The sequence below is a fragment of the Rhodospirillales bacterium genome (assembly GCA_028824295.1).
Lineage (GTDB): Bacteria > Pseudomonadota > Alphaproteobacteria > TMED109 > TMED109 > VXPW01.
This window is the reverse complement of record JAPPED010000008.1, coordinates 115,343-157,420: the sequence shown is the minus strand read 5'-3', so window position 1 is coordinate 157,420 and position 42,078 is coordinate 115,343. Positions and strand designations below refer to the sequence as shown.

The window sequence follows — 42,078 nt, the reverse complement described above, 5'->3', positions numbered from 1 at the left end:
CTACGCGGCGGCAGTACCACGTGCGTCGTAGCATCCGTTTCTTCGTGCACACGAATCACATGGCCTTCGGCCAGCGTTAAGCCGAATTCCTGCTCGATGGTTGCTTTCGGTTTCGCCAGGAGACGTTCGCGAAAGTCGCTGTCTTCGCCGGCTCTTGAGACAAGGAATTCTGCCGCGTCAACGGGATTCTTCATTGATTTGTCCCACGGTCCCGGATCCAAGGGAGTGTCGAATGCGCGTTCACGAGTCTGATACAGCCCTCCCGGCCGGTCTGCGGGATCGAATCAAGCGATCTGCCGCTTGACCAGCTCTCTGAAGACCCCGTCGGTCTCCATGAGTCCCCTGAACGAGCCGCTCTGGACAACTTTTCCGGCCTGCAACACGTAAATGCGATCCGCCTGTTCCAGCGTGGACAGGCGGTGGGCGATGACCACCCGGGTCGAGGTCAGAGCGGTCAGGTTGCGCATCACCTCGGCCTGACTTTCGTTGTCCAGCCAGTTGGTTGCCTCGTCAAACAGCATGATGCGCGGGCTGCCGATCACCGAGCGTGCGATCGTGACGCGCTGACTCTCGCCACCCGACAACACCGCCCCGCTGGTGCCGACCATGGTCATCATGCCCATGGGCATGCCCTTGATCTCGTCTTCGATTCCGGCGATTCGGACCGCTGTCCATACTTCCTCGGTGGCGACTTCCTCGTGGTGACCGACCAGGTTGTCCCAAAGATCCTGTGGATGCAGTCCGACCGACTGCGGCACGGAACCGATTTTCCGGCGCACCTGTTTCAGGTTCAGGTGCCGCAGATCACGTCCGTCGTAATACACCGCGCCCGCGGTGGGCCTGTCAATTCCAAGCGCGAGCCGGAACAGGGTGCTCTTGCCGGCGCCGGACTCGCCGGCGATCGCGACAAACGCGCCGGGCCGGACGTGAATCGTTACATCGTCGAGAATCAACGGACCATCAGGCTCGTATCGGAACGAAATGCGGTCGAACAGAATTTCGCCGCCCAATTTGTTGACCGGTTCTCCCTCGACGTCAGTTTCCGAAACCGCGGCGAGCAACGGGCGCATCTGCTTGAATGCCGGCAGCATGGCGGCAACGGTGCCGAACGACTCGCCGAGCCGGGCGATTGCCGACTGGAATGCAATGAAGACGGTGTAGACAACGAGGAAATCGCCGACCGGGACGTTCCGGTCGCTCACGATGACCACCGTGAACAGCAGCACTCCGCCGGCGAGGAAGGGGAGCGCGGCTGCAAATGCACGCGAATGCGATTCGAGCGCGCCCAGTTCCAGTTCGGCGCGCTTCTGCTCGCGATAGTCCCGCGCCCAGATGGCGTAGGCCGATCCTTCCGCGCTTTCCACTCGCAGTTTGACGATACCGCCCACGATCTGGAACAGCCGGCCGGCCACGCGGCGGGCGGCGTTGATCATGCGCCCGTGCGGTGAAATCTGGCGCAGACCTAGGGCTACGGCAACCAGCAGCGAGACCAGGCTGAAGACGAGGGTGATGATTCCCAGCGCGGAATCGTAGAAGAAGATGACACCAAAAACCGGCAGCAGAAACACGACCGACAGCAGACTGTCCGCAACGACCCCCTGCAACCCGTCGCGAAGACTTTGGAACGTCATTCCCGACATGGCCAGATCACCAGCTGGATGGCGGCGCAGAATGCCCGACGGTAGTCGCATGAGGCGGTCCCAGAAAGCAGCTTCGACCCTTGACGCCGAGCGTCCCTCCAGCCGCATCATTGCGGTGCTTTGAAGAAGGTGCAGCAGTGCGCCGAGCAGGCCGAACCCTGCCAGCGTCGCGGCCACGGCGTAGAGCAGTCCTGCGCTTCCGCCTGCCACGATGTGATTCGCCACAAATCCAAGCGCGAGCGCCGGCAGCAGTTTGATCAGCCCGCCGGGCAGCCCGGCAATCACCAGCCGCGCCAGATCCCCAGCCGATCCGTGCAGGGCAATTCTCAGCAGGTCCCCTGGTTTCACGTTCCGGGCCGGGAGCGGCCGGTAGAACATCCAGGCTTCCTTCTTGAGCGCGTCGGCCCGATCCGCCGTCACACGGACACTGCGCTTACTGACCGGGTCGATCTCCCGGTAGCGCCCAAACATTCCGGGGAGCAACGCAACGGGCTGACCGTCCCTGGCACGGAACGCCAGCAGCGCGGTGCTGTCGCCACGCCACCAGCTGCCCCCGGATTCGAATCGCACGCGCCGGGCCCGTACGCCTGATGCATCGAGGACGTCGACGAGGCAGACCGGAGAATCGGACAGTGCGGAGCGCGCTGGGATCCTGAAATCGATTCCCTGATGGCGGCCGATGATCCTCAGGGCATCCCCCAGTGCCGTGTCTTCGACATCAGCATCCCGATCGGTCGGCCGGTCGTAGATATTGAAGAGGCGCTGCCGGGCCGCCGTTTCGGCCGTGCGCCGGCTGGTGGTCCGCTCTCGTTCCAGGTTCGCGTCATCGACCACGGCCAGCCGGCGGTTGAGGCGTTCCAAGCTGAATGCGACCGCATGAAATGAGGCAAGGGCCGGCAGCAGCACCCCCTCCTGTGCCAGCGTTTCTGTCGAGTTGCCCGCGAGCGTCGCCTCGTCGAGCAAGGTGAGCCAGCTCGTCCGCGTCAGCGGTATCACCGCCTCATGGGAGCTCCCGCCATTGGCAAGTTCAGCCTGGTCGACCATATCCATGTACAGGCTGGCACCACGGGACGGTTGGGAAACCCAAACCACGCCGCGCCGGACGGATAGCGTGCACGGCGCCAGGGTCTGAGTCAGACCAGGTTCGGCCAGCGCGGTCGGACGCGGAATGTGGCTCGCAAAGCGTGAAAGGGTGTCGGTTACGGCAGTGAGCCAAGTATCGGTCTGATTGGCCAGTTCTGCTGGATCAACCTCCGACAGCAAGGCCGCCGGCAGGCGTTTCAGAAGGGTACCTGGCGATCCCTTGGCAATCAGGCTGAGCGTCGTGTCCTTCTCGTGTTCGTCTTCTTCGTCCGGAGCGACACCCGGCAGCAGCCTGCCCGTTTCGCAGCGAAGCAGATGCTGCGGTGCGGCCCGCTCCACTCCGTCCTTGAATTCGACCAGGAACAGGTTGACGGCGCCCTGATCGATGAACCAGACACTATCCGGATCGTCGAGTCGCACCGGCAGGTTGCCGGCGCAAGGCACGGACGTGCCGGAGCGAGCGGCAAGCTCGGCGATCGATGTGTGCTCCGGCCTCACGTCGCGCGTCAGCCGGACTTGACCAGCTTGTAGTACGTGGCGTCCCGGTCGGCGATCAACTCATCGTGCGTGCCGCGCTGCACTTCGACACCCTTGTCGAGCACGATGATCTCGTCGCAATCGCGTACGGTGCTCAGCCGGTGCGCCACGATCAGGCAGGTAACGCCGCGACGCCGCAAGGCATCATCGACATCTTCCTCGGTCGCTGCGTCGAGGGCACTGGTCGCCTCGTCCAGAATGAGCACGGTTGGATTCCCGACCAACGCGCGGGCGATTTCCAGCCGCTGCCGCTGGCCGCCGCTGAAATTCAACCCGCCTTCCTCGACAAGGGTCGAATAGCCCTGTGACCTGAGCAGGATTTCGTCGTGGATGGCGGCATCTCGCGTCGCGGCAATGATGACCTCATCCGGAACAGCTGGATTCCACAAGGTGATGTTGTCGCGAAGGGACGCTGAAAACAGCACGACATCCTGATCGACCATGGAAATGGACCGCCGCAACACTTCCTCGGGTATCTCATCGCGTAGATGGCCATCAAACAGGATTTCGCCTGACCAGGGCCGGCAGATACCCGAAACCAGACGCGCCAAGGTCGACTTGCCGGAGCCGCTGGGCCCCACCACGGCGACCCGCTGCCCCGGCTTGATCACGAGGTTGAAATCCTTGATCAGAGGCGGCCGGCTCTTGTTGTAACCGAAAGTGACGTTTCGTAGTTCCAAGCCGCCGGCAAGTTGGAGCCGACCGTTGAACGTCGGGATCGTCTCCGAATCCGGAACCCGGCGACTGAAAACCGGGTCTTCCGCGGTCTTCGAGATGTCTTCCAGTCGCTGCAAGTCGGTTTCCAGTGCCTGGCGTTTATCGGCGAACTCCAGGAAGCGCCCGATCGGCGCCAGGAACATTTCAGCCAAGATGTAGAACCCGACCAGCGTCCCCAGCGTCATTTCACCTGCGATCACCAGACTTGCACCGACCCCAAGGACTGCCGCGCTACGAAGCGCAGCGATCAAGCCCGGAAGCGCAGCGTTGACCGAACTCAACTCCGAGTAGAGCTGGCGCGTATGCAGTTCCCGCGCCTGCTGGCCACTCCAGCGCGAAAAAAATCGATCGTCCGATCCCGTCGTGCGCAGGTTGTCCGCATGACTCAACATTTGCATGCCGACGCCGATCAGCAAGCCCTGTTCACGCCTCATCGCCTGACTTCGAACAGCCCGGAGCGCTTGGAGGAAATGCGCCAACATCCCGTGCAGAATGGCGAGCAACAGCACGATCAGAGTCAGCAGGAAGTCATAGGCCAACATCGCGATAAGCAGCACCGCGCTCATCGCGATGTCGACGATGAGGACAAGAAACTGGTCCGTCAGGTTCTTCGCAATTCTGTCGATGGACGAAACCCGGTCCGTCAGATCGCCGACCAGTCTGTGGTCAAAGAACTCCACCGGCAACCGCAGCAGCCGCGACACTCCCCGGCTGTAGCCGACCACCGAAATTCTTACCGCAAGCCGCCTCAGGAACCGGTGCTTCAGCAGGGACAGGACGTAGACCAGGGCACCGCCGCCCAGCAAGGCCGCCACCAATCCGCCCCAAGCCCCTCGTGTTTCCAGGACATCGTCCACAAAGGCACCGAGAGCTACGGGAACAACGAGCGCCAGCACCGTCAACATGAGCGCGCAGGAAGCTACCCCGATCAGTGCTCGCCATGATCCGGCGAGCAAGGCGCCCAATTGCCTGAACAAGCCAGGCCATTCGCCTCCGGGTCGGAAATCGGCGCCACGCTTGAAGCGCAACGCGATTCCGCTGTAGCCCTTGGTGAACTCTTCGGTGGAAAGCCGGCGTCGCCCGGTGGACGGGTCGTTGAGATAATAGTAGCGGCCATCGAATCCTTCGAGGATGATGAAATGACTGAACTGCCAGAACAGGATCAGTGGTAACGGCAGCTTGGTCAGTTGCTCGGCTCGTACACTTAGTCCATTGCATTCAAGACCGTAGTGCCTCGAGGCGCGCACGATGCTCGCGGCACTGCTGCCGTCTCGGCTCACCTCGCACTTCTCGCGCAATTCCGTAAGCGGTACCCGCCGCCCGAAGTAGGCCAGAATGCTGCCGAGGCACGCGGCACCACATTCCGACGCGTGCATTTGCAGCAGGATTGGCGTGGTGACCCGTTGTTTCAACGCCTCCGATCCGGCCCTGTCGCTTGCCCCTTTGGAGGCGCGCTGCGGCATCTTATGGCCGTTCCGTTCCGAAGAGCGCGATGGGAGACTGCTTGCCGAGTTCGACGACGATCCGGCATTCGACTTCCGCCGAGGGGGCAAGATCCAGACCTTCATCGAGCGTGATCTCGATGCGGTGCACGGATACCGGCGCCACAACCTGCAGCGCCGGGAGCTGCTCGAACGCAGGCACGGCGGTGATTGCCGCAACCTCTCCGTCAAGGATGCCTGCTTCTCCACTCTTGCGGACCAGTTCTATTGCCGCCGGCATGCCAGGCTTGATGGTCGGCGCGATGTCGCTTTCCACCCACACAAGCGCCTGGACCGACCGGATGCCCTCCGGCGACTCCTGACCAGCCCCGACCATCACGCCGTCCACCGCAAGGCTGCGGGGTACGCTGCCAAAGTAGAGCCATGCCGCGAGGAGCAGCAGGAACAGGGCGATAGCGGCAACAAGGAGCCGCTCCCGCGGTGTGGAGACGGTCAGCAGCCGGTCGAGCTGTTCACGCTCTTCTTTGGCTTCGGCAACGGTATTGTGAAACGAGTCAAACGGATTACTGAACACGGCCGTGCGTAGCCACCTCACAAAGATCACGCAAGGACAAAGAATATCTCATTCCGTTGGGTTAAAGCGCTAAAAGATTATACGCAATCCCGCAGCGGGGCCGGCTCAGAAGGCCTGACATTCCCGTATTCAATCTGAAGAAGACAGCGGGCTACGATCGTGACGCGCCGTTCTCCGAGACATTCCGGTCCACCGTCGTCAACAGCGCCGGGAGCAGCGACAGGTCAGCGATGAGCGCAAAACCGATGATCATCGCGGTCAGGATACCGACCTGGGCCGTGGGGACAAATGGAGAAAACACGAATATCAGAAAACCGGCCACCAGCACGACCGTCGTCGTCATGAGCGCCCGACCGGCAGTGTCGAAGGCGTAACGCACCGCTTCATCGGGTCCCTGGCCGTATTCACGCCGCGCACGGCGGTACTTGCTGAGGAAGTGCACCGTATCGTCCACGACGATGCCCACGGTCATGGCCACCACAACCGATAGCGAGAGGCCCACCTGTCCGACCGTCAAACCCCAGACGCCAAATCCCAGTACGGCAGGGATCACGTTGGGAACGATGCTAATCAACCCCAGCCGCAGCGACCGCAATGCAACGAGGAGAATCGCGGAAATGGCAAGAAGCACGACCACGGTCCCGATCAGCATGGCGCGTATGTTGCGCTGCCCGATATAGGCAAAGAGCGCGGCGGGGCCGGTGCTGTTGACGCCAGCCACGTGCTCCGCGTTGTCCTCTAGCCAAGCCTCCGCACGGGCGTTCAGATCGAGCACATCTTGGGAATAAAGCGTCTCCGCCGATATCGTCACGCGCGTCGCTGACCGAGATCGGTCGATCTGGTTGTTCAGGTCCAAGCCCTGCGGGAGCGAGAGTTCGTACAGCAGCAGGTATTGCGCGGCCAGCTCCTGGCTCTCCGGGATCCGGTAGGCGGCAGGATCGTCGCCGTGCATGCTCTTGTTGAGCTGCCGAAAGGTGTCGGTAATGGTCGCCACGTGCCGCACGGGAGCCTGCTCTCGGTACCAGGCGGCGAAGTCAGCAACCTCGGCGAGAAACAGGGGGTCGGTGACACCGCCCTCGGACGAGGCTTCCAGCGAGTATTCGAGTAGGGTGTTGCCGCTGAGCCGCTCGTCCATGAAGTCCGTGTCTTGGCGAAACTCTACGCTCTCATCAAAGAAGTGCACCAGGACATCATTTAGCTCGTTGCGCGGAATCGCGAGGATCAACATGGGCACGATCAGCAGCCAGCCCCAAATGATGGCCTTTCGGTACCGCAGCACAAAATCCGCCAGCCGGTTCATCGTGGGTCCCGGGAGCCTTCGATCCTTCGCGGCGCGAATCGGAAGCAGCGACAGCAGGGCCGGCAGGAACGTCACGGAGAGAATGAAAGACGCGACGATGCCGAAAGCGACGAAGTTGCCGAGGTGCCGGTAGGGCGGCACTTCGGAAAAATTCATGCTCAGAAAGCCAAGCGCCGTCGTGAGGCTTGCCAGAAACACCGGATGCAGGTTGAGCCGGATCGATTCGACGATGGCATCGTGCCTGGAGTCCCCAGCGCGCAATCGCTGCTGCAAAGCCACGAGCAGGTGCACACAGTTCGCCACGACGATCATCAGGACGATGGTCGGCGCCGGCGAGATGGGCGGAGAAAAGGGCAGACCAACCCACACGCCTAGACCCAATGAAGAGAGAATCGAAAAGACGATGACCGCGCCGGTTGCCACCACCCCCGGCCAGCCACGCGTGAGGACGCCAAGGACCAAGGCCATGAGCAGGAGACTTGCAGGCAGGAACATCATCTGGCTGCTGATGGAAGCTTCCACGAACGTCTGGTTGATCATGACCGTGCCGACGACGCGCAGGTCTATGCCGGGAAAGCGTTCTTCTGCCTCGGCGGCGACCGACCTAGCGAACTCAGCGACTTCGGCGACGGCCTCCAGCAGACCATCCTCCGGAAGCTCGATCGTGACGTTCACAACGCTCACGTCACCGTTCAGCGCCAGAATGCTGCCTGCGATTCGCGGGTCGGACAACGCGACTGCACGAATTCGTTCGCGCGTTTCCGCACGGTTCAGGTCCTGCGGGTCAACGAGGTCCCGCACATACAAGTCGTCGCCATCGGCAGTGGTGTATTGAAAGTTGGCGAGCGAGTCGACGCGCCTCGAGTACGGCGTCAGCCAGGCGGCATCCGTGAGCCACGCGGCGGCCGAGAGTGCGCTTTCCGAGGTGGCGTCGCCATCGTCCGGAACTACCAGAAAGGCGACGTTCTCGTTCTTACCGTACGTATTCTCCAGCGCCTCCAGCGCCAGCAGCTGCGGATTGTCCTCGTCGAAGAAGATGCGGTAATTGGCGGAGAATTCAAGCAAGGCGATGCCGCCGGACGCGACCGCGACCGACACCAGGGTGGCCGCGATGACAAGCCAGCGGGCCGCAAGCACCCGTTCGGCAAATCGCTTCGCGAATGGTCCTCTTGCTACGCCTTGCTTGTCCACGGAATTGGAGTCACCGTTTGCGAACGATTAGGGGGCGGGCGGTGCGCCAGGCGTCATTGAATACGAAGCCCGGTAGCGAAGTGGCCAACCCGCGGCGCTGGACCCGTCTACGTTGAAAGCCGTTCAACTCACATCGCGTGCACCGAACCCGCCGAGTCGGAATCAGCGTTGATCAAGGCATCCATCATCTGCAGCCATACAGACTGGAGGTCAACTCCGGGCAAGGTATGGTCCGCTGGGACACGATGTCAACGGCTTTGCGCAGGTTCTCTAGCGGGTGGAACCGCTACGACCGGGCAAGATGGGGCGGGGCCCGATTCGCGGCACCCGTGGACACCCCCTTTGACATTCATCAAGACGCTCTCCATTTTTCGGCCCCACTTCTCCCACTCGTACCTCCGGAACCGATCCGGATCGGTGCGTCTGCCCGCCCACGTTGTCCTCGCCCATGCCTAAAGCCCCCAACGTCGTAGTTGTGGAGTCGCCTGCCAAGGCGCGAACGATCGGCAGGTATCTGGGACCGGACTACAAAGTGCATGCAAGCTACGGACATGTGAGAGATCTCGTGGCCAAGGACGGTGCCGTCCAGCCTGATGACGACTTCAGCATGCACTACGAGATACCGAACGACAGCCGCAAGCACCTCAGCAGCATCGCCAGTGACCTTGGCACCGACGGCATCCTGTTCCTGGCCACGGACCCGGACCGCGAGGGCGAAGCCATCGCCTGGCACGTGCTGACCGCGCTGCGGGAGCGACGAGGCAAGAAGCCGCGCGACTTCACCTCCTATCGGGTCACGTTCAATGAGGTCACCCGCGAAGCCATTCTCGATGCCTTCCAGGCGCCGGGTGCGATCAACATGGACCTGGTGGAGGCGCAACAGGCCCGCCGGGCACTTGACCATCTCGTGGGATTCACGCTCTCGCCGATCCTGTGGCGAAAGCTGCCCGGTGCCCGCTCGGCCGGCCGCGTTCAGTCGGTCGCCCTTAGACTGATTTGTGAACGCGAATCGGAGATCGAGGCGTTTGTTCCGCGCGAGTACTGGACGCTGGAAGTCGCCCTGACCAATCGCAGCGGCGCAGCGTTTACGGCACGGCTGGTGAGTCTGGATGGGAAGGCGCTCGGCAAGTTCGGCCTTCCCGACGAAGCCGCTGCCAGGAATGCAGCCGAACGGGTGGACGCGAGTTCCTTCACGGTCTCAACCGTCAAGAAGAAACGGGTTCTGCGCTCCCCTTCCGCCCCCTTCACGACGTCGACTCTCCAGCAGGAAGCCTCGCGCAAGCTTGGTTTTTCCGCGGCCCATACGATGCGCACGGCCCAGACCCTCTACGAAGGAGTGGCGATCGACGGGGCAAGCGCCGGTCTCATCACCTACATGCGGACCGACTCCGTGAACCTTGCCCCGACGGCAATCTCGGCAATCCGAGCGACCATCGCCCGGGAATTCGGTGAGCGGTACAGACCGGGTGCGCCCCGCAGTTACCGGAGCCGGGCCCGCAACGTGCAGGAGGCGCATGAAGCCATCCGACCGACCGACGTTGCCCGCAGCCCAGCGGTGCTCGCCAGACAGCTCACGTCCGATCAGGCCAAGCTCTACCGTTTGATCTGGAATCGCACCGTCGCCAGCCAGATGGAGAAGGCGGCAATCGACCAGACCACCGCCGACCTGCAAAACAGTGACGGCGACGTCGGTCTTCGCGCCACGGGATCGACGGTCGTCTTCGACGGTTTCCAGCGCCTCTACAGCGAAGGCCGCGATCAGCCTGAAAAAGAGGAAGACGCGGAGAACGAGGACGCTCGACGATTGCCTGCACTTGAGCAGCACGAGCCGCTGGGATCCCGTGCGGCTGAACCCAAGCAGCATTTCACCGTCCCGCCGCCGCGCTTCACCGAGGCGTCGCTGGTGCGGCGACTGGAAGAGTTGGGCGTAGGGCGTCCGTCTACGTACGTCGCGATCATTTCCGTGCTGCAGGACCGCGAATATGTGCGGTTGGAACGCAAGCGGTTCGTGCCCGAGTCTCGCGGCCGAATCGTGACCACGTTTCTCGAATGCTTTTTCGAGCGCTACGTGGAGTACGACTTCACCGCCAACCTCGAGCAGCGACTCGACGACATTTCTCGCGGCCAGGTCGACTGGAAGGAAGTCCTCAAGGACTTTTGGAGCAGTTTCAAGGAGAACGTCGACGACGTCGCCGAGATCCGCCTGCGCTCGGTGATCGACCACCTCGACGCCATCCTCGGTCCTGCCGTGTTTCCACCCGACGACAGCGGACGAGACCCGCGTCTTTGCCCGACGTGCGGCGAGGGAAGGCTGGGGCTGCGCATCGGCAAATTCGGTGCGTTCTTCGGCTGCTCCAACTACCCGGAATGCAAGTACACGCGGAACTTTGGGCTTGACGAAGACCAGCAGAACGGCGAGCCCGTAGCGCTCGGGGAATTTCAGGACCAGCTGGTGACCCTTCGAACGGGACGGTTCGGACCCTACGTCCAACTCGGCGACGAGGCCGGGAAGCACCAGAAACCGAAACGCGTCTCGCTTCCGGCCGACATCGCACCCGGCAGCGTGGACTTGGAGTGTGCGCTGCAACTGCTGGCGCTGCCGCGCGACATCGGCCTGCATCCGGAATCGGGGAAGCCCGTCCAGGCGGGGATTGGACGCTACGGGCCCTACGTCAAGCACGAAAAAGACTACCGTTCCATTCCCGCGGGCGAAAGCGTTCTCACGATCGGCATGAACCGCGCGATGGACTTGCTGGCGCAGCACAAGGGAGGTCCTCGATCGTCGCCCGGCACGGTACTGGGACCGCATCCGACCGACGGCAAGGACATCACCGTGCACGACGGCCGCTTTGGTCCGTACGTGAAACACGGGAGCCTGAATGCTTCGCTGCCGAAGGAGATCTCCAAGGGCGACGTGACCATGGAACAGGCGGTCGCGCTGCTTGCGGCCAGGGCCCAACGCAAGGCCGCCAAGAAGACCCCGGCCCGCAAACGCCGCACCACCCGGAAGTCGTGATCGCGCACCCGTCCACCGGTTCGTGAGTGGCGACGGACCCTCGGAAGAAGCGCTCCGGGCATGGATTCGCGCCCATCCCGATCGAGCGAACCTGCGCGAGCTGGCCCGCGCGTTTGATGTCCGCGACGCGGGCGGGCGCCGGCTGCTGAAGGAGATCCTTCGCCGGTCTCGCCGTGAGCAGACAGCAGCCGCCCCTCATTCCGACCCGCGCGTGGTGGTCGCGGAACTGATCAGGGTGACCCGCGACGGCGATCTCGTCGCGAAACCAAGCATCCCTTCAGCTTCAGGACCCGCCGAAATCGTCTTGGACCGAGCGGCTCTGCGGCGACGCGCCGGGCGCCAGGCCAGCAGCGTCGGCGACCGCGTACTGGTGCGTCTGGATACGGCGCATGGTTCTTCCGGTTCGGGCCAACTCGTGGCCCGCCTACCGGTGCGTCGAGAGACGTTCGTCGGGGTCATCGTGCCGAACCTCGGCGGCGGTCTTCGAGTCGAAAATTGCGCCGCGAAACCCAACACCACGCATCGATTCCAGGCCAGCGAGACCGTCGGAGTCGGCGACGTTGTCTACTGCGCGAGTCCGCGCGGAGCGGGTGGTCAAGCACAAGTCCTCGAACGAATTGGACCGCTGGACGATCCACGCTGCATCCCGGCAATGGTGGCCGCGCGCTACGAAATCCCAACCCGTTTCGATGCGGACGCGGAACAGGAGGCCGCCGCATGCGGCCCCCCCACGGATCATGGGCGAACAGATTTGACCGGGCTGCCGTTCGTCACCATCGACGGTGACGACGCCAGGGACTTTGACGACGCCGTGGTGGCGGCGGCCGGACCCGAAGGCGGGTTCCGGATCCACGTGGCCATTGCCGACGTCGCCCACTACGTGCGCCCAGGGGGCGCCCTCGATCGGGCCGCGCAAATGCGGGGCAACTCCGTCTACTTTCCGGGGCACGTCTTGCCGATGCTGCCCGCAAGCCTTTCAAACGGCTGGTGCTCGCTGGTCCCCCGCCGTGAGCGCGGCGCGATCGTGGCCGAACTGGACGTCGGGCCTCGCGGGGAACTGGTACGGGCGACATTTACCCGCGCATTGATTCGTTCGCGCGCCCGCCTCACCTACGAAGCTGTGGACGAGGCGGCGCGGCACGATGCGCCGATCTCAGGCATCGACCGTGAGGACGTAGCTGCATTGTATGGCGCCTATCGCGTTCTTCGCGCGGCCCGGGACCGACGTGGCGCCCTTGACCTCAGTTCCGCCGAACACCGCATTACGCTCGACCCGGCCACCGGAGAGCCCGACAGCATCGCGGCGGTCCGCCACCTCGACGCGCATCGCCTGATCGAAGAGTTCATGGTCCTAGCCAACACGGCGGTGGCCCGGCACCTGGCCCGACATGAGGTCCCGTTTCTCTACCGGGTCCACGGGGAGCCCCGTTCCACCAGCCTCCGGTCACTGCAGGACGACCTGCGTGCCCTCACCGGGCGATGGCGAACCATGACGGGAAGGGCAAACCCCCGACGCTTCAACGATGTCCTGGAAGGTGCGCGCGGCGCACAAAACGAAGAAGCGGTTCACATGGCAGTATTGCGGGCGCAAACCCAGGCTGAGTACAGCCCTGAAAACGTCGGTCATTTCGGGCTCGGGCTGCAGTGCTACACGCACTTCACGTCGCCGATCCGGCGGTACAGCGACCTTTCCGTGCACCGGTCGCTACTGGCCACCCTCGGACATGAGCGGCAGGCACCGGCCGGCGAGGACGAGCTCTGGGCGCTCGGCAGGGACCTCTCGTCATGCGAACGACGGGCAGTTGCCGCCGAACGCGAGGCCTGCCAGCGGTACGCCAGCCGGTTCCTGCAGCGGATGTCGGCGGCGAGCTTGCACGGCCGGATTGTCAGCGTCGAGCGCTTCGGAGCATTTGTCCGGCTCGACGAGAACGGCATCGAGGGATTGTTGCCGATGTCCGGTCTCGGAGAAGGGTACTTCCGCTTCGATGCCCGGGCCCGTCAGATCAGCAGCGAACGCACCGGAGAAACGTTCCGGCCGGGCGACGCGATCACGGTGCGTCTTGCGGATGCCGATCCGATACGGGGGCGCGTCGCCTTCCATCGCGTGCGCGAATCCAGTTCGCTCTGACTGCCGGGCACCGCACGGGTCCGGCGCCAACCGCCCGTGCAGCTCGGTTCCGGCACGCGAACAGGGCCTTTGGCCCGGCAGCCAACCCGGCCGCCCGACCTGCCGAGCGGCCGGGAACGGCCCGGGGCCGCTCGGATGAACCTACTTCCGAGGCGAATACGCTGAAGGAAGCAGAATGGTGGAGGTCATGTCCTCGATGTCCGGCACGGCCTCAGCCAGGAACGCCTTCCACTCGGGATCAGCCTGGGAACCGGCGCGCGCCTTGGCACGTTCCTCGAAACTCGAGTACGCCCAAAGGTGAATGACCTCGTTGGGGTCCGGGAACACCGTCGTCCAGAGACCCACGTTCATCGAGTACTTCTCGCGGGCCGGAAAGGCCGCCAACATGCGTTCGGCCCAGGACGCAGCGCGACCGGGCTTCAGCCGATACACCCGGAGTTCGTAGATGTTGCCGTCCGTATCGGGGGTACGGAGGTCCCGCGCCGGGCGCAGCACCCGTACCGTCTGGGTAAGGATGTGCGGTGCAACCAAGGGCACGAACTCAGTTCGCCAAGCCTCCAACTGCCCCAACTCGCCACGGAGGCGGACCAGTTCGCCGACGTCCGCATAGCTCCACAAATGCACGTACTGATTGAGGCCACCGATCTCACTTCCGAAGTGCCCCTCCAGCCGACCGTACGTGTCGCCGTTTCGGATGCGCTGACCGACGGTCCCGCTGGCCTCGATAACCTTAGGGGCCGTCCCCGGGCGGCACGTGTACATTCTGAGTTCATGAATCATCAGGGTGGTCTCCAGGATGGGGTGCGGACAGGGCCGCGGCTAAAAGGGCTCTTTGAACGGACGGAGATCGACTTCCAGCGTCCAGGTCGACCGGGGCTGGCGGTAGATGTGCCAGTACATGTCGGCGATCCCGTCGATGGCGAGAAGACCGTCCTCTCCCTTAGCCTTCACGCGATCGGGTGCGACGGTTCGAATTCGTTCCCCGTCAATGCTGCCGTCGATCACGACATGCGCAATGTGCAGACCCTGCGGTCCGAACTCACGGGCGGCCGCCTGAACGAACATGCGCAGGCCCGACTTCGCGGCACCGAAATGTCCGAACCGGGCGCCGCCCCGCCAAGATCCGGTCGCACCGGTACAAATGATGGTGCCGCTCTGTCGCGGCAGCATGCGCCGGATTCCCTCCTGCAAGGTAACGAAACCGCCGAGACAGCTGACTCGCCAGAATTCCTCGACGGTCGCGACGTCGAGGTCGAGAAACGGAATCATGCGGTTCGGCCCGGCGTTGTAGACAACGAAATCGACGGGTCCCAGCGCTTCAGCGGTGTCGAACGCGGCCCGAATGGAGGCAGGGTCGGTGACATCGGTCGTCACGGCCGTCAGCAGCTCGCCGTGCGGCTCGGCTTCCCGGACGAACGCGTCCAGGCGCTCCGTCGTGCGGCCGCCGATCACAACCCGATGCTCGCCTTCGCGGGCGATGCGGCGGGCTACGGCTGCCCCTGTTCCCCTCGCTGCGCCCACGCCTAGCACCACCGCCACCTTCGTGGCCGAAGCTGAAGTCATGTCGGGATCTCCTTGCAATCACCGGAGTACACCGCGGAAGGCGGCCGTTGAGCATAACCATGTCCAAACCCGCTGTTCTGCAGCGGCATCACGCCAAGATGCCAGCGGTCGACGACGAGTTCCCGCCGGCGCGCCGCTTGTCGCCTGCTGCGAATCCTCCACCGTAGGCCGGAGGGTCAAAGGCGATCTCTAGCCAGCCTTGCGGGCGTGAAAGCGTCGAGCCTGCTCGCAGGTCGCGTCCAGCGTCTACGCTGCCGACGCCTGCCCCGCAATTGACACAGCAGGCAAAATCGGTTTCCCTGCGGTCTCTCGCTCCGGCACGAAGGACAGGCCATGGCCAAGACGGTTTCAGACAAGATTCGCCTCATGAGCACCGCCGACACGGGCTACTTCTACGTGACGCGCAAGACCCAGCGCACCAGAGCCGGCACGCGCAAGGAAAAGCTCGAACTGAAGAAGTACGATCCAGTGGCGAAGAAGCACGTGCTGTTCAAGGAAACGAAGATCAAGTAGCCGCGCCGGCCAGGCCGCGGCGGGTCGCCGGTCAGCAGCTCGCCGGCTGGATCTTCACCCACTGGTTGAGCACGCCCTTGATGCTGAAATCGGTGTAGTCGATCACGAACCGATCCAGGACTCCGTTTTCCCTCACCTGCAGGATCACTTCATAATCGGCATGCAAGTCCCTGTCGAAATAGGGAAAGTAGCCGATCCGGACATGGCGGCCGAACAGGTCGGCCAGGCCGGAACCCGGCGCCTCCGCGCCAGGGCCGATCTCCGAACCAAAGAAGGTATTGACGCGCTGCAGGCCGTCCTCTTCCGATCCTGAGAACACGACGTCGGCACGCGGTCCCCCAGGCGACTTGAGGTCCTCCAGGATGCGCAGGAAATGGGAGGACGGAAAGATCGTGCCTTCCGGCAGTGCCGCCCGATAGGCCGACGGCAGCTTGAACAGGATTTCGCCGCCCGAACCGTCACCGTGCAGAACCGCCTGCCCCTCCGCCTCCTCGATCACGACGTCGTCCCGCACCGCCCGAATCGAAAAGCGAAACGCACTGCCGTCCTTGGCTTCCCACGTCAGGTATCGCCGATCGGACCAGTGTTGCCGACCGTGCGTATCGGTGAAGTGGATGCCGAATCGCTGGTTGACGGCCCAGCCGTCGCAGACGTCGCGCCACTCGAACCCCAGCTTCCCGGTCATGGCAGTCACCATGGCTCCGGTCCGAACCTGGTCCAGCGTGATCCGGTACTCGGCCCGATGCGGTACCACCTGCGCTGCCGCAGCTGCAGCGCCAGCACCCACGCCGAGCAAGACCACCACCGGCATGGCCAGCATCAACCATCGTTGTACGGGTGGCATGCGCGTCCGCGCCCACCGCAATGGCATCGGCTTGCGCCCCTGACAGCAAATGGATTCAGGCACCGGTCGACCTAACCTTGTGATAACCGTCACGTATGCTCAGTATCCTACCGCAACGGCAGCAAAGGTTTTAGCGCGGGCACGAAACGCTTCAACTGCGGCGCCGGCATCAGGAGCAGGCGTGCCCTCCCGGTCGTTCGGCGCCACCTTCGTCCGGGATGAGCATTGCGGTGGCCGCGAGGTTCCGGTAGCCGGCCAGAATGGGCGGCGGGCGGCGACCACGCCTGCCGATACGCTCGGGATCTGTGTACGGTCGGTCGCACCGCAATTCTCAACGTCACGGTCGGCGTGGATAGAATGGGCCCTTTGCACTTTCTCACCGCTGCCGGGAGCCCACTATGCCGACGATCGACGACCGACTTCACGAACTCGGAATCACGCTGCCCAACGCTCCGGCGCCCGGTGGCAGCTACGTGCCGGTCGTCCTTGCATCCGGAATGGCGTACGTCGCCGGCCAAATACCTGCCGTCGACGGGGAAATTCGATTCACCGGAACCGTCGGGCGAGACGTGAACGAGGACACGGCGCGTGAGGCCGCGAGAACGTGCGCACTCAATATTCTCGCCGCCTTGCGTACCGCTCTCGACGGAGATCTCGACCGGGTGCGGCGGTGCGTGAAGCTCGGCGTGTTCGTTCAGTGCGTAGAGGACTTTGACCGGCAGCCGGAGATCGCCAACAGCGCCTCCGACGTGATGCTCGCGGTATTCGGCGAAGCAGGCCGTCACGCGCGGTTCGCGGTCGGGGCGAATGCGCTTCCGCGCAATGTCACCGTCGAGATCGACGCCGTTTTCGAAATCGCCTGATCGGTGTTCACGGCCCGTACCGTCGAGCGAATTTCGGAGATCCCCGCCGCCGACTGGGATGCGTGCGCCGGTGCCGACAACCCCTTCGTGCGGCACGGTTTCCTGCGGGCGTTGGAGGAATCCGGGTCGGCCACCGCGGAGACCGGCTGGATGCCCTTCCACGTGGTGCTCGAGGGCGCCGACGGCTGCATCGAAGGCTGCGCACCCATGTACGCGAAAAGCCATTCGCAGGGCGAATACGTGTTCGACCAAGGCTGGGCCCATGCCTTCACGGAGGCCGGTGGCAGGTACTACCCGAAGCTGCAGGTGGCTGTGCCGTTCTCTCCAGTCACGGGACCGAGGCTGCTCGTGCGGCCCGATGCCAGCCAGGGCGCCCGGCCCGCCCTGCTTGAAGGCCTGGTGTCGGTGGCCGAACAGACCGGTGTGTCGTCCCTCCACGTGACCTTTCCAACGGAAAGCGAGTGCCGGCAACTCAGCCAAATCGGCTTTCTGGCACGTACCGGCGAGCAGTTCCATTGGGTCAACCGGAGCTACGAATCGTTTGACGCGTTCCTCGCTGACCTCAGCGCGCGAAAACGGAAATCGATCCGCCGCGAGCGCCGTGCGGTCACGGACAGCGGGATCGACATCGTTCGCCTACAGGGTGACATGATCCGCCCGGACGACTGGGACAGGATGTTCCGTTTCTACGAAGACACCGGTAATCGCAAGTGGGGACATCCCTACCTGACCGCCGACTTCTTTCCCCGGCTGGGCGCCGCGCTAGGCGACCAAGTGATCCTGATTCTCGCCCAGGCGGGGAACACTCCAATTGCCGGGGCCTTGCACATTGCCGGTCCGGACACCCTGTTCGGGCGCTACTGGGGCTGCTCCGAATACCAGGCGTTCCTGCATTTCGAGCTGTGCTACTACCAGGCCATTGACTACGCCATCGAGCACGGTCTGCACAGTGTCGAGGCCGGTGCCCAGGGACCGCACAAGATCCAGCGCGGCTATCTCCCGGTTCCCACATACAGCGCTCACTGGATCCGCCATCCGCAATTTCGCGATGCGGTCGCCCAGGCACTGCAGCAGGAGACCCGGGCGGTGCAGCTGGAGATCGACGCGATTCGGACCCAGTTCTCGCCGTTTCGCCAAGACGACTGCCGGCAGGATTGAAGCGGTCAGTCCGCTTCGGGCCCCGATCCCTTTCGAATCAGGAGATACCCCTTCGCGTCCGGCGCGGTAGCGAGAATGCGCGGGCTGTCTGGCCGCGGCTCGAGCTTCTTGCGCAGCCTGGAAATGTGCGTTTCCAGCGTGTGGCTTCGCACGGACGGGTGGTACCCCCAGACCTCTTCCAGAATCCGACTGCGGGTCACAGGTTCGGAGCGCGCCCGGAGGAGACACCGGAGCAGCGCGTTTTCTTTTTCCGTCAACCGGACCTGCTGACCATCCGCATCGACCAGGATCTTGGCACCGGGACGGAACCGGAAGGTGCCGAGATCGAACTCCGCGTCGTCGGTCAATTCGTGCTGGCGCAGATGCGCCCGCATGCGCGCTACCAGTGCCGGGGGGGAAACCGGTTTGACCACGTAGTCATATGCGCCCGAATCAAAGCCGCGCACGATATCCGCAGAGGAATCGGCGGCCGTGAGCATGATGATCGGCGGCGTGCGGCCGAGTTCCAGGATGCGGCGGCACAGGTCGCGGCCGTCGGCATCGGGCAGCCGCACATCCAGCAGAATTAGGTCGAAACGTCGGGCCCGGACCTGTTCGAGCGCTTCCGCGCCGGTTGCCACGGCCACCATCTTGAAGCCGCTGTACGACAGGTGTTCCGACAGCGATTCGCGCAGTGCCTCATCATCTTCCACCATGAGCACCTGGGGTGCGGCTTCCCAGGTCTTGCGCGCCGTGCTGTCCACGAATGGCTCTCCTGCCCTCGGCGCCGCTCGCGACCGCCATCGCCTAGGCTGGGCTATCGAAACAGTATACTGACGGCATTTCCGCTTCATCCAACTCTGCAGGAAGCTTCCCGCTTCCGGAATTCTTTATGTCCCAACCCAACACGACAGGGTCGCAGGAACGCTTGTCCGGCACAGTGCCGCGCTCGGTCATCGCCGTGGACCGGGCCATTGGCGATCTTCGACGAGGCCAGCTTGTCGTCCTGCTAGGGGCCTCCGCATGCGCGGTGGCCCGGTCCACCGAGTTCCTGGGCGAAGGCGAGTTCGCGGCAATGACGCGGGTGCCGGGCGGCGCCCTACGCATCGTGATCACCGGCCCGCGCGCCCGCGCGATCGGCCTCGACACGGACCAGGAGGTGGTGGTGTTCCGGCTGAGCCCGGAGATCGCGCCCATCACGGTCCAGGCCCTGGCGAATCCTGAATCCGGCGTGCCGGCACCCGAACTCCACCGCACGCTCGAGGCGGACGATCTTGCGGTCGGCTCGGTGCAACTTGCCAAGCACGCCAACCTGACTCCGGCAGCCGTTCTCAAACCGCTCGGGCTACCGCCCGAAGCGGCACGGGCGTGGGCAATCGAGCGCGACCTGCTCGCCGTGCACGTGCAGGAACTGCAGCGCTACGGAGCCGAGGGCGACTTCAATCTCCGTCGGGTCAGCAGCGCCCACGTCCCGCTGGAGGCGGCGCAAGACACCCGCATCATCGCTTTTCGTCCGGTTTCCGGCGGCACCGAGCAGATCGCGATCGTCGTGGGGGAACCCACCCCGGATTCGCCGGTTCTGGTGCGACTCCACTCGCAGTGTTTCACTGGGGATCTCCTCGGCTCGCTGCGCTGCGACTGCGGCGATCAGCTGCGGGGCGCCCTCTCGGCTATCGCGGAAGCGGGCAGCGGCGTTCTGGTCTACCTGGCGCAGGAAGGTCGCGGCATCGGCCTGGTCAACAAGCTGCGGGCATACACGCTGCAGGATGATGGCCTCGATACGTATGCCGCGAACTCGGTGCTCGGGTTCGCCGACGATGAACGTCACTATCGCGTCGCAGCGGAAATCCTGCGCCAGCTCGGGGTCACACGGGTGCGACTGCTGACCAACAACCCGGAGAAAATCGCCGCGCTGACCCGGTTCGGGATCCGGGTTGTGGAACGCGTGCGCCACCGGTTCGAGCCCACCCCGCAAAATCGGGAGTACCTGGAAGCGAAAATACGGACCGGCGCGCACCTGCCGTAGACGCGCAGGCCGGCAGGCCGTTCAGGACGCTGCCACCAGCTCCTTGCCGTTCGCGTCGACGAACGCGAACGAAACCTGGTTGCCGCGCACGTCGACCTTCACGTGCCCACCTCGCGCCAACCGCCCGAACAGGAGCTCCTCCGACAACTCTTTCTTCAACCGCTCCTGGATCAGTCTGGCCAGCGGTCTGGCGCCGAATGTTGGATCGTACCCCTTGTCGGCGAACCAGCTCCGCGCCGCTTCCGTGAGTTCAACGGAGACGTTGCGGTCCTGCAACTGGACCTCGAGCTGGGCGATGAATTTGTCGACGATCTGGCCCATCACCGCGCGGGACAATGCCGCGAACGGAATCACCGCATCCAGCCGATTGCGGAACTCAGGCGTGAACAATCGGTTGATCGCCTCCGTGTCGTCGCCTTCCCTTCGCTCGCGACCGAACCCGACGGCCGCCTTGGCCAGCTCGCTGGCCCCGGCGTTCGTGGTCATGATCAACGTCACGTTCCGGAAATCGACCGCCTTGCCGTTGTGGTCGGTGAGGCGCCCATAGTCCATGACCTGCAGTAGCAGGCTGAAAAGGTCCGGGTGGGCCTTCTCGATCTCGTCGAGCAGCACGACGGAATGTGGGTGCTGGTCGACCGCATCGGTCAGCATGCCCCCCTGATCGAAGCCAACGTAGCCCGGTGGCGCACCGATCAGGCGGGAAACCGTATGGCGCTCCATGTACTCGGACATGTCGAACCGGATCAGTTCGACTCCCATCAGTTCCGCCAGGCAGCGAGAGGCCTCGGTCTTGCCAACTCCGGTGGGACCGGACAAGAGGAAGCAGCCCACAGGCTTGTTCGGCTCCCGCAAGCCGGCGCGCGACATCTTGACCGCGCTGGCCAGCATCGCGAGCGCCTCTTCCTGTCCGAAGACCACGAGATTCAGGTCACGCTCCAGCGTGGCCAAGGCGGTGCGGTCATCGCGCGAGACCTGCTTCGGCGGGATCCTCGCCATCCGGGCGACCACCGCCTCGATGCTTCCGACCCCGACTACCTTCTTCCGGCGCGACGCCGGTTTCAGCATTTCCGCCGCGCCGGCTTCATCGATCACGTCGATGGCCTTGTCCGGCAGCTTTCGGTCAGACATGTGCCGTCCTGCCAGTTCCGCGGCCGCCTGCAGCGCGGAGCGGGTGTAGCGGATTCCGTGGTACTCCTCGTAATAGGGCTTCAGCCCGTTGAGGATTCGGATGGTGTCGGCCACGGTGGGCTCGTTCACGTCGATCTTCTGGAAACGGCGGACCAGAGCCCGATCGGTCTCGAAATAGCCCCGGTAATCCTTGTACGTGGTCGAGCCGATGCAGCGGATCTCGCCGCTTGCCAGCGCCGGTTTCAGCAGGTTGGACGCGTCCATGGCGCCGCCGCTGGTGGCGCCGGCACCGATCAGCGTGTGGATCTCGTCGATGAACAGGATGGCCTTCTCATGCTTGCCGAGTTCCGCCACCACTCCCTTCAGGCGTTCCTCGAAATCGCCGCGGTACCGGGTGCCGGCCAGGAGGACGCCCATGTCCAGGCAGTAGACCACGGCGTCCGCAAGAACTTCCGGCACCTCCCCGGCGACAATCCGGCGGGCAAAGCCCTCGGTAATCGCGGTCTTTCCGACTCCCGGATCCCCGACGAACAGCGGGTTGTTCTTGGTCCGCCGGCAGAGGATCTGGATCGTGCGCTCCAGCTCCACCTGGCGCCCGATCAGGGGATCGATCCGGCCGGCCTTGGCCTTCTCGTTGAGGTTGATGCAATAGGCCTCGAGCGGTGACTGGTTGGCGGCCGGCGCCTCGCCTCCCTCGCCGCCCGGCGCGGCCGTCTGCACGCGGGCCTGCTTGGATAGCCCGTGGCTGATGAACGACACCGCGTCCACCCGCCGCATCTGCTGCAAACTGAGGAAGTAGACGGCGTGACTTTCACGTTCGGAGAAAATCGCCACCAGGACGTTGGCGCCGGTAACGGCGGTCTTCCCGGACCCCCGCACATGTTGCGCCGCCCTGCCCAGCACCCTGCGGACGCCGCGGCTCGGGACGGACTCCGGCTGGGATTCTCCGTCCAGCACTGTCGAAGTCAGCGCCGACTCCAGAAACTCGTCCAGGTCACCCTGAAGCTTTTCCAGGTCCACGCGGCAGGCAAGCAATACCTCAACCGCGTCCTCGTCCTCGGTCAGGGCACGGAGGAGATGCTCGAGGGTCACGAACTCGTGCCGATGTCCCCGCGCCAGCTCGATAGCGTTGTGAAGGCTCTTTTCCAGGTTGCTCGACAGCATCGCGTGACCGCTCAGACTTTCTCCAGGGTGCATCGCAGTGGATGCTCATGCTCGCGAGCGCAATTGATCACCTGGGTCACCTTGCTCTCGGCCACCTCGTAGGTGTACACGCCGCACACGCCGACCCCGTTCTGATGAACATGAAGCATGATCTGGGTCGCCTCTTCGCGGTCCTTGCGGAAGAACTGTTCCAGGATCATGACCACGAACTCCATCGGCGTGTAGTCGTCGTTTAACAGCAGGACCTGATACAGCGACGGTTTCTTGGTCTCGACGGTCGGTTCTACCAGCGTATCCCCGCGCCCGGGCTCGTAATCCGGTCGCTGCTGCGAACTCATGGCGAATGCCGCCTCCACGCACCTAGCCTGCACGAATGTTAGCCAATTCAGGCACCCCCTGAAAGAAGCCGCCATGCCGGCTTCGCCCACGAATCCGGCGTCAGTCGTCCGCCCCGGCCGGCCGTTCGCTGACGACGTCATCAATCAGGCCAAACTCCTTGGCAACCTCCGGGGTCAGGAATCGATCCCGCTCGAGCGCCTCCCGTACGGCCTCAATGCCTTGCTTCGTATGGCGTGTATAGATCTCGTTGATACGCTCCTTGAGTGCGAGAATCTCGCGAGCGTGGATCTCGACATCCGTTGCCTGTCCGGAAAACCCGCCGGAAGGCTGATGCACCATGATCCGGGCGTTTGGCAGCGCAAACCGCTTACCCGCCGTTCCGCCGGCAAGCAGCAGTGAGCCCATCGATGCGGCCTGCCCGACGCACAGGGTCGACACGTCCGGGCGGATGTACTGCATCGTGTCGTAGATCGCCAATCCCGATGTGACCAACCCGCCAGGGCTGTTGATGTAGAAGGCAATCTCCTTATCCGGGTGCTCCGCCTCGAGATACAGCAATTGCGCGATCACGAGCGACGCCACCTCGTCCCCTACCGGACCAGTCAGAAAGATGATGCGCTCCTTCAGGAGCCTGGAATAGATGTCGTATGCACGCTCGCCTCTGCCCGTCTGTTCGACGACCATCGGCACCAGCGTGTTCATGGTGTGCTCCGGCTCCGGGGCCTGCAGCCGTTCCGTCACGATGCCGCCCCGCCCGCGGCGGCAGTCGGGCCGGCCGCGCTCCCCGGCATGCGGGCTTCCAACGTGATGGGCGGAATGGTCGCCATCATGCGCCGCATCTCGTCGTTCGAAATCTGCGTCTCGTTCAGCTGCGCTTCCTTCATCGCGAGTCCAAGTGCCTTTTCCCGACGAATCCGCACCGCCACCATCTTGACCACTTCCGTATCCGCCAGGCGCTGCCTGATCGCGTCTTCGGCGTTTCGCTGGTTGGGGTCCACGTTCTGCACGACAAAGCGGACGATTTCTTCGCGGCTGACCTGGATGTCGTGATCGTCCGCGATCTTCGACAGCAGCAATTCCGCGACAATGCTTGACCTGGCCAGTTGGTCGGTCGACACCTGATGTTCTGAGGGCACGATCGGCGACGACTGCCCCGCATCGTACGCGGCGACGACCTTCTCGACATAGGGCTCCGGAAGTTTCAGCCGATTGGCCTTGACCAGCTTGTCGATCAGGCGAACCACCTTCAGGCGTTCGCTTCCGGAAGTCATGGCGTGCTCGAGCATGGTACGGACATTCGCCCGGAGATCGGGTTCCGTTTCGGCACTCAGCCGCTTCATCAGATCTTCCATGGTGGCCGGTTCACGCTTGTGAACGGCGCGTGCTAGGACGCCCAGCGTGAACGGCTTGTCGTAGCAGTTCCCTGGCAGCGGGGACACCTGAAACTCCCGGTGCTCGCCGGCCCGGATGCCCTCAATGTCGGCCGCTTCGCCCCAGGTCCGTTGAAATGACTTCGGCGTGGCAAGGCCACCGACCGGAATTCGCTTCGGATTGGCCGGATCGGACCGGTCGAACAGTTCCGCTACGACCGTGTCCTCGGAACGAGCACCGAAGTCGGTTTCAGCCGGCTCGGTCGCCCCAAACATGTACGAAAACTCCGTGACTTCCGCATCGACGTCCGCATCGGTCACCTCCACGACCGGTACGTCGATTTCCAACCCATCAAACGGCGCCACCTTGAACGTGGCGACCCCGTGCACCGTGAACTGCAGATCCAGCGGCGCGCCGGGCGCCCGCTTCGGCATGCGTTCCGGGACCACGTCGAGAGGCACGAGATCGTGTTCTGCCAACGCCTGCTCGACGGCGGACTGCAGAAAGTCCGAGGCAATTGCCGTTTCCACCTCGTTCCCGAACCGCCGCCGGATGATCGTCATCGGCACCTTGCCCTTGCGGAACCCGTCGATCTTGGCGTCACGCGCATACTCGTTCAGGCGGCCATCCATCACCGATTCGAACTGCTCGGCCGGAACCGCCGCGCTGAAACTCTGTACCGAGCCGCTCCCCGAAATTCGCTTGACTTTCATAGTGACCTATCTTTCGTTATGGCACCGGCCGCTAGGCATGGGGCGCTGGTGCGGGCGGAGGGACTCGAACCCCCACGACTTGCGTCACGGGCTCCTAAGGCCCGCGTGTCTACCAATTTCACCACGCCCGCCAACCCCAGCGCATTTCCGGCCGGCCCCATCACCGCCCCGTCAGCGCCTCAGCAGCAGCGTCGAGGATTGCATCACGGTCGATGCCATACGACCGGTACAGACTCGCCAGATCTCCCGACTGCCCGAATTCGTCCACGCCCAACGAAATCGTCTTGTGTCCGCGGACCGAGCCGAGCCACGAGAGGGTTGCCGGGTGGCCGTCGACCACGGTCACCAAGCCCGCTGAGGAGGCCAGCGGATCGAGCAACCTCTCCAGATGGGACTGCGCCTGATGGCCCCGCCGCCGCGCGGCTTGCGCGGTCCGCCATGCACCGTGCAGCCGGTCAGCGGAGGTTACCGCCAACACCCCCGCCTCCGGCATGTCCGACTGCAGTTCCGCATAGGCATCGAGCACCTCGGTCGCCACTGCTCCGGAGTACACCAAGGCCAGCGAAGTTCCTCGAGCCGGCGGATGCAGCCAGTAGCCGCCATCGATGATCGCCTGCTCCAGGTCATGATCCACGGTGCGTTCAAGCTGTTTGACCGGCCGTGTCGAGAGGCGGAGATAGACCGACTGCCCGTCCGGCTCCTGGAGGTAGGCGAACGCCCAACGGAGCATCACCTCCAGTTCGTCCACGTACCCGGGCTCGAGCGCGGCGAGGCCGGGCTGTCCGATCCCGACCAACGGCGTGCCGATGGATTGATGCGCGCCGCCCTCGGGCGCAAGCGAAATCCCTGAGGGCGTGGCAACCAGAATGAAACGCGCGTCTTGGTAGGCCGCGTAGTTGAGTGCGTCCAGCCCGCGCGCAATGAACGGGTCGTACAAGGTCCCTATCGGTATGAGCCGGGCATCGAACAGCGAATGCGACAGACCCGCTGCCGCCAGCAGCAGGAACAGGTTGTTCTCGGCAATTCCCAGCTCGATGTGCTGACCCTTGGGCGACATCGTCCAGCGTTGTGGCGACACGACGCTCTCGTCGTGAAACACGTCGGCCCGGGACGTGTGCCGGTAGATCTGCCGCTGGTTTACCCAGCCACCGAGGTTGGTGGATACCGTGACATCCGGCGACGTAGTGACGATCCTCTGCGCGAGTTCGGTGTCCCCACGTCCGAGCTCCCGGAGGATGCGGCCGAAGGCCTCTTGCGTCGAGGAGCGGCCGGACGACGACACGAACAAACGATCCGGAACCGGAATCTGCGGCGGGTCGTGACGCCGCTGGTCGGACTGGGCGAACGGCACTGCCGCCAGATACGCCTTGAGCGTCGCCGACGGGAGTTCAAGTCCCGCGAAGCGGTCCCATTCCTTGCCTTCGGGCACGCCCATCGACACGCGGAACTGCTCCATCTGGGCCTCGTTCATCAGGCCCGCATGGTTGTCCTTGTGGCCGGCCAGCGGGAGTCCATGCCCCTTGATCGTGTAGGCGATGAAGCAGGTCGGCCGATCGTCGTCCGCGGCCTCGAACGCTTCGATTACCGATTCCAGGTCATGGCCGGCGAGATTCGTCATCAGCGAATGCAGGTCGTCGTCGTCATGGCGCTCGATCAGCGCCGCTGCATCCGGATTGCCCTCAAGGTCCTGAAGCAGGCGTTCGCGCCACGCAGCCCCGCCCTTGAAGGTCAACGCCGAATAGAGGTCGTTCGGACACCGATCGATCCACTCGATCAGGGCCGTTCCCCCGAGCTCCTGCTCGACCGCCTGCAGCAGCTTTCCGTACTTGAGCGTGATCACCCGCCAGCTCATCGCCTCGAACAGTCCGGCAATCCGGGAAAACGAACGATCTGCGGTAATGGCGTCGAGGCTTTGGCGGTTGTAGTCGATGATCCACCAGCAGTTTCGCAGTCCGCTCTTGGCGCCGTCGAGCAGGGCTTCGTACACGTTGCCTTCGTCGAGCTCCGCGTCTCCGAACACCGTCACCATGCGGCCGGGAGGGTGTGCCCCGGACGCCAGGTCGTGATCGAGGATGTAGTCCTGTACCAGCGAAGCGAACAGCGCCATGGCGCCCCCGAGGCCAACGGAACCTGTCGAAAAATCGACATCGTCCGCGTCCTTCGTGCGCGAGGGATAGCTCTGGGCTCCGCCATATCCGCGGAATGCCTGCAAGTGCTCGCAAGTCTGTCGCCCCTGCAAGTACTGGATCGCATGGAACACCGGGCTTGCATGGGGCTTCACGGCCACCCGGTCCTCGGGCCGCAGTACGTGGAAGTACAGAGCCGACAGCAGCGTCACAACGGAGGCCGAGGAAGCCTGGTGCCCCCCGACCTTCAGACCGTCCAGGGCCGGACGGAGATGGTTCGCATGGTGAATGGTCCACGCCGACAGCCAAGCCACCTTGCGCTCCAGCGCACGCAGCTCCGCGAGGTCCCGCTTCGCCGGCTTCGATTTTCGCCGCCGCGCCTTGGCCAGCGTCACCATGCTTCGGAGGCCGGAATGCTCGTGATCATCGCGGGAATCCTAGCCGTCCGGCACAGGCCGGTAAATCGGCCAGCGTCGCGCCAACTCGGCCGAGATCTGCGCACCGCTGGAGGCAACTATCACCGGATGGCGACGGTGCGCGACGCAACGATCCCATGCCGCGATGAATCCGTCACCGTCGGGCGACCGACGGCTAGCCGCCGTGACGCCGGGCCGGCATCGCGTCACGTAGGCGGCGACTTCGGGACTACCTGCTGCCATCCCGTCCCTGCCGGAACTGCGGACACACCGGCCGGGGTCCGCCGGTCCGCGCCGGAGCGCCACCGGTTTCACCGGCCCGGTGGTCGGGTCTCTCCTGCCGGTGCCGTCGATCCAGAAACCAGAGGATCACGCTCCCACTTCGACCGACGCACCCGCGTCTTCCAGCTTCTTCTTGATCTCCTCGGCCTCGTCCTTGGAAATGTCTTCCTTGACCGGCTTGGGAACTCCTTCCACGAGGTCCTTGGCTTCTTTCAGGCCGAGTCCCGTAATCGCCCGCACCTCTTTGATGACATTGATTTTTTTGGATCCGAAGCTGGTGAGCGTCACGGTCACGAACTCGGGCTCGTCGCTGCCCCCGCCGCCATCGGCCGCGCCACCGGGCGCTGCTGCCACCGCCACCGGCGCAGCGGCGCTGACGCCCCACTTTTCCTCGAGCAGCTTCGACAGTTCGGCCGCTTCGATCACGGTCAGGCCGGACAACTCCTCGGCCAGTTTCTCTATGTCCGCCATGGCTGGTTTTCTCCCTTCAGACGCGTGGACAAAGTTATGGATTGGTTCCGCCCGAAACTCAGGCGGCTTCTGATTCGGAATAGGCCCCGAAGACTCGGGCCAGAGCGCCCGCCGGAGCCTGGAGGACTCCCGCCACCGAGCGTGCCGGCGAGGAAATCACGCCCACCAGCTTCGCCCGCAGCTCGTCCAACGATGGCATCTTGGCCAACTGGGACACCGCAGCCGGGTCCAGCTTTTTCGCGCCGAGGCCGCCGCCAAGGATGACCAACTGCGGATGGGTATCGGCAAATTCGTGCAACACCTTGGCCGGTGCCACCGGGTCCTGGCTGAGACCGATCGCTGTCGGACCGGTGAACAGGTCGGCCAGGTCTGCATGCGGCGTGTCCCTCAGCGCCAAGCGCGTAAGTCGGTTCTTGGTGACCCGAAACTGCGCTCCCGCCGCACGCATGCGCCGCCGCAAATCGGTCGCATCGTTCGCATCGAGACCGGCGTAGTGGGTCACAATCACGGTTTCGCCGCGCGCGAACAACTCGTGCAGCGCGGCCACCGTCGCTTCCTTCGCCTGACGATTCATCGCACGGGCTCCTCCAGCCTCGGCAGGCCAGATGGCGCTGCCGTGCAGTTCCGCGCTGACTCACGCCAGCCGGAGTTCACGCCTGTCCAAGGAACGAGTCCGGGCGCGCGGCCAACCGCCGCGCCCACACCCCGTCTATGCAGGTTGATTAAGGCTTTCGCCCCCTGCAGTCTCGGACAGGAAGCGATCACCGCGGCAGGCGCGGCGATCGCCGATTGACAATCAGGCCGCGGCGTTCGCCCCGGCCTCCAGATCGGCCACGTCCAACTGGACCCCAGGTCCCATGGTCGACGACAGCCAGATCTTCTGAATATACACGCCCTTCGAACCTGCAGGGCGCGCATCGCGCACTGCGCCGACGAACGCGTGGACGTTGGCAGCCAGACTGCCTTCGTCGAAACTTGTCTTGCCGATTCCGGCATGCACGATCCCGGCTTTCTCGGCTCGGAAGGCGACCTGTCCTCCCTTGGCAGCCTGCACCGCGGCCGTCACATCGGTCGTAACGGTGCCGAGCTTGGGGTTCGGCATGAGACCGCGTGGCCCCAGTATCTTGCCCAGCCGGCCGACGACGGGCATGCAGTCCGGAGTCGCCACGGCGCGGTCGAAGTTGATTTCGCCCTTCTGAACGGCCTCGGCCAGGTCTTCCGCACCCACCAAGTCGGCTCCCGCCTCACGGGCGGCTTCGGCCGCTTGGTCGCGGGCGAAAACCGCAACCCTTACGGTCTTGCCCGTGCCCGCTGGCAACATCACCGTCCCGCGCACTTGCTGGTCCGACTGACGGGTGTCGAGATTGAGGTCCATCGCGATTTCAACGGTCTGGTCGAACTTCGTGCCGCCGTGCTGCTTGAGGTGCGCGAGGGCATCCCCAAGTGGAAGCGGCCGTGTGCGGTCGAGCCCCTCGCGGGCAGCCCGTAAACGTTTTCCAGGACGTGCCATGGCTTCAGCTGACTCCAATGCCCATCGAGCGGGCCGTACCCTCAACGATCCGGCAGGCTTCGTCAACGCCGGAAGCGTTCAGATCCGGCATCTTCTCGGTGGCGATTTCGCGTACCTGCGCGACGGTCACCGAAGCGACCGGGGCAATGCGGCCAGTTTCGCCCGACCCCTTGGGAACCCCTGCGGCGCGCTTCAGGTAATAGGAAACCGGCGGTTTCTTCACCGTGAAGGTGAAACTCCGATCACGGTACACCGTGATGGTCACGGGCAACGGCGCGCCGGCCTCGGCGCCCTGCGTCTGCGCGTTGAACGCCTTGCAGAACTCCATGATGTTGAGCCCAGCCTGACCCAGCGCAGGCCCGATCGGCGGCGACGGATTGGCCTGTCCCGCCGGCACCTGGATTCGCACGTAGCCTTCAATTTGTTTCGCCATTAGTTTGTTCCGTTGCCTGTTTCTAGATCTTCTCGACCTGCGAGTATTCCAGTTCGACCGGGGTGGCACGTCCGAATATGGACACCGAAACCTTGACGCGCGAGCGCTCCTCGTCGATTTCCTCGACCACCCCGTTGAAGGAGGTGAAGGGACCGTCGCCCACTCGCACATTCTCTCCGATCTCGAAGATGACTGCCGGTCGGGGACGTTCGACTCCCTCGCGGATCTGGTTGAGTACCCGGCCCGCTTCGTCGTCGGAAATCGGTATCGGGTCGCCCTCCGTGCCGACAAATCCCAAGACGCGCGGGACGTCCAGCACAAGGCGACGGGTCTGATCGGACAGCTGCATGCGTACCAGCACGTAGCCGGGAAAGAACTTCCGCTCGGTCTCGATCTTCTTTCCCTGGCGCAGTTCGACCACGTTCTCGGTCGGCACGACCGCTTCCGTGATTTCGTCGGCCAACGCGTGGCGCACCGCCTCGGCACGGATCGTGTCCGCCACCCGCGACTCGAAGCCGGAATGCGCGTGCACGATGTACCACGCAAGCGGCATCGCCGGCTGCTCCCCTTGTGTCAACTGCCCAACCCGAGGATCGCCTGGATCGCAAGCGAAATCAGCTGGTCCACACCCAGGAAAAAGAGTGCCAGCAAGAACACCATCACGAACACCATCCCTGTGGTGACCGCCGTCTCCTTGCGGGTAGGCCATGTGACCTTGGCCAGCTCCTGACGAATTTCCCGAAGAAACTCCATCGGGGACGTTCCGTTCATGAGCGAATCCTCACATGGTGCGTTACCGGCCATCCGCCGCAAACATCGCCGCCAGCGACGACGGAAACCGGTAATGAACTAAGGGGTACGGTTGCTTGGCAAGATACTCCATTCGGGGCCATCGTCGCAAGTGACGGCAGCACTGCAACCGCACCTGAATCTTGGCAATGGACGTTGCGTGGATGGCAGCGCAGTACGAAACTTCGGTCCTGTCGGACCGCACTGCGGCGGCGGTAAATGACTTCAGCAGGCGAGTTCACTGCCAGTGGACATCTGCGTCCGTGACTGGTACCGCGGAACGCTCTCCGGGCGACCACATCCTGCGCCGGCTACCTACAAGATATGCGCAGGTGTTGTGCGCGATGATGACGACCCCGCCGACCAGAAGCCCGGCAGATCCGAAGTACCGTTCAGCCCCCGGAAGAATCCTGTCCAGACAATGCGCGATCGGCCCTCGGGCTAGCATCCGGCTCCAAGCACGTTCTGAATGAGTCCGCCATTCGGCGGAGCAGAGTGAAATACAACTCCGGTCCACTCTCGATTCCAGCGCCCAACGGGTCGAGTACGCCCGAACGTGCCTGGGTATCTTCGATGATCGTACCGACCAGACTGGGCTGGAATTGGGGCTCGGAGAACACGCATACCGCCCCCAGTTCGCGCACCATTGCACGAAGCGCACGGACTCTCTTGACCCCGGGAGTTCGCTCGAGGCTGACGACAACGGAGCCGACCGCGGACAAACCGAACCGGTCCTCGAAATAGCGGTACGCATCATGGAACATGATGAAGGGCTGCCCGCGAGCTGGCGCCACCAATGCGTCGATGTCCTCCGTCAGCGCTGCCAAGCGCTGGCCCACGGTGGTCGCGTTCCTCGCATACACCTCCGCGTTCGCCGGGTCGACCTCCGACAGCACATCGGCAATCATCATGGCCATCGCATCGGCGTTGTGCGGGTCGAGCCAAACGTGCATGTCGAATATGCGTGCGTCATGCCCGACGCCCTCCTGGTCGCGGTCCCCACCACGCCTCTCGTTTTCGGCATCACTGCGGTCATCATCACTGTGTGCGTGGCGCTCGAACGCTCCTACTTCCCGAAGCGGTCGGCGAACGAGGTTGGGCGCCTGCGACAGGGTGACCAGTCGCGCATCGCCAGCCAGCGCGGCTATGGGACCGGCCAGCGAAGACTCCATGGCCGCCCCGATCCAAAAGACCACGCTCGCGTCTGCCAGCACCGCGGCATCGGACGGACGCAGGCTGAACGTATGGGGGGAAGAGGCGCCGCGTATGAGAAGTTGAGGTTCGCCGACTCCGAGCATGACGGCGCTGACGATCGAGTGGACCGGCTTTATCGACGCGACAATCCCGGTGCCGTTGTCATCGGCCGCCGATGTGGCATCGGCCCAGCCGGTCAGCGAGACTGCGACCAGAATCGCAGCTGCCCATCGCCAGGCCAACAACGAACGGCTCATACACTTCCCCCGTTGCAAGAGAGCAGTCGCTGAAAACGGAAACGTTATATTTGTAATCTCCCTGTCAAGCGCACTTGGTCCAGTACGGGGCGTTGCCGCACCCGAGGTTCATCGGCGGCCGGCTCGCGTTGATCGCACCGCGCCCGACCGTCCAGTAGTCTCCAAGCCGTTGACAGGGTGGTGGAGGTGATGCATCGGCAGGAGTACGCACCGGTGCGTCCGCAGGAGCCCGGTTCGACCCGCCAGCTGCGGGCGCCAGCCATCGATGACCCGGTAGATCGGCTCTCGGAGGAGTTCCATCGTGCTTGTCAAAGCCAGAGACATGGGCGTGCGCCGGGGCGCGCGCTGGATCGTCCGGCATGTCGATATCACGGTTGACCGCGGCCAGCTTGTCTATCTGATTGGTGCCAATGGCGCCGGCAAGTCCACCTGCGCGAAAGCCATTCTCGGTTTGCTTGACATCGACGAGGGCACGATCGAACGAATGTCCTCCCTCGAGGTTGGCTACGTGCCGCAGCGGCTCGCATTGAACCCGACACTTCCGTTGACGGTGCGACGGCTCATGACCCTGACCGGGCGCTTTCCCAGGAAGCACATCGAATCCGCGCTCTCAGCTGTGGGCCTGGACCGCCTGGGCAATCCCCCAGTGACGACATTGTCAGGCGGGGAATTCCAGCGTCTCCTGCTGGCCCGCGCCCTGATCCACCGCCCGGATCTGCTGGTTCTCGACGAACCCGCTCAGGGCGTAGACACGGCCGGATCGGGCGTCGTGCTGGACCTGATCCAGGGCATCCGGCGGGATCTCCGGTGCGGCGTGCTCCTGATCTCCCACGATCTCGAAGTGGCGACAAGCACGGGGGACGACGTTGTGGTCCTCGTGCCGCACCAACACGACGAGCCGCCGCCGGCCCAACGGGACCTGTCCCGGCGTGAAGCCCGGAAGGTCTGAGCCTTGCTGGACGATTTCCTCTTGCGAGCGTTGCTGGCCGGCATCGGGCTCGCGATGGTCGCAGGGCCGGCTGGCTGCTTCATCGTTTGGAGACGCCTCGCCTACTTCGGCGAAACGATCGCGCACTCGGCCCTATTGGGAGTCGCGATCGCGGTCCTAGTGAATCTGCACCTGGTGATCGGCATCTTCGTCACGGCCGTCGTGGTCGTGCTGGCGATGTCCTACCTCGAGCGGCGTGACACGCTGCCTACCGATACGCTGCTCGGTTTGCTCTCGCACGGCGGACTGGCGGTTGGCCTGGTCCTTCTGTCGTTCTTTCCCGACATGCGGCTCGACCTTCAGGGCCTGCTGTTCGGGGATATTCTCGCCGTGTCGCGTCTCGATCTCGCCGTCGTCTGGGGCGGAGGCGCAATCGCACTTGCTCTGCTGTGGTGGATCTGGCGGCCCCTTCTGGCGGCCACGGTCAGTGCTGACCTGGCGACCGTGGCCGGACTGCGTCCGGAGCGAGCGCTTCTCGTGTTCGGAATTCTCCTTGCCGCCGTCATTGCCGCGGCCATCAAGATCGTGGGAGTCCTGCTCATCGTCGCCCTGCTTATCATCCCCTCAGCCACGGTGCGACGCTTCACGTCAAGTCCCGAACAGATGGCGGCCGGCGCCGCCGTGACCGGCGTGATCGCGGTCGCAGGAGGCTTGCTTGCGTCGGCGACGCTGGACACGCCGTCGGGCCCTTCCATCGTGGTGACGGCCCTGGCGGTATTCCTCGTGACCCGGCTGGGCCGCCCGCGCCGCGAGAGGGGCGCACGCTGAACGCCCAAGGCTGTCAGAGTATCTCCTAGGGCCGCGCCCCGCAGTCGGCGTCGGCCGCATCATCCGTGCATCCATCTAGTTCGATCTGGACGGTGACGTGGCGGATATCGAAGCGACTGGCCAGCCGGGCATGAATGTCCGCGATCGCCGAGTCCGGGTTCGCATCCTTGACGATCCTGGCGTGCAGGGTCAGCAGCGACCGCTCCTGCGACAGCGACCACGCGTGCACATGGTGGATGTCTTCCACCACGGCAATGTTTGCCACGAGATCAGGACCGATTTCCCGCACGTCCAGCTTCTCGGGCACACCCTCCAGCAGGATGTGTGCCGCATCCCGCAGCAGGCTCCAGGCACTGCGGAGCACGATCAAACCGACCAGGATCGAAAGCAGCGGATCGATCTGCATCCATCCGGTAGTCATGATAACGACGGCCGCGCCCGCCGCGGCGGCTGAGCCCAGCATGTCGCCCCATATGTGGAGCAGCGCGCCCCGCACGTTCAGATTGGTGCGGTCGGCACCGTACAGCACTCTGAATGCGGCAACGTTGACGACGAGTCCCAGCACCGCGACTGCCAGCATCGGACCGGCAAGCACCTCCGTCGGATTGACGATCCGGTCGGCCGCCTCCGTGAAGATCCACCCCACGATAAACAGCAGACTGATGCCGTTCGCAAAGGCGGCAAGCACCGGGAAGCGGTGGTAGCCGTAGGTGCGCGACTGGTCAGCCGGACGGCTGCTGAGCTTGAAGGCAATCCAGGCAAACAGGAGGGCCACGGTGTCGACGAGCATGTGGGCGGCGTCTGCCAGCAAGGCCAGAGAGCCCGAAATCACGGCACCCACGATCTCGGCGAACATGAAACCGCCGGTCAGCAGCAGGGCCCAGAAGATGCGGCGGACATTGTCGGCGTGACCGCCGCGGCCTTCAGATCCGTGATTGCCGATCATTGCGGCCTCCCGCCGGCTGCCCCCACGCCGGTCGCGGGCCGCGGCCCAAACCTACCCCAAGTCCGAGGAGGTGGATGGCGGGCCGGCGGCGCGCTCCCCATACAAGCGCGTGCAAGGTTGCCTCGATATCAAATTGGCGCCGCGAGTGCACGCCTGCCCATCACCTCGACGGGCCCGCCGCTTGAACAGGTCTCGGACGGTAACGGGCGGCCTGGTCTCTGCGTACGGGCAAGAATGTCGGGACGCCTGGCCGTGGGCGACGCTTCCCCCATTATATTCCTCTGACCCGGAACCCGCGCTGCCAGCCGGGCACCGGGGCGCACGGCGGAACCAGCATCCAACCCCCTGTCGAAAAGGTATTCCGACCATGCAACTTCGCATTGCCGTGATCTACGGCTCGGTCCGGCCCCAGCGGGTCGGGATCCGGATGGCCCGATACGTGTCGCGGGCCTTCCGCGAACGGGGGCACGAATCCACGCTCATCGACCCGCTGGAACACAGGGTCCCGCTCCTGCAACAGCGTTATCGGGACTACGGTGACGGAGAAGCGCCGGAGGTGCTGCACTTCCTGCATCGCGTCTTTGAACATGCCGACGCGTTCGTCGCGGTCAGTGCCGAATACAACGGGTCCATTCCTCCCGCCCTGGTGAACGTGCTTGACTACTTCTTGCCCGAGTACGCCCGCAAGCCTTCGGCGGTGTGCACCTACTCTCCCGGACCTCTAGGCGGTGCGCTGGCCGCCATCCCGCTGCGCCAATTGTTTACCATCCTGGGGGCGCCGCCGATCGGCGCGCCCTTTCGGGTTGGCCGGGTCCACGAGACGTTCGACGACAGCGGGTACACCGATGACGAGGATGTCCACCGCAGGTTCAGCGGTTTCGCGGACCAGGTCGAATGGTACGCCCGGGCATTGAGGACCGCTCGCGAAGCTGAAGCCGGAGCCGCCTAGCGCCGCCCCGTCGGGCACCGGACCGGTTCACACGTTCAAGCCAGCCAGACACGTCCAACCCGGTCGCACGGCAAGCGGCAAGTACCAGGTTGCCCGCGGCCTTCGCGTCTTCGAGCGCGTCATGCGCCCGGTACTCGTAGTTCAGGTAGCGGGAGACATTTCCCAGCGCATAGCCCCGACGGGCGAACTGCGGCCACGCACGCCGCGCCACCCAGGCCGAGTCCAGCCAATGGCATTCCGGCAGCGATACATCGGCGGCGAGGCAGGCCCGGCGGAGCGCGTGACGATCAAATGCGGTGTGGTGGACCACGACGCACCCTGCGAGGTACTGGCGTAGCGCCGGCGCGCACTGCCGAAACGTCGGCGCCGTGGTCACCTTGTATTCGTCGATGCCGTGAATGGCGATGTTGCGAAGGTCGAAGTGCGCCTCCGGGTCGACGAGCGTGCACCACTCGTCGACCAGCCGACCGTGTTCGTAGACTGCCAGCCCGATCTGGCAGATAGAACCAGGCTCCGAATTGGCGGTTTCCACGTCCAGCGCGACGAAGGCGAGCCCGGGGTTGGTCACGGGAGCGGCGCGACGACCGACAGCGCTAGCAAAATCGGACCACGGCACTTCCACCGCGTCTCACCGGTCTTATACCAGGGTCCGGTTGCGGCGCCCGAGCACGCTGTCCCGATGCACGTACACGTTCAGCAGCAGCCCCATGCAGACGAACAGCGTGAGCAAGGCGGTGCCGCCGTAGCTGATCGGTGGCAGCGGATAACCCACGACCGGAAGGGTCCCGGTGGTCATCGAAATATTGATGAATGCGTACAGGAACACGATGAACGTGATCGACGCCGCCAGCACCCGGCCGAAGTGATTGCGGACGAACTGCGCAAGGACGACACCCCAGACAATGATCAGGGCGTAGATGGCCAGCAGGACCAGCGTCCCAACGAAGCCGAACTCTTCCGCAAACACGGTGAATGCGAAGTCAGTGTGGTGCTCGGGCAGGAACTCGAGCTGCGTCTGGCTGCCGCCCAGGAATCCCCGGCCGAAGGCACCGCCCGATCCGACCGCGATCTTGGACTGAAGCAGGTGATAGCCGGCGCCGAGCGGGTCGGATTCCGGGTCCAGGAACGAGCGCACGCGCACGCGCTGATACTCGTGCAGGACGAACCACCACAGCAGCGGCACCGCCCCGGCAGCCGCCACCGTTCCGGCAACGACGACCCGCAGGCTCAGCCCGGCCAGAAATGCCGTGACGCAGCCCACCGCCACGATTGCCGCCGCCGTTCCGAGGTCCGGCTGGCGCCACACCAGGAACGCAGGAACGGCGATCAGGATGCCGGGAACCAGGACTTCGAGGAATCCGCCTCGACCGCGTCGGTCGTGAAAGAACCGCGCAAGGGCCATCACCAGTGCCAGCTTGGCCGGCTCGGACGGCTGAAATTGGTACGACCCGACGCGGATCCACCGATCGACGGCGAGGTCGCTGGGAACAAACTCCAGCACCAGCAGCAGCGCCAGCATCATCGCCAACGGGACGTAGGCGAAGCGCAGCCAGAACCGTACGTCGACGAGGGCCACCGCGACCATCAGCAGGCACCCGGCCAGAGCACGCAGCGCGTGCGGCCAGAACCAAGGCCGACCGTCGCCGCCGGCGGCCGAGTACTGGACCGCGAGCCCGGCTGATATCAGGACCAGCAACGCGAGCAGCAGGTAAATCGGAGGGGTTTGCGCCAGACCCTGCAGCCGTTCACGAAAGCCCGGGATGTTCTCGTCCGCTTCGCGTACGAAGTCGACGCCGCTCACGCTATCTGTCCCACCCCTTCACTGCCGTCGGTGACACCTAGGCGCTGCGCTTCCAGCAGCAAATCCCGGGCAATGGGTGCCGCGACCCGCGACCCGCTGCCGCCGTGCTCGACGACGACGGCAACCGCATACCGAGGTTGCTCGACGGGCGCGAAACCAACGAACAACGCGTGATCACGGAACTTCCAGGGCAGATCCTCGTTCTTCTTGACGCCTGCTTTCCGCTCCTCCGCCGTGATCCGGCGGACCTGCACGGTCCCGGTCTTCCCGGCCATCAGAAAGTCATCGCGCTCGGTCCCGGCGTCTCGGGCCGTCCCGGTCGGGCTGTTGACGACGGCCGACATGGCATTGCGAACAAACGCCAGCGACGATTCCTCGATGTCGAGGGCGTCGGCCAAGCGTCGGGCAGCGCCGAAGTCCGACGGTGCCGCTCCTGTCAGCCCGTCATCCGTGCCATGATTCGCCACGCCCTGGACGAACCGGACTCCCAGTTCCCTGCCGCTCGCGATCCGGGCAGTCATCAGCGCCAGCTGGACCGGGGTTACGAGTAGGTATCCCTGACCGATACCGACGTTCGCGGTGTCGCTCTGGTACCAAGACTTGTTGTAGACCTCCTTCTTCCACGCCTTGGTCGGCACCAGACCGGTGCGCTCGTTGACGGATTCGTCAATGGTGGTCGCCGCCCCCAGACCGAGCCGACTCGCCATGGCCGCAATCCGGTCCACCCCCAGGTTCAGCGCCAGTTCATAGAAATGCAGATCACAGGACTGGGCAATCGCTTCGGTCAGGGCCAGCCGACCATGCCCCTGTCTGCGCCAGCAGTGGAATCGGTTGCCTCCGATTTCCCGCACCCCGCCGCAGAACACAGTGTGGTTGGGGTCGTGCCCGGCCTCCAAGGCCGCCAGCGCTACCGCGACCTTGAACGTCGATCCGGGCGCGTACCGGCCCCGCACCGAGCGGTCCACCAGCGGCGTGGTGGGACTGTTGCTCAGGGCATCCCACGTCGCGTGGTCCAGCCCGGTGACGAAAAGGTTTGGATCAAAACTGGGCGACGAACAGCAGGCCAGGGCCTCACCGCTGACGGTATCCAGCACCACGGCGGCACCGGTTTCTCCGGCCAGCAGCGAGGCGGCATAACGCTGCAGGCGATAGTCAACGCTTAAGCGCAGGTCCTTTCCCGGTAACGCCTTCTTTTCCCGCAGATTGCGAACCGATTTTCCGTGAGCGTTCACCTCGACGTGCAGCGTCCCGATCTTCCCGCGGAGGATGGCCTCGCTCGACTGCTCAAAGCCGACTCGACCGATTTGATAGTTGCTCAGGTGTGCGAGCACTTCGCTGCGACTGATGTCGTCGCTCGTAACCGATGACACATAACCGAGCAGATGGGCCAGGACCTCTCCGGCCGGGTAGTGGCGTTCGGACTCGCGACGGACCGAGACACCCGGCAGCACAACCGAATGCGACGCAACCTTCGTCACGTCCTCCCACGAGTGAAGCCGGACGAGCTTGTGCGGAGTTTCTCGGCTCCCCGAGGTCTGCCGAAAGATCTCGTGGAGTTCGGTGTATTGCGTGGAGGACGGCTGCAGAATGTGCTCCAGCCGCAGCATCATCGCGCGACGGCCCTCTTCTCCACTCGGGGGAATGACGTGAAGGTAGTGGTGCCAGCGGTTACCTGCCAACAGCATGCCGTTTCGATCAAATATCCGTCCCCGCGGCGGGACCAGCAACTGGAGCTTGACGCGGTTCTCGTCGGACCGCGCCGCATACTGTTCGTGTTCCAGAATCTGCAGCTGGTACAGGCGCTCGGCGACGACCGCTAGGAAGCAGCCATTCAATCCCAGTATCAGCAGGGAGCGGCGATCGAAATCGTGCCTGCGGTTACTCTCAACGGGCTTCATGTCGATGTGCCGGCGCTTCGAACAGGTACTGCAGCAAGACGAACGACTGGAGGATCACCGGATACAGCAGCAGGATCGCGGCCATCTGGAAAATAAGCGCCGCGGCGGTCACCTGGCCGCCGGTGAAGCCGACGCCGACCAGCAGCACGGCGACGGTGGCTACGGCAGTCAGCAAGGGTCCCAAGACCCACGGATAGAACCACGGTGGCGCGGTCGCGAAACGGTGCTGCAAGGTTGTGATCGCAAACCGGAGCACGAAGAGCGTGAGCGGGACCGTGCCGAGCTGAACACCGGAGAGCAGATCGCAGGCGACCCCGAACAGAAACAGGATCAGCGGATTCATGCGGCTGGTGTGCGCCGGGTACAAACAGCAAAGGCCGGCGACACCCAACACCGGCATGGGTGCCAAGAAGTCGATGGCCACCGCTGGTCCTGCCAGCACCGCCTGACCGAGCAGCAGGGTCAGCAGGGCCACTGGGCCGAACGCTCCTGTCGGCAGCAACCTCACAGCAGCTGCTCGGCGGGGACGGCGTTAACCGGTGCGCTCGGGATCACCTGCAAATACCGCATTCCTTCAATATCCACGGCCGGTCGGATGCGCATCCCGCCTTCCGTGCGTTCGACGCTCCCCACCAGGAGATGTGGCGGAAACATTCCCCCCTGGCCCGAGGTGTACAAGGCTTCGTGTTCCAGGAAGCTCGTCGGGCTCGATGACGACCCGACATAGGCGAACCGCAGGAATCCGCCCTTGCCGCCCGTCACGACCGCACTGTGACCGAAACGTTCGCCGAATACCGGCACGTGCGAGGCGATGCTCGTGAGCAACTGCACCCGGGCGGCCCGCTCACCGGCCACCGTGACGTAGCCCGCCATCCGGCCCAGCGAGACCACAGGGTCGCCCACTCTGATTCCGTCCCTGGCACCCCCATCAATGACGATGGTGTTGCGGGGTACGGCCGTACCGGCAGCAACGATCTGAACCGACACGTACGCGGTCACCTGCGACGGCACCAGCGCCAACAGCTCCCTCAGCTTGAGATTCTCGCTCTCGATGCGCTGCAGGGTGGTGACCTGGCTTCGCAGTCGATCGAGCTCGAAGTGTAGGCGCCGATTTTCTTCACGCGCATGGACAAGCTCATCGAAGTCCCGGATAAGCATTCCCGCACCTTCAAACGGCACATTAACGGCCGCGACGGTGACGGCCATGGCGTCGAGCAGTGTTGCCTCGATGCGCGAAACCGTCGGGGATTCAAACTGTCCGAGCAGAAGGAGTGCGACCGAGCCACCCGTCAGGACACCGGCCGCGTACCGCCGGTAACTTGCCTGCAGCCTATCGGCAACGCTGGCTAGCCGGTGTACGCCCCTCATCTCTACGTCTCGCTACCCCCGGATCGATCCTCGACCCCTGACCACACACCCGAGCCCGTCAGCTGGATCCGATTTGCGCCAGCTGGCGCAGCAGCAAACGGTTGCCCAGCAACTTCCCGGTACCATAGGCAACACAAAAGAGCGGCTCGTCATGCACCGCCACCGGCAGTCCCGTCGTATCGCGAATGACCTTGTCGATACCCTTGAGCAGGGCTCCCCCCCCGGTCAGGAGCACGCCCTGATTGACCAGGTCAGCCGCGAGTTCGGGGCTGGTGTGCCGCAGCGCATCCCGTACCGTTTCCGCAATCTGGTCCACGGTCTCGGAATAGGCCTCGTACATGTGCCGCTCCGAGACCTCGATTTCACGCGGCAGGCCGGTGGTCAGATCCATGCCGCGCACCGTGCAAGTCTGCCCGTCGGTGCCGTCCTCGGGTAGGCAGACAGAGCCGATGTCCTTCTTCAGGTTCTCGGCACTCTGCTCTCCCAGCTGGAGCTGGAAATTGTTCCGCACGTACGTGATCAGCGCCTGATCCAGCTTGTCGCCACCCAGTTGGACGGAACGCGTCGTCGCAAGCCCGCCAAGCGAGATGATG

General features: G+C 64.2%; 37 protein-coding genes and 1 tRNA gene (1 of these 38 running past the window's edge). 9 read left to right on the top strand and 29 right to left on the bottom strand.

Translation table 11 applies throughout. The features are described from left to right. The 5 genes from OXH60_05200 to OXH60_05180 form a co-directional block, all read right to left on the bottom strand. The coding region (locus tag OXH60_05200) for a nitrile hydratase (protein ID MDE0711514.1) at window positions 1–194 on the bottom strand (194 nt) is incomplete at its 3' end. A 90-nt stretch (window positions 195–284) separates the two neighbouring features. Further along, window positions 285–3,221, bottom strand: coding sequence for an ATP-binding cassette domain-containing protein (locus tag OXH60_05195; GenBank protein MDE0711513.1), 2,937 nt, complete (start codon window positions 3,219–3,221; stop codon window positions 285–287). Between the two features lie 8 nt (window positions 3,222–3,229). Then, window positions 3,230–5,440: a cysteine peptidase family C39 domain-containing protein gene (locus tag OXH60_05190; protein ID MDE0711512.1), complete on the bottom strand. Its 2,211-nt coding sequence runs from the start codon at window positions 5,438–5,440 to the stop codon at window positions 3,230–3,232. A gap of 1 nt (window position 5,441) precedes the next feature. Beyond that, a complete protein-coding gene (locus OXH60_05185) occupies window positions 5,442–5,993 on the bottom strand; it encodes a hypothetical protein (protein ID MDE0711511.1) in 552 nt (183 codons plus the stop codon). Between the two features lie 151 nt (window positions 5,994–6,144). Next, window positions 6,145–8,484 (bottom strand): MMPL family transporter, encoded by a 2,340-nt coding sequence (locus OXH60_05180; protein ID MDE0711510.1) that lies wholly within the window; start codon window positions 8,482–8,484, stop codon window positions 6,145–6,147. 448 nt (window positions 8,485–8,932) lie between these two features. Between OXH60_05180 and topA the strand changes: the two genes are divergently transcribed. Together topA and OXH60_05170 are read left to right on the top strand one after the other, a co-directional pair. After that, window positions 8,933–11,500, top strand: coding sequence for a type I DNA topoisomerase (topA, locus tag OXH60_05175; protein ID MDE0711509.1), 2,568 nt, complete (start codon window positions 8,933–8,935; stop codon window positions 11,498–11,500). 22 nt (window positions 11,501–11,522) lie between these two features. Continuing rightward, window positions 11,523–13,628 (top strand): VacB/RNase II family 3'-5' exoribonuclease, encoded by a 2,106-nt coding sequence (locus OXH60_05170; GenBank protein ID MDE0711508.1) that lies wholly within the window; start codon window positions 11,523–11,525, stop codon window positions 13,626–13,628. Between the two features lie 141 nt (window positions 13,629–13,769). Here the strand turns inward: OXH60_05170 and OXH60_05165 are convergent, their stop codons facing one another. Then, on the bottom strand, window positions 13,770–14,408 hold the full coding sequence (locus tag OXH60_05165; protein MDE0711507.1) for an NIPSNAP family protein: 639 nt from the start codon (window positions 14,406–14,408) through the stop codon (window positions 13,770–13,772). Between the two features lie 39 nt (window positions 14,409–14,447). Further along, on the bottom strand, window positions 14,448–15,191 hold the full coding sequence (locus OXH60_05160; protein ID MDE0711506.1) for an SDR family NAD(P)-dependent oxidoreductase: 744 nt from the start codon (window positions 15,189–15,191) through the stop codon (window positions 14,448–14,450). Window positions 15,192–15,524: 333 nt separating this feature from the next. Here OXH60_05160 and rpmG point away from each other — a divergent pair, with 333 nt between their 5' ends. Continuing rightward, window positions 15,525–15,704 (top strand): 50S ribosomal protein L33, encoded by a 180-nt coding sequence (rpmG, locus tag OXH60_05155; GenBank protein ID MDE0711505.1) that lies wholly within the window; start codon window positions 15,525–15,527, stop codon window positions 15,702–15,704. A gap of 31 nt (window positions 15,705–15,735) precedes the next feature. Here the strand turns inward: rpmG and OXH60_05150 are convergent, their stop codons facing one another. Beyond that, on the bottom strand, window positions 15,736–16,548 hold the full coding sequence (locus tag OXH60_05150) for a DUF1849 family protein (GenBank protein MDE0711504.1): 813 nt from the start codon (window positions 16,546–16,548) through the stop codon (window positions 15,736–15,738). A 398-nt stretch (window positions 16,549–16,946) separates the two neighbouring features. Here OXH60_05150 and OXH60_05145 point away from each other — a divergent pair, with 398 nt between their 5' ends. Both OXH60_05145 and OXH60_05140 read left to right on the top strand, forming a co-directional pair. Next, a complete protein-coding gene (locus OXH60_05145) occupies window positions 16,947–17,411 on the top strand; it encodes a RidA family protein (protein ID MDE0711503.1) in 465 nt (154 codons plus the stop codon). Window positions 17,412–17,414: 3 nt separating this feature from the next. After that, window positions 17,415–18,569: a GNAT family N-acetyltransferase gene (locus OXH60_05140; protein ID MDE0711502.1), complete on the top strand. Its 1,155-nt coding sequence runs from the start codon at window positions 17,415–17,417 to the stop codon at window positions 18,567–18,569. A 5-nt stretch (window positions 18,570–18,574) separates the two neighbouring features. Here the strand turns inward: OXH60_05140 and OXH60_05135 are convergent, their stop codons facing one another. Further along, on the bottom strand, window positions 18,575–19,312 hold the full coding sequence (locus tag OXH60_05135; GenBank protein MDE0711501.1) for a response regulator transcription factor: 738 nt from the start codon (window positions 19,310–19,312) through the stop codon (window positions 18,575–18,577). 128 nt (window positions 19,313–19,440) lie between these two features. On the opposite strand from OXH60_05135, the gene ribA reads away from it, so the two are divergent. Further along, a complete protein-coding gene (gene ribA / locus OXH60_05130; GenBank protein ID MDE0711500.1) occupies window positions 19,441–20,574 on the top strand; it encodes a GTP cyclohydrolase II in 1,134 nt (377 codons plus the stop codon). Window positions 20,575–20,595: 21 nt separating this feature from the next. Here the strand turns inward: ribA and clpA are convergent, their stop codons facing one another. From clpA to OXH60_05065, 13 genes are all read right to left on the bottom strand, one after another. Then, window positions 20,596–22,866 carry an ATP-dependent Clp protease ATP-binding subunit ClpA gene (gene clpA, locus OXH60_05125; protein MDE0711499.1) on the bottom strand — a complete coding sequence of 757 codons (2,271 nt, stop codon included), beginning with the start codon at window positions 22,864–22,866 and terminating at the stop codon, window positions 20,596–20,598. A gap of 11 nt (window positions 22,867–22,877) precedes the next feature. Then, window positions 22,878–23,204, bottom strand: coding sequence for an ATP-dependent Clp protease adapter ClpS (gene clpS / locus OXH60_05120; GenBank protein MDE0711498.1), 327 nt, complete (start codon window positions 23,202–23,204; stop codon window positions 22,878–22,880). A 100-nt stretch (window positions 23,205–23,304) separates the two neighbouring features. Further along, a complete protein-coding gene (locus OXH60_05115; protein ID MDE0711497.1) occupies window positions 23,305–23,946 on the bottom strand; it encodes an ATP-dependent Clp protease proteolytic subunit in 642 nt (213 codons plus the stop codon). After that, the gene (locus OXH60_05110) at window positions 23,943–25,289 is read right to left on the bottom strand and encodes a trigger factor (protein MDE0711496.1); all 1,347 of its coding nucleotides are present in this window, start codon (window positions 25,287–25,289) and stop codon (window positions 23,943–23,945) included. The genes OXH60_05115 and OXH60_05110 overlap by 4 nt, the downstream gene beginning before the upstream one ends. Window positions 25,290–25,335: 46 nt before the next feature. Continuing rightward, a tRNA-Leu gene (locus OXH60_05105) sits at window positions 25,336–25,420 on the bottom strand. A 29-nt stretch (window positions 25,421–25,449) separates the two neighbouring features. Then, a complete protein-coding gene (locus OXH60_05100) occupies window positions 25,450–27,813 on the bottom strand; it encodes a transketolase (protein ID MDE0711495.1) in 2,364 nt (787 codons plus the stop codon). A gap of 387 nt (window positions 27,814–28,200) precedes the next feature. Then, entirely contained in the window at window positions 28,201–28,584 is a 384-nt protein-coding gene (gene rplL / locus OXH60_05095; protein ID MDE0711494.1) for a 50S ribosomal protein L7/L12, read from the bottom strand. A 58-nt stretch (window positions 28,585–28,642) separates the two neighbouring features. After that, window positions 28,643–29,158 carry a 50S ribosomal protein L10 gene (rplJ, locus tag OXH60_05090; protein ID MDE0711493.1) on the bottom strand — a complete coding sequence of 172 codons (516 nt, stop codon included), beginning with the start codon at window positions 29,156–29,158 and terminating at the stop codon, window positions 28,643–28,645. Window positions 29,159–29,380: 222 nt separating this feature from the next. Continuing rightward, window positions 29,381–30,094 (bottom strand): 50S ribosomal protein L1, encoded by a 714-nt coding sequence (gene rplA / locus OXH60_05085; protein ID MDE0711492.1) that lies wholly within the window; start codon window positions 30,092–30,094, stop codon window positions 29,381–29,383. Window positions 30,095–30,098: 4 nt separating this feature from the next. After that, entirely contained in the window at window positions 30,099–30,527 is a 429-nt protein-coding gene (rplK, locus tag OXH60_05080) for a 50S ribosomal protein L11 (protein ID MDE0711491.1), read from the bottom strand. A gap of 22 nt (window positions 30,528–30,549) precedes the next feature. Next, window positions 30,550–31,080, bottom strand: coding sequence for a transcription termination/antitermination protein NusG (gene nusG / locus OXH60_05075; protein MDE0711490.1), 531 nt, complete (start codon window positions 31,078–31,080; stop codon window positions 30,550–30,552). Window positions 31,081–31,100: 20 nt separating this feature from the next. Continuing rightward, a complete protein-coding gene (secE, locus tag OXH60_05070) occupies window positions 31,101–31,298 on the bottom strand; it encodes a preprotein translocase subunit SecE (GenBank protein ID MDE0711489.1) in 198 nt (65 codons plus the stop codon). Window positions 31,299–31,708: 410 nt separating this feature from the next. Next, window positions 31,709–32,767, bottom strand: a complete 1,059-nt coding sequence (locus tag OXH60_05065) for a zinc ABC transporter substrate-binding protein (protein MDE0711488.1) — start codon at window positions 32,765–32,767, stop codon at window positions 31,709–31,711. Between the two features lie 301 nt (window positions 32,768–33,068). On the opposite strand from OXH60_05065, the gene OXH60_05060 reads away from it, so the two are divergent. Together OXH60_05060 and OXH60_05055 are read left to right on the top strand one after the other, a co-directional pair. After that, window positions 33,069–33,716, top strand: a complete 648-nt coding sequence (locus OXH60_05060) for a metal ABC transporter ATP-binding protein (protein ID MDE0711487.1) — start codon at window positions 33,069–33,071, stop codon at window positions 33,714–33,716. Window positions 33,717–33,722: 6 nt separating this feature from the next. Continuing rightward, on the top strand, window positions 33,723–34,523 hold the full coding sequence (locus tag OXH60_05055) for a metal ABC transporter permease (protein ID MDE0711486.1): 801 nt from the start codon (window positions 33,723–33,725) through the stop codon (window positions 34,521–34,523). 25 nt (window positions 34,524–34,548) lie between these two features. Here OXH60_05055 and OXH60_05050 read toward each other — a convergent pair whose 3' ends face one another. Then, window positions 34,549–35,469 carry a cation diffusion facilitator family transporter gene (locus OXH60_05050; protein ID MDE0711485.1) on the bottom strand — a complete coding sequence of 307 codons (921 nt, stop codon included), beginning with the start codon at window positions 35,467–35,469 and terminating at the stop codon, window positions 34,549–34,551. Between the two features lie 367 nt (window positions 35,470–35,836). On the opposite strand from OXH60_05050, the gene OXH60_05045 reads away from it, so the two are divergent. Then, window positions 35,837–36,418, top strand: coding sequence for an NAD(P)H-dependent oxidoreductase (locus OXH60_05045; GenBank protein MDE0711484.1), 582 nt, complete (start codon window positions 35,837–35,839; stop codon window positions 36,416–36,418). On the opposite strand, the gene OXH60_05040 is transcribed toward OXH60_05045, so the two are convergent. The 6 genes from OXH60_05040 to OXH60_05015 all read right to left on the bottom strand — a co-directional run. Continuing rightward, window positions 36,339–36,986 (bottom strand): 3'-5' exonuclease, encoded by a 648-nt coding sequence (locus tag OXH60_05040; GenBank protein ID MDE0711483.1) that lies wholly within the window; start codon window positions 36,984–36,986, stop codon window positions 36,339–36,341. The two genes, OXH60_05045 and OXH60_05040, sit on opposite strands and share 80 nt — an antisense overlap. Before the next feature lie 69 nt (window positions 36,987–37,055). Next, window positions 37,056–38,219 carry a rod shape-determining protein RodA gene (gene rodA, locus OXH60_05035; GenBank protein ID MDE0711482.1) on the bottom strand — a complete coding sequence of 388 codons (1,164 nt, stop codon included), beginning with the start codon at window positions 38,217–38,219 and terminating at the stop codon, window positions 37,056–37,058. Further along, window positions 38,216–40,117, bottom strand: coding sequence for a penicillin-binding protein 2 (gene mrdA / locus OXH60_05030; protein MDE0711481.1), 1,902 nt, complete (start codon window positions 40,115–40,117; stop codon window positions 38,216–38,218). Before mrdA ends, rodA begins: the two co-directional genes overlap by 4 nt. After that, window positions 40,104–40,592 carry a hypothetical protein gene (locus OXH60_05025; protein MDE0711480.1) on the bottom strand — a complete coding sequence of 163 codons (489 nt, stop codon included), beginning with the start codon at window positions 40,590–40,592 and terminating at the stop codon, window positions 40,104–40,106. The genes mrdA and OXH60_05025 overlap by 14 nt, the downstream gene beginning before the upstream one ends. 29 nt (window positions 40,593–40,621) lie before the next feature. Next, the gene (locus OXH60_05020; GenBank protein MDE0711479.1) at window positions 40,622–41,485 is read right to left on the bottom strand and encodes a rod shape-determining protein MreC; all 864 of its coding nucleotides are present in this window, start codon (window positions 41,483–41,485) and stop codon (window positions 40,622–40,624) included. Window positions 41,486–41,543: 58 nt separating this feature from the next. Beyond that, window positions 41,544–42,078, bottom strand: partial view of a rod shape-determining protein gene (locus OXH60_05015; protein MDE0711478.1) — the 3' portion only. 518 nt of this gene lie beyond the right edge of the window; the window shows 535 of its 1,053 coding nt (coding positions 519–1,053); its start codon lies off the right edge, out of view; its stop codon occupies window positions 41,544–41,546.

Coding starts and splice junctions, on each gene's coding strand:
- OXH60_05190 (MDE0711512.1), bottom strand. CDS start 5,440: ATGCCGCAGCGCGCCTCCAAAGGGGCAAGCGACAGGGCCGGATCGGAG.
- topA (MDE0711509.1), top strand. CDS start 8,933: ATGCCTAAAGCCCCCAACGTCGTAGTTGTGGAGTCGCCTGCCAAGGCG.
- OXH60_05165 (MDE0711507.1), bottom strand. CDS start 14,408: ATGATTCATGAACTCAGAATGTACACGTGCCGCCCGGGGACGGCCCCT.
- OXH60_05160 (MDE0711506.1), bottom strand. CDS start 15,191: ATGACTTCAGCTTCGGCCACGAAGGTGGCGGTGGTGCTAGGCGTGGGC.
- rpmG (MDE0711505.1), top strand. CDS start 15,525: ATGGCCAAGACGGTTTCAGACAAGATTCGCCTCATGAGCACCGCCGAC.
- OXH60_05150 (MDE0711504.1), bottom strand. CDS start 16,548: ATGCCACCCGTACAACGATGGTTGATGCTGGCCATGCCGGTGGTGGTC.
- OXH60_05145 (MDE0711503.1), top strand. CDS start 16,947: ATGCCGACGATCGACGACCGACTTCACGAACTCGGAATCACGCTGCCC.
- ribA (MDE0711500.1), top strand. CDS start 19,441: ATGTCCCAACCCAACACGACAGGGTCGCAGGAACGCTTGTCCGGCACA.
- clpA (MDE0711499.1), bottom strand. CDS start 22,866: ATGCTGTCGAGCAACCTGGAAAAGAGCCTTCACAACGCTATCGAGCTG.
- clpS (MDE0711498.1), bottom strand. CDS start 23,204: ATGAGTTCGCAGCAGCGACCGGATTACGAGCCCGGGCGCGGGGATACG.
- OXH60_05110 (MDE0711496.1), bottom strand. CDS start 25,289: ATGAAAGTCAAGCGAATTTCGGGGAGCGGCTCGGTACAGAGTTTCAGC.
- OXH60_05100 (MDE0711495.1), bottom strand. CDS start 27,813: ATGGTGACGCTGGCCAAGGCGCGGCGGCGAAAATCGAAGCCGGCGAAG.
- rplL (MDE0711494.1), bottom strand. CDS start 28,584: ATGGCGGACATAGAGAAACTGGCCGAGGAGTTGTCCGGCCTGACCGTG.
- rplJ (MDE0711493.1), bottom strand. CDS start 29,158: ATGAATCGTCAGGCGAAGGAAGCGACGGTGGCCGCGCTGCACGAGTTG.
- rplA (MDE0711492.1), bottom strand. CDS start 30,094: ATGGCACGTCCTGGAAAACGTTTACGGGCTGCCCGCGAGGGGCTCGAC.
- rplK (MDE0711491.1), bottom strand. CDS start 30,527: ATGGCGAAACAAATTGAAGGCTACGTGCGAATCCAGGTGCCGGCGGGA.
- nusG (MDE0711490.1), bottom strand. CDS start 31,080: ATGCCGCTTGCGTGGTACATCGTGCACGCGCATTCCGGCTTCGAGTCG.
- secE (MDE0711489.1), bottom strand. CDS start 31,298: ATGAACGGAACGTCCCCGATGGAGTTTCTTCGGGAAATTCGTCAGGAG.
- OXH60_05065 (MDE0711488.1), bottom strand. CDS start 32,767: ATGAGCCGTTCGTTGTTGGCCTGGCGATGGGCAGCTGCGATTCTGGTC.
- OXH60_05050 (MDE0711485.1), bottom strand. CDS start 35,469: ATGATCGGCAATCACGGATCTGAAGGCCGCGGCGGTCACGCCGACAAT.
- OXH60_05045 (MDE0711484.1), top strand. CDS start 35,837: ATGCAACTTCGCATTGCCGTGATCTACGGCTCGGTCCGGCCCCAGCGG.
- mrdA (MDE0711481.1), bottom strand. CDS start 40,117: ATGAAGCCCGTTGAGAGTAACCGCAGGCACGATTTCGATCGCCGCTCC.
- OXH60_05020 (MDE0711479.1), bottom strand. CDS start 41,485: ATGAGGGGCGTACACCGGCTAGCCAGCGTTGCCGATAGGCTGCAGGCA.